The following is a 55793-nucleotide window of genomic DNA, read 5'->3' as shown; positions in this document are numbered from 1 at the left end:
TGTTCGGTACGCGCCGCTGAGCGCGGCCTATCATGGGGCTTGCGTCTGGATGCGGAGACAGGTAACTCCTATCACTGGACGCGCGTTGGGCCTTACGTAGACTGAGGCGCTCGCAGCGAAGCGGTACGCCGACTCGCTTCGCGGCACCATTACGCAGGGAGTTACGACCGTGGCAAGTGGCAACGCGATCCGGGGAAGCCGGGTCGGGGCGGGGCCGATGGGCGAGGCCGAGCGCGGCGAGTCCGCGCCGCGGCTGCGCGTCTCCTTCTGGTGCTCCAACGGGCATGAGACACAGCCGAGCTTCGCGAGCGACGCGCAGGTGCCGGACACCTGGGACTGCCCACGCTGCGGCTTCCCGGCCGGGCAGGACCGCGACAACCCGCCGGACCCGCCGCGCACCGAGCCCTACAAGACGCACCTCGCGTACGTGCGCGAGCGGCGCAGCGACGCGGACGGCGAGGCGATCCTCGCCGAGGCGCTCGCCAAGCTGCGGGGCGAGATCTAGGACCCGGCAGGTACCGGGCGTATCCGCCTGCCGCACGGCCGGTTCGCTCTCCGGACTCTTCCGTCCTCCTCACGACTGATCAATTAGGTTGATACCAGTCGGCACAGCGGGGACATCCAAGGAAGAAGGCTGAAGTCCGAGATGAACGCAGAGGGCCGTAGCAGGCTCAACCAGACGCCCGAGTGGACCGCACTGGCCAAGCACCGTGAGGAGCTCGGCGAGGTGCGGCTGCGCGAGCTGTTCGAGGCCGACCCGGACCGCGGCACCGGCTACACCCTCCGGGTCGGTGACCTGTACGTCGACTACTCCAAGCATCTGGTCACCGACGAGACGCTGAGGCTGCTGCGGGAGCTGGCCGCGGCCACGGACGTGTCCGGGCTGCGGGACGCGATGTTCCGCGGGGAGCGGATCAACACCACCGAGGACCGCGCGGTGCTGCACACCGCGCTGCGGGCGCCGCGGGACGCGGTGGTCGAGGTCGAGGGGGAGAACGTCGTCCCGGCCGTGCGCGCGGTGCTGGACCGGATGGCCGACTTCGCGGACCGGGTCCGCTCCGGTGAGTGGACCGGTCACACGGGCCGGCGGATCCGTAACGTCGTCAACATCGGCATCGGCGGCTCGGACCTGGGCCCGGCGATGGCCTACGAGGCGCTGCGTGCCTACACCGCGCGGGAGATGACGTTCCGGTTCGTCTCCAACGTCGACGGCGCGGACCTGCACGAGGCGGTCCGGGACCTGGATCCGGCGGAGACGCTGTTCATCGTGGCGTCGAAGACGTTCACTACGATCGAGACGGTCACCAACGCGACGTCCGCCCGCGACTGGCTGCTCGAGGCGCTGGGGGACGAGAAGGCTGTGGCGCGGCACTTCGTGGCCCTGTCGACGAACGCGGAGAAGGTGTCGGCGTTCGGGATCGACACGGCGAACATGTTCGAGTTCTGGGACTGGGTCGGCGGGCGGTACTCCTACGACTCGGCGATCGGGCTGTCGCTGATGATCGCGATCGGCCCGGACCGGTTCCGGGAGATGCTGGATGGGTTCCGGATCGTCGACGACCACTTCCGCACCGCGCCGCCGGAGGCCAACGCGCCCCTGCTCATGGGCCTGTTGGGGATCTGGTACAACAACTTCCACGACGCGCAGTCGCACGCGGTGCTGCCGTACTCGCACTACCTGTCGAAGTTCACCGCCTACCTCCAGCAGCTCGACATGGAGTCCAACGGCAAGTACGTCGGCCGGGACGGACGCGAGGTCGACTGGCAGACGGGCCCCGTGGTGTGGGGCACGCCCGGCACCAACGGGCAGCACGCCTACTACCAGTTGATCCACCAGGGCACCAAGCTGATCCCCGCCGACTTCATCGGCTTCGCCCAGCCCGTGGAGGAGCTGAGCGACCGGCTCGCCGCCCAGCACGACCTGCTGATGGCCAATTTCTTCGCCCAGACCCAGGCGCTGGCCTTCGGCAAGACGCCGGACGAGGTGCGCGCCGAAGGCGTGCCCGAGGACCTGGTCCCGCACAAGACCTTCCAGGGCAACCACCCCACCACCACGATCGTCGCCCGGTCGCTCACCCCCTCCGTGCTGGGCCAGCTGGTCGCCCTCTACGAACACAAGGTGTTCGTGCAGGGCGCGATCTGGAACATCGACTCCTTCGACCAGTGGGGCGTCGAACTCGGCAAGGTGCTCGCCAAGCGCGTCGAGCCCGCCCTGACCGAGGGCGCCGACGTCCCCGGCCTCGACCCGTCCACGAAGGCCCTCGTCGCCGCCTACCGACAGCTGCGCGGACGTAGCTGACGCACCGCCACGGGAGCGGACGGCTGCTCGCCGCCCGCTCCCGTAGGCGCCCAGGCCCCGGTCCCGTCCCGCCGAGGCCCCGGGCCGGCCGTCCGGGCGCCCGCACCTTCCGCCGCGGGGATATCCGTTCGGCTCGCGCCAGGGCCACCCGTACGCCCCGCACCACCGTCAGTCCCGTGCGGTCCTGGAGGGCCGCGACCGAGCCCGCTCAGGCCACCGCGCTCAGGGTGTCCGCGAGGCGGCGGCGGGCGGCGCGGGCGGCGGGGACGGCGGCCAGGGCGGCGGCGCCCAGGACGGCGGCCGTGCCCAGCAGCACCAGCAGCGCGGGCGAGGGCAGCCGGGCGATGCCCGCGCCGATGCCGCTCGACCTGCCCTGGGCGTCGATCAGCCAGTGCGCCAGCGGCAGCCCCAGCGCGGTGGCGAGAAGCACCGCCGCCAGTGCCGTACCGGCGGTGGCGGTGACCGTGACCGCGGTGATCTGCCGGGGCGACAGGCCCACCGCCTTCAGCGCCAGCAGGTCGCGCTCGCCCTCGCGCACGGTGCCGCCGATCGCCGTCAGCAGCTCCACCAGACCGATCAGGGACAGCACCGCGACCAGTCCCAGGACCACCGCGCGCAGCGGGGACAGCCCGTCCGCCGGGTTGGCCACGGTGTGCACGTCCAGATGGCCGCGGCCCTGCGCCGCGAGCCGCGCCGCCACCTCCGCCGGGTCCGCGCCGGGTTCGAGACGGACCTGGTAGTGGCCGGGCCGCATCTCCGGGTCGTTGGCGCGGAGGGTGTCGAGGGAGGTGGAGATGACCCGTCCCGCGTTCTCCGGCTCGATGCTGCGGCCCACGATGTGCAGGATCTGCGGGCGGTCCCCGACGGTCATCCGCACCCAGTCGCCCACCCGGACGTGCAGCAGGTCGAGCAGCCCCTGCCCGGCCACCGCCTCGTCCGGACCGTGCGCGGGCCTGCCCTCCGCCAGCGCGAACGGGTACGGGTCCTCGTGCGTGCCGTACCCGCGCAGGGCGATCGTCGCCGTCTGGCCGGGGACCAGCGCGGCCACCTCCACGCCCGGGTGGGCGGTGGCGACCTGCGGGTCGCTCTCCAGCAGCTCCCTCGCCTCCCCGTCGTCCAGCGAGGCGTCGGCGCGGACGCTGAGCGCCGCGGGCAGCCCGATCCGCTCGGGCGCGCTGTGGAAGCGGTCGATCGTCGTCCACGCGCTCAGCGCCACCACGATCAGCAGCAGCGGCAGCGCGAGTCTGGCCACCGCGCCCAGCGACCGCGGCCGCCGGGTGAACGCCTTGTGCCAGCCCAGCACCAGCGCCGGAGGCACCCGCGTGCCCAGCGCCCGGCGAGCCGCCCCGCTCAGCCGCCCCGCAGGAGCAGCCGCCGGGCGCGGCACCGGCACCGGCGGCACCCGGCCCGCGCGCCAGGCGGCCAGTCCGGTCGTCGCGCCGATGAACAGCACCGCCCCCACCGGCACCACGAACAGCGCGGCCGTGTGGCCGGGCAGCCCCTGCCACACACCCACCGCGTCACCGAGCCGCCCCGGTACGAAGCCGCCCAGCGCCTCCGTGAGCGCGGCGGCGGCCACCGCCCCCAGCAGGGCGTAACCGAGGTGCTGGATCAGGAAGACGCGCACCACCTGGCCGGGGGTGAAGCCGATCGCCTTGAGCACGGAGATGTCCCGCAGATGCCCCCGGATGCGGGTGGTGATCGCGCCGTGCACGGCGAACCCGGCGGCGACCAGCGCACCCAGCCCGAACAGGCCCAGCACCTGCCCCAGCAGCCGGTTGTCGCCCTGCGCCTCGGCGCGCGCCTGCTGCCAGGTCGCCACCTCGCCGATCGCCCCGGCACCCAGCTCGGTCACCGCCCGCTGCACGGCGTACCCGGTGTCGCCCGGGTCGGCCAGCCGCAGCCCGATCACCTGCCCGTCCGGATCCGGCACCGCCGACGGCAGCGCCCACACCAGCCCCGCCCGTTCGCCCGGCCGGAACCGGGGCTCGGCACTGTCCACGACGCCGACGACGGTGAACTGCCGCGCGGTGCCGGGCACGGTGAGGGTGTCGCCGGGGGCGGTGAGCAGGGCGCGGGCCAGGTCGCTCTCCAGCACCACGCCGTCGGGCGTCGCCGGGTCCAGCCAGTGCCCGGAGGTGAGGATCGGGCGGCCCACCTCGGGCCGGTCCCGCGTGCCGCGCACCTCGACGGAGGCCCGGCCGCCCTGCGAGGCGAGGGTCAGCGAGGAGGTGGGGTAAGGGCCGGCGACCGACCGCACCCCGTCCAGACCCGCCAGCCTGTCCGCGTCGGCGGAGGCGGTGGTGTGCAGGGTGACGTGGGCGCCGTGCGCCTGGGTGAAGACGCGCTGCCAGGGGTTGGTGGCGTACCCGAACAGGGCCGTGGCCAGCAGCAGGGACACCACGATGCCCGCGGTGGCGAGCACCAGGAACAGCGCCTCGCCGCGGTGCGTGCGCAGATCGGAGTGCGCCCAGCGCAGAGTCGCTCGCACCGGCCTCAGCCCTTCGCGGGTCGGTCGTCGACGCGTATGCGCGTGCTCGCGGCAGGTCGGTGGGTGACGCGCATGTCAGTGCCTCGCCGGTCGGTCGTGGACGCGCATGTCAGTCCCTGAGCTCCAGCACGCCTGACGCTCCGGCCCTGCGCGGGGGCGGGCCCGCGTCGAGGGTGGCGTCGTCGGCTATCCGGCCGTCGAAGAACGAGATCACCCGGTCCGCGGCGCTCGCCAGCCGGGCGTCGTGCGTGACCAGCAGGATCGTCTGCCCGCGCTGGTGGAAGCGGGACAGCAGCCGCATCACCTCGCGCGTGCCCCTGCTGTCCAGGCTGCCCGCGGGCTCGTCGGCCAGCAGCAGCGGAGGGTGGTTGACCAGCGCCCGGGCCAGGGCGACCCGCTGCTGCTCACCGCCCGACAGCTCGCCCGGCATGCTCCGCTCCTTGCCCTCCAGGCCCAGCTCGGCGAGCAGTTCCCGGCGGGCGACACGGGCCTTCTTCGGCGGGACCCCGGCGAGCAGCGCGGGCAGCTCCACGTTGTCCGCCACCGACAGGTCCGAGACCAGGTTGAAGAACTGGAAGACGATCCCGATGCGCCGCCGCCGCTCCACCGCCCAGCGCGCCTCGCTCCAGCCGTCGGCGCGCTCGCCGTCCAGCCGGATGGAGCCCTCGTCCGGTCGCTGCAGCCCGCCGAGCAGATGCAGCAGCGTCGACTTGCCCGCGCCCGAGGGACCGGTGACCGCCACGAACTCGCCGCGCCTCACGCGCAGGTCGACGCCGCGTACGGCGTGCGCCGGGGCGCCCTCGCCGTGGTGGGTCTTGACCAGGCCTTCGGCGCGCAGCAGGGGAGCGTCGCTCTCGCTCACTGAAGCTCCTCCAGCTCTTCCTGACACCGCTCCAGCCAGTCGAGATCGGCCTGCAGATGCAGCATCGCGCCCTCGATCAGCAGATGGGAGATGCGGTTGTCCCGGTCCTCGGCGGCGGCCAGTTTCGACAGCTGCCGCATCGTGTTCAAGTACTGGCGGCGCTGGCGGTTGATCAGGGAGATCTGGTCGGCGAGACCGGTCTGCGGGGCCAGGGCCAGCTTCATGAAGAACTCGTCCCGCACCCGCGGCTCGTCCGCCGTCTCCTCGAACCAGGCGCGCAGCGCCTCGTGCCCGGCCTCGGTGAGGTGGTAGACCTTCTTGTTCGGCCGGCTCGACTGCTCGATGGCCTCGCCCTCGATCAGCCCCGTCTTCTCGAGGCGGCCGAGGGTGACGTAGATCTGGCCGACGTTCGGCTGAGGGTACGCGGCGCCCAGCACTTGCTCAAGGTCCTGCTTGAGCTCGTAACCGTGCGCCGGGCCGCGGGCGAGCAGCGCCAGGAGGGGCAGCCGCACTCGTGCTCTCCTCCTCGCGCTCCTGGGTAATGTGCCGCAGGACCTAGTATCGCCCATACCTAACGGGTATACATGGCCTCTGACCCCGGCAAGGGTGCCCGGGTGCCGGTGTACAGGGAGGAACCTATGCGGTGGATCCATGCCGCGGGTAGGGGCCTTCTCGTCCTGATCGTCGTCCTGACCGGTTATGCCGCCTCCGGGGCGAGCGCCGACGAGGGCCCCGGGGACGGGCGCGGACCGCTCACCCTGGCCACCGCCGGCGATCTCACCGGCTACCTCGGCTCCGTCCTCGACGGCTGGAACCGCACCCACCCCGGCGAGGAGGTCACCCTCGTCGAACTGCCCGACTCCGCCGACGAGACCCGCGCGCAGATGATCACCGACCTGCGGGCCGGTGAGGGCGGCCGCTTCGACGTGCTGAACATCGACGTCAGCTGGACCTCGGAGTTCGCAGCCGCCGGCTGGATCCGCCCGCTGCCCCGCGACCGGTTCCCGCTGGACGCCTTCCTGCCCCCGGTCGTCGACACGGCCACCTACGACGACCGGCTGTACGCCGTCCCGTACGTGACCAACGCCGGGCTGCTGCTGTACCGCGAGGACGTCCTCGACGAGGCGGGCGTCGCGCCGCCGCGCACCTGGGCCGAACTGGAGCGGGCCGCGAAGACCCTCGCACCGGCGCGCGGACTGGACGGTTACGCGGGCCAGTTCCTGCCCTACGAAGGGCTCACCGTGAACGCGGCCGAGGCGGTCTACTCGGCGGGCGGCACCATCCTCGGCGACGAGGGCGAACGCGTCACCGTGGACTCCCGGGCCGCCCGCAAGGGCATCGGCTTCCTGGCCCGCGGGGTCCGCGAGGGCTGGATCCCCGAGGAGGCGCTGGCGTACAAGGAGGAGGAGTCCAAGCGGGCCTTCCAGGACGGCCGGCTGCTCTTCCTGCGCAACTGGCCCTACGCGTACGTCGCCGCCTCCGCCCCGGGCTCCAAGGTCGCGGGGAAGGTCGGCGCCGTGCCCCTGCCGGGACCGGACGGCCCCGGGACCAGCGTGCTCGGCGGCTCCAACCTGGCCGTCAGCAGCCACACCGAACACCCCGACTCCGCCGCGCGGCTGCTCGCGTACCTCACCGGCGAGCGGGTGCAGCGCCAGGTGCTCACGCGCGGCGCGCTGCCGCCCGTACGGGCCGATCTGTACGACGACCCGGAGCTGGTGCGCCGCTTCCCGTACCTGCCGACCCTGCGGGAGAGCGTGCTGGCCGCCGCGCCGCGGCCCAAAAGCCCGCGCTACGACCAGGTCAGCCTGGCGGTGCAGGCGGTGGTGCACGACGCGATGAGCGGGCGGCAGACGCCCGAGGCCGCGGTGCGCCGGCTGGCGGAGGAGCTGGCCGCCGTCTCCTCCCGCTGACCCCCTCCCTAGTTACGTGTTAGGTAACGCGCACATCTCGTTCGCGCCGGAATCACTCGAATTTGCCCCGATCTGCACCGCGTAACCTCCCGGTAGCTTCCGCACGTTCATTGACACCCGCTGTTCACCGCTACCTAACATGCATGCATAACGAACAGCGCTCCTCACAGACAGGTCAATCGGGGTGAACAGGCACCACTGGTGGCGTGACGCGGTGATCTACCAGGTGTACGTCCGCAGCTTTCTGGACAGCACCGGGGACGGCATCGGCGATCTCGCCGGGGTCAGGGCGGGACTCCCGTACCTGCGGAAGCTCGGCGTGGACGGGATATGGCTCAGCCCGTTCTACCCCTCGCCCCAGCACGACCACGGCTACGACGTGGCCGACTACCGCGACGTCGACCCGGTCTACGGTGACCTCGACGAGTTCGACCGGCTGGTGGCCTCCGCCCACCGCCTCGGCATCCGCGTGCTGCTCGACATCGTGCCCAACCACTGCTCCAGCGAGCACCCGTGGTTCCGTGAGGCCCTGGCCGCCGCACCCGGCAGCCCTGAACGCGCCCGCTTCCACTTCGCCGACGGCCGCGGCCCCGACGGCGGTGAGCCGCCCAACAACTGGCACGCCATGTTCGGCGGCCCCGCCTGGACCCGCGTCACCGAGGCGGACGGCCGGCCCGGTCAGTGGTACCTGCACATGTTCACGCCCGAACAGCCCGACTGGAACTGGCGCAACCCCGAGGTCGCCGGCGAGTTCGACCGGGTCCTGCGGTTCTGGCTGGACCGGGGCGTCGACGGCTTCCGCATCGACGTCGCCGCGGGACTGTTCAAGCACCCCGGACTGCCCGACTCCCCGGACCCCGAGGCCGACGCCCGCACCCGCGACTCGGTCAACCCGCTCGCCTGGAACCAGCCCGAGGTGCACGACGTGTGGCGGCACTGGCGCGCGGTGTGCGAGGAGTACACCGCCCGCGACGGCCGCGAACGGCTCCTGGTCGGCGAGGTCTCCGTGCCCTCCGCCCGCGAGCACGCCAAGTACGTCCGCCCGGACGAGCTCCACCAGGCGTTCTTCTTCGACCTGCTCGGCGCGCCCTGGGACGCCGACGCCTTCCGCAAGGTCATCTCCGAGGCCATGCAGGACATCGCCGGCACCGGCTCCACCGTCACCTGGGTCCTCAACAACCACGACCAGGTGCGCACCGTCACCCGCTACGGCGAACCCGCCGAGGGCAGCGGACTCGGCGCCGCCCGTGCCCGCGCCGCCGCGCTGCTGATGCTGGCGCTGCCCGGCGCCGCGTACATCTACCAGGGCGAGGAGCTCGGCCTGCCCGAGGTCGTCGACCTGCCCGACGACGTGCTCACCGACCCGATCTTCCGGCGCACCGGCAGCCGCGCCCGGATCCGCGACGGCTGCCGGGTGCCGCTGCCCTGGTCCGGACAGGCCTCACCGTTCGGCTTCACCTCCGGCGACGAGGGTGCCAAGCCCTGGCTGCCGCAGCCCGACTACTTCGCCGAGTACGCCACCCACCGCGCCCTCGCCGACACCCGCTCCTCCTGGCACCTGTACCGCGACGGCCTGCAACTGCGGTCCGCCCTGCACCAGTTGGGCGAGGGCACTCTCCGCTGGCTGGACACCCAGCCCGGCGTCCTCGCCTTCGCCCGCGGCGACGACCTCGTCTGCGCCGTCAATTTCGGCACCGCCCCCGTACCCGCCCCGGTCCCCGGCACCCCGCTGCTCGCCAGCGGCCCCTGCCCGCCCGGGGAACTCCCCGGCTCCACCGCCGCCTGGTGGATCGACGGCTCCTGAGAAAGCACACCTCGGTCAACAGCCGTCCGAGAAGCACACCTCGGTCAACACCTGTCCGAAAAGCACACCCCGGTCACACCCGTCTCCCGAAGGGACATCGATGATGATGCGACGACGTACCACCCTGCTCGCCGGTTGCACCGCCCTCGTCCTCGCGCTCGGCGCGACCGCCTGCGGAGGCGGCGAGCCCGTCGCGGCCGGCGGCGGCGACCAGGCGCTCGGCGGCCAGACTGTCACCGTGGCCGGCGTCTGGTCCGGCAGCGAGCAGAAGAACTTCCAGAAGGTGCTCGACGCCTTCACCGAGAAGACCGGCGCCAAGACCCAGTTCGTCTCCACCGGCGACAACGTCTCCACCGTCGTCGGCAGCAAGATCGAGGGCGGCAACGCCCCCGACGTCGTGATGGTCCCGCAGGTCGGCGTGCTCAAGCAGTTCGCCGGGCAGGGCTGGCTGAAGCCGCTGGACAAGAAGGTGCAGTCCGCGGTCGGCGCCAACTTCGCCGAGGTGTGGCAGAACTACGGCAGCGTCGACGGCACCCTGTACGGCCTCTACTTCAAGGCCGCCCACAAGTCGACCGTCTGGTACAGCCCCGAGGCGCTCGAGCAGGCCGGCGTCGCCGAGCCCAGGACCTACGACGAGATGCTGAAGAACGGCCGGACCATATCCGACTCCGGGCTCGCGGCCTTCTCCGTCGCCGGCCAGGACGGCTGGACCCTCACCGACTGGTTCGAGAACGTCTACCTCTCCCAGGCCGGACCCGAGAAGTACGACGCCCTCGCCGCGCACGAGATCAAGTGGACCGACCCGACCGTGGTCGACGCGCTCACCACCCTCGGCAAGCTGTTCAAGGACAAGCAGCTCATCGCGGGCGGCCAGAAGGAGGCCCTGAACACCGACTTCCCCGGCTCGGTGGAGAAGGTCTTCGGGCCGAAGGCCGAGGCCGCCATGGTCTACGAGGGCGACTTCGTGGCCGGCGTCGCCAAGGACCAGTTCGGCCGGACCATCGGCACCGACGCCAACTTCTTCCCGTTCCCGCCGGTCGGCGGCGGTGAGGCGCCCGTGGTCAGCGGCGGCGACGCGGCCGTCGTCCTCAAGGACGGCAAGAACAGCGAGGCCGGCATGGCGCTCGTCGAGTACCTGGCGAGCCCCGAGGCCGCGGCCGTCTGGGCCGAGGCGGGCGGCTTCCTCTCCCCGAACAAGAAGCTCGACGTGTCCTCCTACGGCGACGACGTCACCCGCGCCACCGCCGAGTCCCTGATCGCGGCCGGCGACTCGGTCCGCTTCGACATGTCCGACCAGGCCCCCGCGGCCTTCGGCGGCACCAAGGGCGCCGGCGAGTGGAAGATCCTCCAGGACTTCCTGCGTGACCCGTCCGACCCGAAGAAGACCGCGGCCGAGCTCGAGAAGGCCGCAGCCAAGGCCTACGGGAACTGACGGCCATGACCGCCACAGTCGTGAAAGAGGCGACCCGGCCCGCCCCCGCGCACCCCGACGGCGCGCGCGGGCGGCGCCTGCGCCGGCGCGGCCGGATCGTCGCCCTGCTGTTCGCGCTCCCCGCGCTGCTGCTGCTCGGCGCGCTGGTCGTCTACCCGGTGCTGTTCTCCGTCGGCCGCAGCTTCTTCGACGCCACCGGCACCGAGTTCGTCGGCGGCGAGAACTACGCCGAGATGTTCCGCGACCCGGCGACCCTCAAGGCCGTCCGCAACACGGCCATCTGGGTCGTGGTCGCCCCGACCCTGCTCACCGGCCTCGGACTGATCCTCGCCGTGCTGGTGGAGAAGGTGCGCTGGGCCACCGCCTTCAAACTGCTGCTGTTCATGCCGATGGCGGTGTCCTTCCTCGCCGCCGGCATCATCTTCCGCCTCGCCTACGACGAGGACCCCGACAAGGGCGTCCTCAACGCGGCCGTCGTCTCCGTCCACGACGCCTTCACGGGCAGCTCCTCCTACCCGACGGCCCGCGCCCGTGACGGAGAGGGGCTGACCGCGCAGCGCGACGGCTCCTACGTCACCGCCGCCGACGTCTCACCCGGCGGCACGGCGGCGCTCGGCCTGGTCGGCGTCGCCCCCAAGGACCTGCCCGGCGAGGCCGAACCCGCGTCCGGGGCCGCGTCGGACACGGCCGCCCCGGACGAGGTGCGCGGCGTGGTGTACCTGGACTTCACGCCCGGCGGAGGAGGGGAGCCGGGCGTGGTCGACCGCGAGGAGAGCGGACTGCCCGGCCTGACCGTCGAGGCGGTGCGCGACGGGAAGAAGGTCGCGAGCACCACCACCGCGTCCGACGGCTCCTTCCGCTTCACCGGCCTCGACGACGGCTCGTACGCGCTGAAGCTGCCCTCGGACAACTTCGCCCCGCCCTACGAGGGCATCTCCTGGCTCGGCCCGGCGCTGGTCACCCCGGCGATCATCGGGGCGTACCTGTGGATCTGGACCGGGTTCGCGATGGTGCTGATCGGGGCCGGCCTGGCCACGCTGCCCCGGGACGCGCTGGAGGCGGCCCGGATGGACGGCGCAGGCGAGTGGCAGATCTTCCGGCGGATCACCGTCCCGCTGCTCGCACCCGTCCTGACCGTGGTGTTCGTGACGCTGGTGATCAACGTGATGAAGGTCTTCGACCTCGTCTACATCATCGCGCCCGGGCCCGTGCAGGAGGACGCGACCGTCCTCGCCACCCAGATGTGGCTGGTGTCCTTCGGCGGCGGCAACAACCAGGGCCTGGGCAGCGCGCTCGGCGTCCTGCTGCTGCTCCTGGTCATCCCGGCCATGGTGTTCAACGTCCGCCGCTTCAAGAGGAGTCAGCGATGAACGTGATCCGTCGCGGCCTGGGCAACGCGGTGGTGCAGGCCTTCCTGGTGGTGATCGGACTGGTCTGGATGACCCCGCTGGCCGGTCTGTTCCTGTCCTCGCTGCGGTCCGCGGAGGACACCGCGAAGGGTGGCTGGTGGACGGTGTTCACCAGCCCTGGGCAGCTGTCCTTCGACAACTACTCGGCGCTGCTGGGGAACTCCGGCATCACCCAGGCGTTCTGGAACACCGTCCTGATCTCGGTGCCGACCACCGTGCTCGTCGTGGTGGTCGCCGCGCTCGCCGGATACGCCTTCGCCTGGCTGGAGTTCCCCGGCCGGGACACGGTGTTCCTGGTCGTCGTGGCGCTGCTGGTGGTGCCGGTGCAGATCGGACTGCTGCCGGTCGCCAAGCTCTTCGGTCAGCTCGGTCTGTTCGGGACCATCCCGGGCGTGGTGCTGTTCCACGTGGCGTACGGGCTGCCGTTCGCGGTCTTCCTGCTGCGGAACTACTTCGCGGAGATGCCGAAGGAGATGCTGGAGGCCGCGCGGATGGACGGCGGCAACGAGTGGCGGATCTTCACCCGGCTGGTGCTGCCGGTGGGGCGGCCGGCGATCGCCAGCCTCGCCATCTTCCAGTTCCTGTGGGTGTGGAACGACATGCTGGTGGCGCTGCTGTTCGCGGACAGTTCGTCGCAGCCGCTGACGGTGCAGCTGCAGTCGCAGATCCGGCAGTTCGGCAGCAACGTGGATGTGCTGGCGCCGGGGGCGTTCCTGTCGCTGGTGGTGCCGGTGGTGGTGTTCTTCGCGTTCCAGCGGCACTTCGTGCAGGGGGTCATGGCGGGGTCCGTGAAGTAGGGGGCGGGGCGGAGGGGTTGTTCGCCCCCTCCGCCCCTTCCCTTCCCGTCCCTGGGGCTGCGCCCCAGACCCCCTGTCGGCCCTTCGGGCCTCGTCCTCAAACGCCGGACGGGCTTGACATACGCCGTGCGGGCCTGACAGGTCAGGCCGTCGCCGGGGGGTACAGCGACCTCGGGAGTTGAGAAGCCGCAGCCGCGTCCAGGAGCCACAGCGTGCGGGAGCGGCCGTACGCTCCCGCTGCCGGGGCCTGGATCTCGCCCGCTCCCGAGAGGGCGATGGCCGCGGCCTCCGCCTTGTCCTCGCCCGCCGCCAGCAGCCACACCTCGCGGGCCGCGCGGATCGCAGGGAGGGTGAGGGTGACCCGGGTGGGCGGGGGCTTGGGGGCGCCGTGGACGCCGACCACCGTGCGTTCCGTCTCGCGGACCGCGGGCAGTTCGGGGAACAGGGACGCCACATGGGTGTCCGGGCCCACGCCCAGCATCAGCACGTCGAAGGCCGGCACCGGGCCGTGGTCCTCCGGGCCCGCCGCCGCGTCCAGCTCCGCCGCGTATGCGGCGGCCGCCGCCTCCACGTCCGAGCCGTGCGGGCCGTCCGACGCGGGCATGGCGTGCACGCGCTTCGGGTCCAGCGGCACCGCGTCCAGCAGCGCCTCGCGGGCCTGGGTGACGTTGCGGTCCGGGTCGCCCTCGGGCAGGAACCGCTCGTCGCCCCACCACAGGTCCAGGCGCGACCAGTCGATCGCGTCCCGGGCCGGGGCGGCGGCCAGCGCGGCCAGCAGGCCGTTGCCGTTGCGGCCCCCGGTCAGCACGACCGACGCCTCGCCCCGCGAGGACTGCGCGTCCACGATCCTGGTGATCAGCCGGGCCGCCGCGGCCTGCGCCATCAGCTCCTTGTCCCGGTGCACGACCAGCTGGGGTGCCGTACTCACTTCGCCGCCGCCTTCTTCACCGGTGCCTCCGCCGTCGCTTCGGCCGCGGGACCTTTCGCAACCGACTCGACGGGAGCGGGGACGGCCTCCCGTTCCCCGGAGTTCCGTTCTCCTTTGGCCGGCGCGTCACCGCCGTTCTCCTGCTTCAGCCGCTCCACGCCGTAGCGCAGGGCCGACGCGTAGGTGTCGTCCGGGTCCAGCCGGCGCAGCTCCTCCGCGATCAGCTCCGCGGTGTCCCGGCGCTTGAGCGCCACCGCCCGCTTCGGCTGGCCCTGGATGGCCAGCGTCGCCAGCGAGCCGTCGGCCCGGTCCAGCACGATCGGGCCGCAGTCGGTGTCCATCCGGACCGCCGTGAGACCCGGGCCGGCCGAACGGGTGCGCCTGACGGGGACGTCCAGCCGGTCCGCGAGCCACATCGCCAGCAGCTCGCAGCTCGGGTTGAACTCCTCGCCCTCCACCTCGACGCCCTGCACCTGGCAGGCGATCTGGTCCAGCGCGGCGGCCAGCATCGAACGCCACGGCGTGATACGGGTCCACGACAGGTCCGTGTCGCCCGGGGTGTAGGCGTCGGCGCGGGCGGCCAGCTCCTTCACCGGCTGCTCGCAGGCGTAGGTGTCGGTCACCCGGCGCTGGGCCAGCGCGCCCAGCGGGTCGTTCGCCGGGTCCAGCGGCGCGTTGACCGGCCACCACACCACCACCGGGGCGTCCGGGAGCAGCAGCGGCAGCACCACCGACTGGGCGTGGTCGACGACCTCGCCGTGCAGCCGCAGCACCACCGTCTCGCCGGTCCCGGCGTCCGCGCCGACCCGCACCTCCGCGTCCAGCCGCGACTGCGTCCGGTCGCGCGGGGAGCGGGAGACGCGCTTGATGACGACCAGCGTGCGGGACGGGTGCTCGCGCGAGGCGTCACCGGCCGCCTTCAGGGCGTCGTAGGCGTTCTCCTCGTCCGTCACGATGACCAGGGTCAGCACCATGCCGACGGCCGGCGTGCCGATGGCCCGCCGCGCCTTCACCAGCGCCTTGTTGATCTTGCTGGCCGTGGTGTCCGTGAGGTCTGTCTTCATGGCCGGCGCCAGCTCCGTCCGTCTCGCTCGAGCATTTCGTCCGCCTCGACGGGTCCCCAGGTGCCGGCCTGGTACCGGGCCGGCTTGCCGTGCGCGTCCCAGTACTCCTCGATCGGGTCGAGGATCTTCCAGGACAGCTCGACCTCCTCCGTGCGCGGGAAGAGGTTGGAGTCGCCGAGCAGGACGTCGAGGATCAGCCGCTCGTACGCCTCCGGGCTGGACTCGGTGAACGACTCGCCGTACGCGAAGTCCATCGACACGTCCCGGATCTCCATCGACGTCCCCGGCACCTTCGAGCCGAACCGCACCGTGACGCCCTCGTCCGGCTGGACGCGGATCACGATGGCGTTCTGGCCGAGCTCCTCGGTGGCCGTGGTGTCGAAGGGGGAGTGCGGCGCCCGCTGGAAGACCACCGCGATCTCCGTCACCCGGCGGCCGAGCCGCTTGCCGGTGCGCAGGTAGAAGGGGACGCCCGCCCAGCGGCGGTTGTCGATGCCCACCTTGATCGCCGCGTAGGTGTCGGTCTTGGAGGCCGGGTCGATGCCCTCCTCCTCCAGGTAGCCGATGACCTTCGCGCCGCCCTGCCAGCCGGACGCGTACTGCGCGCGCACGGTGTCCCGGCCCAGGTCCTTCGGCAGCCGCACGGCGCCGAGCACCTTGGTCTTCTCGGCGGCGAGCGCGTCCGCGTCGAAGGAGGCGGGCTCCTCCATCGCGGTCAGCGCGAGGAGCTGCAGCAGGTGGTTCTGGATGACGTCACGGGCGGCGCCGATGCCGTCGTAGTAGCCGGCCCGGCCGCCGATGCCGATGTCCTCGGCCATCGTGATCTGCACGTGGTCCACGAAGGACCGGTTCCAGATCGGCTCGAACATCGTGTTGGCGAAGCGCAGCGCCAGGATGTTCTGGACGGTCTCCTTGCCCAGGTAGTGGTCGATCCGGAAGACCTGATCCGGCGCGAACACCTCGTGGACGATGGCGTTCAGTTCCTCCGCCGACTTCAGGTCGTGCCCGAACGGCTTCTCGATGACCGCGCGCCGCCAGGAGCCGCCCGTCTGGTCCGCGAGACCGTGCTTCTTCAGCTGCTGGATGACCACCGGGAAGGACCGCGGCGGCACCGACAGGTAGAAGGCGAAGTTGCCGCCCGTGCCCTGCGCCTTGTCCAGTTCCTCGATCGTGCCGCGCAGCCGCTCGAAGGACTCGTCGTCGTCGAAGGTGCCCTGCACGAAGCGCATGCCCTGGATGAGCTGCTGCCAGACCTCCTCGCGGAAGGGGGTCCGCGCGTGCTCCTTGACCGCGTCGTGGACCTCCTGCGCGAAGTCCTCGTTCGCCCACTCCCGGCGGGCGAAGCCCACCAGCGAGAAGCCCGGCGGCAGCAGCCCCCGGTTGGCGAGGTCGTACACGGCCGGCATCAGCTTCTTGCGCGACAGGTCACCCGTGACGCCGAAGATGACCAGGCCCGACGGCCCCGCGATACGCGGGAGCCGTCGGTCAGCGGGGTCACGCAGCGGATTGCTGCTCGACAAGATCTCAGCCCTCCGAGGGGGCGAGGCGCTGGAGCTCCGCCTCGGTCGACTTCAGCAGGTCGTTCCAGGACGCCTCGAACTTGTCGACGCCCTCGTCCTCCAGAAGCCGCACCACCTCGGCGTACGGGATGCCGAGCGCCTCGACCGCGTCGAGGTCGGCGCGCGCCTGCTCGTACGTACCCGCGACGGTGTTGCCCCGGATCTCGCCCTGCTCCTCGGTGGCGAACAGCGTCGCCTCCGGCATGGTGTTCACCGTGTTCGGCGCCACGAGCTCGTCGACGTACATCGTCGCCTTGTAGGCCTTGTCCTTCACACCGGTGGACGCCCACAGCGGACGCTGCTTGTTGGCGCCCTCGCGCTCCAGCGCGGTCCAGCGCTCGGTGGAGAAGACCTCCTCGTACGCCTGGTAAGCCAGACGCGCGTTGGCGATGGCGGCCTTGCCGCGCAGCGCCTTGGCCTCGTCCGTGCCGAGCGCGTCGATCCGCTTGTCGATCTCGGTGTCCACGCGGGACACGAAGAAGGACGCCACGGAGTGGATCTTCGACAGGTCCAGGCCGCGGGCCTTGGCCTTCTCCAAACCGGTCAGGAACGCGTCCATCACCTTGCGGTAGCGCTCCAGGGAGAAGATCAGCGTGACGTTGACGCTGATGCCCAGGCCGATGACCTCGGCGATGGCCGGGATGCCCGCCTCGGTCGCCGGGATCTTGATGAGGGTGTTCGGCCGGTCCACCAGCCAGGCGAGCTGCTTGGCCTCGGCGACCGTCGCCCGGGTGTTGTGCGCCAGACGCGGGTCCACCTCGATGGACACCCGGCCGTCCTGGCCGTCGGTGGCGTCGAAGACCGGGCGCAGGATGTCGGCGGCGTCACGGACGTCCGCCGTGGTGATCATCCGGACGGCCTCCTCGACGGTCACCTTCCGGGCCGCGAGGTCGGTGAGCTGCGTGTCGTAGCCGTCGCCCTCGGAGATCGCCTTCTGGAAGATCGTCGGGTTGGTGGTGACGCCCACGACGTGCTGCTGGTCGATCAGCTCCGCCAGGTTGCCGGACGTGATCCGCTTGCGCGACAGGTCGTCCAGCCAGATCGCGACGCCTTCGTCGGAAAGGCGCTTCAGTGCGTCTGTCATGGAAATTCCATCTCCTACGTGTCGTATGTGAGCGTCAGCGCCGGGCGGCGGCGATCGATTCCCGCGCGACGGCGGCCACGTTGTCGGCGGTGAAGCCGTACTCCTGGAACAGCACCTTGCCGTCGGCGGAGGCGCCGAAGTGCTCCAGCGAGACGATGCGGCCGGCGTCGCCCACGTACTTGTGCCAGGTGAGACCGATGCCCGCCTCGACGGCCACGCGCGCCTTCACGGACGGCGGCAGGACGCTGTCCCGGTACCCCTGGTCCTGCTCCTCGAACCACTCGACGGACGGCATCGACACCACGCGCGTCGGCACGCCGTCGGCCTGGAGCCGCTCGCGCGCCTCGACGGCGACGTGCACCTCGGAGCCGGTGGCGATCAGGACGACCTCGGGCTCGCCGCCCTCGGCCTCGAACAGCACGTAGCCGCCGCGGGCCGCGTCCTCGTCGGGCTCGTACGTCGGCACGCCCTGGCGGGTGAGCGCCAGACCGTGCGGGGCGCCCTTGCCGAACTCCTTGGTCCAGCGCTTGAGGATCTCGCGCCAGGCGATCGCGGTCTCGTTCGCGTCGGCCGGGCGGACCACGTTCAGGCCCGGGATGGCGCGCAGCGACGCGAGGTGCTCGACCGGCTGGTGGGTCGGGCCGTCCTCGCCGAGACCGATGGAGTCGTGCGTCCACACGTACGTCACCGGCAGGTGCATCAGCGCGGACAGACGCACGGCGTTGCGCATGTAGTCCGAGAACACCAGGAAGGTGCCGGCGTAGATGCGGGTGTTGCCGTGCAGCGCGATGCCGTTCATCTCCGCGGCCATGGAGTGCTCGCGGATGCCGAAGTGGATCGTGCGGCCGTACGGGTTCGCCTCCGGCAGCGGGTTGTCCGCCGGGAGGAACGACGACGTCTTGTCGATCGTCGTGTTGTTGGAGCCGGCGAGGTCGGCCGAGCCGCCCCACAGCTCCGGGATCACCGCGCCGAGCGCCTGCAGCACCTTGCCGGAGGCGGCGCGGGTGGCGACGCCCTTGCCCGGCTCGAACACCGGCAGCGCGTCCTGCCAGCCCTTGGGCAGCTCACCGGCGGCGATCCGGTCGTACTCGGCGGCGCGCTCGGGGTTGTTGTCCCGCCACTGCTGGAAGGACTTCTCCCACACGGAGCGGGCGGCCTGGCCGCGCTCCAGCGCCCTGCGGGTGTGCGCGATGACCTCGTCGGCGACCTCGAAGGTCTTCTCCGGGTCGAAGCCCAGGACGCGCTTGGTGGCCGCGACCTCGTCGTCGCCGAGCGCCGAGCCGTGCGCGGCCTCGGTGTTCTGCGCGTTCGGGGCGGGCCAGGCGATGATCGAGCGCATCGCGATGAAGGACGGCCGGTCGGTGACCTTCTTCGCCTCCTGGATCGCGTCGTAGATCGCGTTCGGGTCCAGGTCGCCGTCGGGCTTCGGGGCCACGCGCTGCACGTGCCAGCCGTACGCCTCGTACCGCTTGACCGTGTCCTCGGAGACGGCCGTCTCCGTGTCGCCCTCGATCGAGATGTGGTTGTCGTCCCACAGCAGGATCAGGTTGCCGAGCTTCTGGTGCCCGGCCAGCGAGGACGCCTCGGCGGAGATGCCCTCCTGGAGGCAGCCGTCACCGGCGATGCAGTAGATGTGGTGGTCGAACGGCGACTCCCCGGCGGGGGCCTCCGGGTCGAACAGCCCGCGCTCGTAGCGGGCGGCCATCGCCATGCCCACCGCGTTGGCGACACCCTGGCCGAGCGGGCCGGTCGTGGTCTCCACGCCCGTGGTGTGCCCGTACTCCGGGTGGCCCGGGGTCTTCGAGCCCCAGGTGCGGAAGGACTTCAGGTCGTCCAGCTCCAGGCCGAAGCCGGCCAGGTAGAGCTGGGTGTAGAGGGTCAGGGACGAGTGACCGGCGGACAGCACGAAGCGGTCTCGCCCGACCCAGTCGGCGTCCGCCGGGTCGTGCCGCATCACCTTCTGGAAGAGGGTGTAGGCGGCAGGCGCCAGGCTCATCGCCGTACCCGGATGGCCGTTGCCGACCTTCTGTACGGCATCGGCGGCCAGGACGCGGGCGGTGTCGACGGCCCGCTGGTCCAGCTCGGTCCACTCGAGGTCTGTGGTGGTCGGCTTTGTGCTCACCCTGAGTCAGGGCTCCTCTCCACATGTCGGATGCCGGTGACTGCCCACCGGCGTGGTCGAGCCTACCCCCGTAGGACGTGCCTTTTTCCGGGTCGTTCCAGAGTGCGGGCACTCCCCGGGATCCGCCTCCTGACCGGTGAGTTTCCGCATTCGGCAGATGAATACGGAGCCGCTCATCCGCGTGCTCAATCGAGCTTCGGGACGCACCTCGGAGAGGGGGCCGCGAACACGACCGGACCCCCGCGAATGCCGGGGTCTGGGCAACGTCTAGAGTGGCGTGGTACGCGCGAGCCTTTACCTGCACTTCACAGGGACGGCTCGCTGGGATGTCTCTGTAGGGGTGTGCGTGACGGCCGTTGAATCCCGCCCGGCGGGGGTTTTGGGGACGAGTCAGAGCCCTGCGCATCGGCCGTTCCGGGCCCGTGTCATGGCCTTCGTGGCTCTCACCAAGCCGCGGATCATCGAACTGCTGCTGATCACCACCGTCCCGGTGATGTTCCTGGCGCAGCAGGGCGTGCCCGACCTGACGCTCGTGCTGCTGACCTGTGTCGGCGGCTACCTGTCGGCGGGCGGCGCCAACGCGCTCAACATGTACATCGACCGTGACATCGACGCGCTGATGGACCGCACCTCGCAGCGCCCGCTGGTGACCGGCATGGCCAGCCCGCGCGAGGCCCTGGTCTTCGGCATCACCCTGGCGGTCGTCTCCACGCTGCTGTTCGGCCTCACCGTCAACTGGCTGTCCGCCTGGCTGTCCCTCGGCGCGCTCCTCTTCTACGTCGTCGTCTACACGATGATCCTCAAGCGCCGCACCGCGCAGAACATCGTGTGGGGCGGCATCGCCGGCTGCATGCCGGTGCTGATCGGCTGGTCCGCCGTCACCAACTCGATGTCCTGGGCCCCGGTCGTCCTCTTCCTCGTCATCTTCTTCTGGACGCCGCCGCACTACTGGCCGCTGTCCATGAAGGTGAAGGAGGACTACGCGCGCGTGGGCGTGCCGATGCTGCCGGTCGTCGCCGGCAACAAGGCGGTCGCCAAGCAGATCGTCCTCTACAGCTGGGTGATGGTCGGCGTGTCGCTGCTGCTCACCCCGATGGGCTACACCGGCTGGTTCTACACCGCGGTCGCCCTGGCGGCCGGCGGCTGGTGGCTCTGGGAGGCGCACGCGCTGCTGCACCGCGCCAAGGCCGAGGTGACGGGCGCCAAGCTCAAGGAGATGCGCCTCTTCCACTGGTCCATCACCTACGTCTCGCTGCTCTTCGTCGCCATCGCGGTGGACCCCTTCCTGCGCTGAGACGCCCATCCGCACGCCGACGGGCGGGGCACGTGGCCAAGGCCACGGACCCTGCCCGTCGCCGTTCGATCTACCCGTCGGTAGCATCCTGCTCATGGCAGACACGCAGCAGGTGGACCCGAAGGACGGGCAGAAGGCGGCCCGGCTCGCCAAGCGGATCGGCGGCTACGCCAAGGAGCACGGCGGCGCGGAGGGGCACGTGGAGTACCTCGGACAGCGCGGCGCCCGGATCGTCCTCGTCGGCGAGGACGGCGCCTGGGGTGATGTGCACGCGCCCTCCATGGAGATCGCCCGGCTGGCCGTCGAGAAGGCGGGCATCCCCGTGCACGAGCAGTTCGACGGCGACTTCGCCGCCAAGGTGAGGACCGGTCCGTACGAGTGGAGCCGCATGGCGGGCATCCAGGTCGGCGGCCCCTCCAACGACTGACCGTCCCCGGGGCAACACCTCTTCCCCGGTTCACCCGTTAGGACCTGTAGGCAGCGACAGCGTCCACACGGGGAGAGTCCGGAGATGATCGACCCGCCGTCCCTCGTGGACCAGTACTGCCACGGCGTACTGCGTACGGAGCTGGGCCTCGGCACGTTCGAGGCCCAGCTGGCCCGCACCGAGGGACCGCCGGCGCCCGGCACCACCCTCTTCGACACCCAGACCGGGTTCGCGGTGCGCCGCTGGTGCCCGCCGCTGCTGGGGCTGGAACCGCACTGCCCGCCGGCCCGCTACCTCGCCCGCCGTCGTGAGCTGGGGACGGCCGAGGCGGGCCGCCGGCTGCTGCGGGGCAGCGGCATCACCGCCTACCTCGTCGACACCGGCCTGCCCGGCGATCTCACCGACCCCGGCGAGCTGGCCCGCGCCGGCCAGGCCGAGGCGCACGAGATCGTCCGCCTTGAGCAGCTCGCCGAACAGGTCGCCGACACCTCCGGCACCGTCGAGTCCTTCCTCGCCAACCTCGCCGAGTCGGTGCACGGCGCCGCCGCGCACGCCGTCGCCTTCACCTCCGTCGCCGGACTGCGCCACGGTCTCGCGCTCGCCCCCGAACCGCCCGGGCCGAGGGCGGTGCGCGGCGCGGCCGGACGCTGGATGGCCGCGCGCGGCGCGGGGGACCGGCTGACCGACCCGGTGCTGCTGCGCCACCTGCTGTGGATCGCCGTGGCCTCGGGACTGCCGCTCCAGCTGCACGCCGGGCTGGGCGCCCCCGACGCGCGCGTCGACCGCACCGACCCGGTGCTGCTCACCGACTTCGTCCGGGCCACCGTCGGCCTCGGCACCGACCTGGTGCTGCTGCACGGCTACCCGTACCACCGGCACGCCGCCCACCTCGCGGGCGTCTTCCCGCACGTCTACGCCGACTGCGGCGCCGCCCTGGTCCGCACCGGCGCCCGTGCCGCGACCGTGCTGGCGGAGGTGCTGGAGCTGGCCCCCTTCGGCAAGATCCTCTTCTCCAGCGGCGCCCGCGGCCTGCCCGAGCTGCACGTCGTCGGCGCCCACCTCTTCCGCGAGGCCCTCGCCCGGGTCCTCGGCGGCTGGGTCACCGAGGGCGCCTGGTCCCTGGACGACGCCCGGCGCGTCGCCACGATGATCGCCTCCGGCAACGCGGCTCGGGTGTACGGGCTGGACTGACCCGGATGCCGTGGGCCGGGCGCCCGGGCGGGCGGGATGCCCTGGATGTCGTGGGGCGGGCGTCCGGGCGGGATGCCCTGGAGGGCGTGGGGTGGGGTGTGCAGCCTGGACCGGCCGGATGTCGTGGGGCGGGCGTCCGGGCGGGATGCCCTGGAGGGCGTGGGGTGGGGTGTGCAGCCTGGACCGGCCGGATGTCGTGGGGCGGGCGTCCGGGCGGGATGCCCTGGAGGGCGTGGGGTGGGGTGTGCAGCCTGGACCGGCCGGATGTCGTGGGGCGGGCGTCCGGGCGGGATGCCCTGGAGGGCGTGGGGTGGGGTGTGCGGCCTGGACCGGCTGGATGTCGTGGGCCGGGCGCCCCGGTGGGATGCCGTGGACGGCGGGGGCGGGGCCGGTGCACGGCCCGGGCCGGCCGGGAGCTGGGGCAGGCCGGGTCCACGGCCTGCCCGGAACACGACGTCCGGGGGAGTGCCCGGGTGGAGACTGGGCGGATGCAGCAGACCGACGCCCTGCTCGACCGCTTCCTCGCCGGGCTCGCGCCCCTGTCCCCGGTCGCCGTGTGGGCGCACGGCTCACTGGCCGCCGGTGACTACGTGGAGGGCCGCAGCGACCTCGACCTGATCGCCGTCCTGCCGCATCCGCCGAGCCCCGGCGCCGTGTGGCGGGTGGCCGTCCTGCACAACCGGATGCGCGCCGAACCGCTCGCGGACGGGCTCCACTGCACGTATCTCACCCCCGGGACCGCCGCGGGCGCGGAGCGGCGCCACCTCACGTGGGCGCACGAGCGGCTGTTCCGGCGCACCGTCACCCCGGTCACCCGGACGGAGCTGCACACCTTCGGGCGGGTGCTGCGCGGGGCGCCGCCCACCGGTGTCCTGCCGCCGGTGCCGGACGGTGAACTCGCCGCGTACGTGATGCGCGACCAGCGCGACTACTGGCGGCCGTACGTGGACCGGACCGACCTCTGGACCCGGGACATCTGGGTCGACCTGGGCGTGGTGACCTTCGCGCGCGCCGCCGTCACCGTCAGGGAGGGCCGGCTGATCTCCAAGCGGGAGGCGCTGGAGGTGCTGCCGGGGCTGGGCGCTCCCGGGGAGGTCGTCGCGGACGTCCGGGCGCGCCGCTACGGCGGGACGGTGGCCACCGACGAGGGATGGATCCGTCGGCGCGCCGAGCTGGTCCGGGGTTACCTGGGGCCGGCGATCGACGCGCTGGTGGCCGGTTCCTGAGCCGGCACGGGCGTGGCCGCCGGGGCCGTCTCCTCCGGGCGTTCGCGCAGGGACAGCAGGACCCGCAGCACCCAGATCCACATCACGCACGAGCCGAACATGTGCGCGCCCACCAGGACCTCGGGCAGGTCGGTGAAGTACTGCACATAGCCGATCACGCCCTGCGCCAGCAGGATCAGGAACAGCTCGCGGGTGCGGGCCAGCGGGCCGCTGGGGGCGTCCACCGCCTTGAGCACGAACCACAGGGCGAACGTCAGCGTCACCACGATCCACGCCAGCACGGCGTGCAGCTTGGCCACGGCCTCCCAGTCGACCGGCATCCGCGCGACCTCGCTGGAGTCGCCCGCGTGCGGACCCGCGCCCGTGACCACCGTGCCGACCGCGATCAGCAGCACGGACGCGGCCACCAGGAACCACACCAGCTGCACCACGGCCTTGCCGACCAGCGGCCGCGGCTCGGCGTCACCCTCGCGGGTGCGCTGCCACATCACGGTGGCGACCGCGATCAGCGCCGAGGACAGCAGGAAGTGCGCCGCGACCGTGTACGGGTTCAGACCGACGAGCACCACGATGCCGCCGAGCACCGCGTTGCCCATGACGACCCAGAACTGCGCCCAGCCCAGCCGGGTGAGGCTGCGCCGGTAAGGCTTCTGCGAGCGGGCGGCGACGATCGCCCACCCGACGGCCGCGCACAGCACGTACGTCAGCAGGCGGTTGCCGAACTCGATGTAGCCGTGGACGCCCATCTCGGCGGTGTTGTGGATGGAGTCCTCGGTGCACTTGGGCCAGGTCGGGCAGCCCAGGCCGGAACCGGTCAGCCGGACCGCGCCGCCGGTGACCACGATGACCACCGACATCACGAGCGCGGCGAGGGCCGCGCGCCGGACGGTCCGGGGGTCCGGGGTCCAGCGGGCGGCGATGAAGGCGAGCGGGTTGCGCAGCGGCGTCGGGGCGTCGGCGCGGGTCACGTTTGGCACGCGTCCCATCGTAGGCGTCCGCTTGTGCACGCTTTCACGAGGGTCGGTCGCGGTCATCGCGTGCTCACTCCCACCGGAAGAACTTCCCCGCGGCAGCGAGACCCACGACCGCCCAGGCGGTGAGGATCCCCAGGTCGGCCCAGGGCATCCCGCCGCCGTGCTGGAGCACGTCCCGCAGGCCCTCCGACAGCGCGGCGATGGGCAGCAGGCCGAGCACGTCCTGCGCCGCCCCGGGGAACTTGTCCAGCGGCACGACGACCCCGCCGCCGACGAGCAGCAGCAGGAAGACCAGGTTGGCGGCGGCGAGCGTGGCCTCCGCCTTGAGCGTGCCGGCCATCAGCAGCCCGAGGCCGGAGAAGGCGGCCGTGCCCAGCGCCAGCAGCGCGACCACGGCGAGGGCGCCGCCCTGCGGGTCCCAGCCGAGCATCAGCGCGATCACCGTCAGCAGGACCACCTGGAGCACCTCGGTGACCAGCACCGACAGCGTCTTGGCGGTCATCAGCCCCCAGCGCGGCAGCGGGGAGGCGGCGAGCCGCTTCAGCACGCCGTAGCGGCGCTCGAAACCGGTCGCGATGGCCTGCCCGGTGAACGCGGTCGACATCACCGCGAGCGCGAGGATGCCGGGCGCGAGGAAGTCCACCGCCGCGCCGTCGCCGGTGTCCACCACGTCCACGGTGCTGAACAGCACCAGCAGCAGGGTGGGGATGACCACGGTGAGCAGCAGTTGCTCGCCGTTGCGCAGCAGCATCTTCGTCTCGAGCACGGCCTGCGCGGCGATCATGCGGGCCGGCGGCGCGGCGCCCGGCTGCGGAGAGTAGGTCCCGGTGGCGGTCACGAACGCAGCTCCTTGCCCGTCAGCTCCAGAAACACGTCTTCGAGCGTGTGCCGCTCCACCGAGATCCGGTCCGGCAGGACACCGTGCTGCGCGCACCAGGACGTCACCGTGGCGAGCAGCTGCGGGTCGACCTTGCCGGTGACCCGGTACGAGCCCGGCGTCACCTCGGCGGCCGACGCGTCGGAGGGCAGCGCCTTCAGCAACGACGCCACGTCCAGCCCGGGCCGCCCGGAGAAGCGCAGGGTGTTCTCGGCGCCGCCCCGGCACAGTTCCTCGGGGGAGCCCTGGGCGACGACCCGGCCCGCGTCGATGATCGCCACGTCGTCGGCGAGCTGCTCGGCCTCGTCCATGTGGTGCGTGGTGAGGACGACGGAGACGCCGTCGTCGCGCAGGTCGCGGACCAGGTCCCAGGTGGCGTGGCGGGCCTGCGGGTCGAGGCCGGCGGTCGGCTCGTCCAGGAACACCAGTTCCGGGCGGCCCACCACGGCCATCGCCAGCGCGAGCCGCTGCTGCTGCCCGCCGGACAGCCGCCGGTAGGACGTACGGCCGCAGGAGCCGAGGCCCAGGCGCTCGATCAGCGCGTCCACGTCCAGCGGGCGCGCGTGCAGCTTCGCCACGTGCCGCAGCATCTCGTCGGCCCGCGCCCCCGCGTACACGCCGCCGGACTGGAGCATCACGCCGATACGGGGCCGCAGTGCCGCCGACTCGCGGACCGGGTCGAGGCCCAGGACGCGCACCGTGCCGGAGTCCGGCCGCCGGTACCCCTCGCAGATCTCGACCGTGGTCGTCTTGCCCGCTCCGTTGGGGCCGAGCACGGCGGTCACGCCCTGCCGGGCCGCCAGGTCGAGGCCGTCCACCGCGGTCTTCGTGCCGTACCGCTTCACCAGGGCCTGCACCTGGACCACGGGCTCACTTCGCATGGGTCATGAGTCTAGGGAGCCTCCGAGGGGGCCAGGCCCGGGGGTGCGGGGAGCCGCTGGAAGGGAAACGCGGTCTTGCGCGGGCCGCCCGGAATGTGCTGCGGAACGACAAGTGCGCCGGTCGGAGGGGGTGCGGAGGGTGCCGACGAGGTGTTCCGGGGCGGCCCGGTCCGATCGATCAGAGATCGTTTCCGCAGGTCAGATTAGGTTTACCTAAGTGATGCAGGGCACTGCGGGCTGTCCGGACACGGCTTGCCCGCCTCCGAAGAATTACGCAACAATGGCGTTGTGAAAAACGTTGGCGAGGCGTCCCACGAGGAGCTGGCAACCGGTGAGCGGTCCACCCGCAACCGCGTCGCCCGCTCCATCCTGGACCACGGCCCGTCGACCGTCGCCGAACTGGCGGGGCGGCTGAAGCTCACCCAGGCGGCCGTGCGCCGCCACCTCGACGCCCTGGCCGCGGACAACGTCGTGGAGGCCCGCGACCGGCGGGTCTACGGCACGCGCTCGCGCGGGCGTCCGGCCAAGGTGTTCGCCCTGACCGACTGCGGCCGGGACGCCTTCGACCAGTCCTACGACAAGCTCGCGGTGGACGCGCTGCGCTGGATCGGCGAGCGGGAGGGCGGAAGCGACGCCATCGCCGCGTTCGCCCGGGCCCGGATCGCCGCCCAGGCTGGCGCCTACCGCAAGGCCGTCGAGGCCGTACCGCCCGAGAGGCGCACGGAGGCCCTGGCCAAGGCGCTCAGCGCGGACGGGTACGCTGCGACCGCGCGCAGCGCACCGGTCGGCGAGCAGCTCTGCCAGCACCACTGCCCGGTCGCCCACGCCGCCGAACAGTTCCCACAGCTCTGCGAGGCCGAGACGGAATTTTTCGCCGAGCTCCTCGGTACTCACGTACAGCGGCTGGCGACGATCGCGCACGGCGACGGCGTCTGCACGACGTTCATCCCCAAGATTTCCCACAACGCATCTGCAAGCACGTCCGGGAGGAACCCCGCATGACTCTCCCCACGGAGACTGCCCACCCCGAGCTGGAGGGTCTGGGCACCTACGAATACGGCTGGGCCGACCGTGACGAGGCCGGTGCGTCGGCGCGCCGCGGCCTGAACGAGGAAGTCGTCCGGGACATCTCCTCGAAGAAGGACGAGCCGGAGTGGATGACGAAGCTCCGCCTCAAGGGCCTGCGCCTGTTCGAGAAGAAGCCCATGCCGAACTGGGGCTCCGACCTCTCCGGCATCGACTTCGACAACATCAAGTACTTCGTGCGGTCGACGGAGAAGCAGGCGGAGTCCTGGGAGGACCTCCCCGAGGACATCAAGAACACCTACGACAAGCTGGGCATCCCCGAGGCCGAGAAGAAGCGCCTCGTCGCCGGTGTCGCCGCGCAGTACGAGTCGGAGGTCGTCTACCACCAGATCCGCGAGGACCTGGAGGAGCAGGGCGTCATCTTCCTCGACACCGACACCGCCCTGAAGGAGCACCCGGAGCTCTTCAAGGAGTACTTCGGCACGGTCATCCCGGCCGGTGACAACAAGTTCGCCGCGCTGAACACCGCCGTGTGGTCCGGCGGCTCCTTCATCTACGTGCCGAAGGGCGTGCACGTCGAGATCCCGCTCCAGGCCTACTTCCGGATCAACACCGAGAACATGGGCCAGTTCGAGCGGACCCTGATCATCGTCGACGAGGGCGCCTACGTGCACTACGTCGAGGGCTGCACCGCGCCGATCTACAAGTCGGACTCGCTGCACTCCGCGGTCGTCGAGATCATCGTCAAGAAGAACGCCCGCTGCCGCTACACGACCATCCAGAACTGGTCGAACAACGTCTACAACCTGGTCACCAAGCGCGCCGTGGCCTACGAGGGCGCGACCATGGAGTGGGTCGACGGCAACATCGGCTCCAAGGTGACGATGAAGTACCCGGCCGTGTACCTGATGGGCGAGCACGCCAAGGGCGAGACCCTGTCCATCGCCTTCGCGGGCGAGGGCCAGCACCAGGACGCCGGCGCCAAGATGGTCCACATGGCCCCGAACACCTCGTCGAACATCGTCTCCAAGTCGGTGGCGCGCGGTGGCGGCCGGACCTCCTACCGCGGTCTCATCGAGATCGGCGAGGGCGCCCCGGGCTCCAAGTCCAACGTGCTGTGCGACGCGCTGCTGGTGGACACCATCTCCCGCTCGGACACCTACCCCTACGTGGACGTCCGCGAGGACGACGTGTCCATGGGCCACGAGGCGACCGTCTCCAAGGTCTCCGAGGACCAGCTCTTCTACCTGATGAGCCGTGGCCTGTCCGAGGACGAGGCGATGGCGATGATCGTGCGCGGCTTCGTCGAGCCGATCGCCAAGGAGCTGCCGATGGAGTACGCGCTCGAGCTCAACCGGCTGATCGAGCTCCAGATGGAAGGCGCGGTCGGCTGACACCGGCCAGGGGCGGCCACCGGCCGCCCCGCCGTTCCGTCAAGCCCCTTACGTAAGGAAAGCGAGCACTACGACAGCCATGGCTGAGGCTCAGAACATCCCCGTGGGTTCCACGACCGCGGGCTCGATCGCGGTCGCCGCCGAGTCGACCGTCGCCACGCGCATGAGCGCGCCCCCCTCCTTCGACGTGGCGGACTTCCCCGTCCCCCACGGCCGTGAGGAGGAGTGGCGGTTCACCCCGCTGGAGCGGCTGCGCGGGCTCCACGACGGCACCGCCGCCGCCACCGACGCGGGCCTCAAGGTCGCCGTCGAGGCGCCCGAGGGCGTCACCGTCGAGACCGTCGGCCGCGACGACGCCCGGATCGGCCGCACCGGCGCCCCGGTGGACCGCGTCGCCGCCCAGGCGTACTCGGCCTTCACCCAGGCGTCGGTCGTGACCGTGCCGAAGGAGACCGTCCTCACCGAGCCGATCCGCATCACGGTGCACGGCGAGGGCGGCACCGCCTTCGGCCACCAGGTCGTCGAGCTGGGCGCCTTCGCCGAAGCCCTCGTGGTCATCGACCACACCGGCGACGCGGTGCTCGCCGCCAACGTCGAGTACGTCCTCGGCGACGGCGCCAAGCTCACCGTGGTGTCCGTCCAGGACTGGGACGACAAGGCCGTGCACGTCGCCCAGCACAACGCCCTCGTCGGCCGCGACGCCTCCTTCAAGTCGGTCGTCGTGACCTTCGGCGGCGACGTCGTCCGTCTGCACCCGCGCGTCACCTACGCGGGCACCGGCGGCGAGGCCGAGCTGTTCGGCCTGTACTTCACGGACGCCGGCCAGCACCAGGAGCACCGCCTCCTGGTCGACCACAACGTCCCGCACTGCAAGTCCAACGTCGTCTACAAGGGCGCGCTGCAGGGCGACGACGCGCACGCCGTGTGGATCGGCGACGTGCTCATCGAGGCCAAGGCCGAGGGCACCGACACCTACGAGATGAACCGCAACCTGGTCCTCACGGACGGCGCGCGGGTCGACTCGGTGCCGAACCTGGAGATCGAGACCGGCGAGATCGTCGGCGCCGGCCACGCCTCCGCGACCGGCCGCTTCGACGACGAGCAGCTCTTCTACCTGATGGCCCGCGGCATCCCCGAGAAGGACGCCCGCCGTCTGGTGGTCCGGGGCTTCTTCGCCGAGCTCGTCCAGCAGATCGGCGTCCCCGACATCGAGGAGCGCCTGATCGCCAAGATCGAGGAGGAGCTGGAGGCAGCGGTCGCATGACCTTCGTACGCGTCTGTGGACTGGGCGAGCTGGAGGAGGACACCCCCAAGCGGGTGGAACTCGACGGCACGCCGGTCTCCGTCGTGCGCACCGAGGGAGAGGTGTTCGCGATCAACGACATCTGCTCGCACGCGAACGTGTCCCTCTCGGAGGGCGAAGTCGACGACTGCCACATCGAGTGCTGGCTGCACGGCTCGCGCTTCGACCTCCGTTCCGGCAAGCCCGACGCCCTCCCGGCGACGCGCCCCGTCCCCGTATACCCCGTAAAGATCGAAGGGGACGACGTGCTCGTCTCCCTCACCCAGGAGTCCTGAGGCACCCATGGCAACGCTTGAAATCCGAGACCTGCACGTCACCGTCGAGGCCGACAACGCCACGAAGGAGATCCTCAAGGGCGTCGACCTCACCGTGAAGCAGGGCGAGACGCACGCCATCATGGGCCCCAACGGCTCGGGCAAGTCGACCCTCGCCTACTCGCTCGCGGGTCACCCCAAGTACACGATCACGCAGGGCACCGTCACTCTCGACGGCGAGGACGTCCTGGAGATGTCCGTCGACGAGCGGGCCCGCGCCGGCCTGTTCCTCGCCATGCAGTACCCGGTCGAGGTCCCCGGCGTCTCCGTCTCCAACTTCCTGCGCACCTCCGCCACCGCCGTCCGCGGCGAGGCCCCCAAGCTGCGCACCTGGGTGAAGGAGGTCAAGGAGGCCATGGAGCGCCTCAACATGGACCCCGCCTTCGCCGAGCGGAACGTGAACGAGGGCTTCTCCGGCGGTGAGAAGAAGCGGCACGAGATCCTTCAGCTGGAGCTGCTCAAGCCGAAGATCGCCGTCCTCGACGAGACCGACTCCGGCCTGGACGTCGACGCCCTGCGCGTCGTCTCCGAGGGCGTCAACCGCGTCCGCGAGTCCGGCCAGGTCGGCACCCTGCTGATCACGCACTACACGCGCATCCTGCGCTACATCAAGCCCGACCACGTCCACGTCTTCGCGGCCGGACGGATCGCCGAGTCCGGCGGCGCGGAGCTCGCCGACCAGCTCGAGGCAGAGGGCTACGACAAGTACGTGAAGGGTGGCGCATCCGAGTGACACAGCTGCCGGGCCTCCTCGACACCGAGGCGATCCGCAAGGACTTCCCCATCCTGGACCGGCAGGTCCACGACGGGCGCAAGCTCGTGTACCTGGACAACGCGGCGACCAGCCAGAAGCCGCGCCAGGTGCTGGACGCCCTCGGCGAGTACTACGAGCGCTACAACGCCAACGTCCACCGCGGTGTGCATGTGCTCGCCGAGGAGGCCACGGCGCTGTACGAGGGTGCGCGCGACAAGGTCGCGGAGTTCGTCAACGCGCCCTCGCGCGACGAGGTGATCTTCACCAAGAACGCCTCCGAGTCGCTCAACCTCGTGGCCAACATGCTCGGCTGGGCCGACGAGCCCTACCGGGTGGACCACGAGACCGAGATCGTCATCACGGAGATGGAGCACCACTCCAACATCGTGCCGTGGCAGCTGCTCGCGCAGCGCACGGGCGCGAAGCTGAAGTGGTTCGGTCTCACCGACGACGGCCGCCTCGACCTGTCCAACATCGACGAGGTCATCACCGAGAAGACGAAGATCGTCTCCTTCGTGCTGGTGTCCAACATCCTGGGCACGGTCAACCCGGTCGAGGCCATCGTGCGCCGCGCCCAGGAGGTCGGCGCCCTGGTGTGCGTCGACGCCTCCCAGGCCGCGCCGCACATGCCGCTGGACGTGCAGGCCCTCCAGGCCGACTTCGTGGCCTTCACCGGCCACAAGATGTGCGGCCCGACCGGCATCGGCGTCCTGTGGGGCCGCCAGGAGCTGCTGGAGGACCTGCCTCCGTTCCTCGGCGGCGGCGAGATGATCGAGACCGTGTCGATGAGCTCGTCGACGTACGCCCCCGCCCCGCACAAGTTCGAGGCGGGCACCCCGCCGATCGCCCAGGCGGTCGGGCTCGGCGCGGCGATCGACTACCTGTCGGGCATCGGCATGGACAAGATCCTCGCTCACGAGCACGCCATCACCGAGTACGCCGTCAAGCGGCTCCTCGAGGTGCCGGACCTGCGCATCATCGGTCCGGCCACCGCCGAGGACCGCGGCGCCGCGATCTCCTTCACGCTCGGGGACATCCACCCGCACGACGTGGGCCAGGTCCTCGACGAGCAGGGCATCGCGGTCCGGGTCGGACACCACTGCGCCCGCCCCGTCTGCCTGCGGTACGGAATTCCTGCGACCACGCGGGCGTCGTTCTATCTGTACTCCACGCCGGCGGACATCGACGCACTGGTCGACGGTCTGGAGCACGTACGGAACTTCTTCGGATGAGGGGCTGAGGCGTGAAGCTGGACTCCATGTACCAGGACGTCATCCTGGACCACTACAAGAACCCGCACGGGCGGGGTCTCCGGGACGGCGACGCCGAGGTGCACCACGTCAACCCGACGTGCGGCGACGAGATCACGCTGCGCGTGAAGTACGACGGCACGACCATCAGCGACGTCAGTTACGAGGGCCAGGGCTGTTCCATCAGCCAGGCGTCCGCGTCCGTGCTGAACGACCTGCTGGTCGGCAAGGACCTCGCCGAGGCGCAGAAGATCCAGGGCACGTTCCTGGAGCTGATGCAGTCCAAGGGGAAGATCGAGCCCGACGACGCGATGGAGGAGGTGCTGGAGGACGCGATCGCGTTCGCCGGCGTCTCCAAGTACCCCGCGCGGGTCAAGTGCGCCCTCCTGAGCTGGATGGCGTGGAAGGACGCGACGGCCCAGGCGCTGGGCGCCGACGCCGAAAGGACTACGGCATGAGCGAGACCGTGGAGATGAAGCCGGCCTCGGAGGAGGAGCTCCGCGAGGCCCTGATGGACGTCGTCGACCCCGAGCTGGGCATCGACGTCGTCAACCTGGGCCTGATCTACGGCATCCACGTGGACGACTCCAACGTGGCGACCGTCGACATGACGCTGACGTCGGCGGCCTGCCCGCTGACCGACGTCATCGAGGACCAGGCGAAGTCCGCCACGGACGGCCTGGTCAGCGAGTTGCGGATCAACTGGGTCTGGATGCCGCCGTGGGGCCCGGACAAGATCACGGACGACGGCCGTGAGCAGCTGCGGGCGCTGGGCTTCAACGTCTGAGCCTGCCGCACACACGGATCGACGGCGACGTCCCCTTCGGGGGGCGTCGCCGTTCTCGTGCTGCCTCGGAGGCTTCGTTGTGTACGCTCGTACACATGGGATACCTGCTGCTGGCCGGGGCCATCGCCGCCGAGGTGTGCGCCACCACCGCCATGAAGTACAGCGACGGTTTCAGCAGGCTCTGGCCCTCCCTGCTGACCCTGCTGGGCTACGTCGTCTCCTTCGCCCTCCTCGCGCAGACCCTGCGCACCGTGGCCGTCGGCACCGCCTACGCCATCTGGGCGGGCGTGGGCACCGCCGCCATCGCCACCATCGGGATCGTGTTCCTGGGTGAGGGGATGACGGTCGCCAAGGCCGTCGGCATCGGGCTGATCATCGTCGGCGTGGTGGTGCTGAACCTGGGCGGTGCGCACTGATGGCGGGGCGCCGGCACGACCCGGAGCGGCGGCAGCGGATCATCGACGCGGCGATCCGGGTGGTCGGCCGCAGCGGCATCGCAGGACTCACCCACCGCAGCGTGGCCCAGGAGGCGGACGTGCCGCTCGGGTCCACCACGTACCACTTCAAGACCCTCGACGAGCTGATGGTGGCCGCCCTGCGCCAGGCCAACGAGGGCTTCGCCAAGGTGATCGCCTCACGCGGCGGCCTGGAGGACCCGCGGACCGACCTGGCCGCCGAGCTGGCGGCGCTGACGGGGGAGTGGCTGGGCGGTGAGCGCACGGGCGTGGAGCTGGAGTACGAGCTGTATCTGGCGGCGCTGCGGCGCCCGGCCCTGCGCCCGGTCGCCGCCGAGTGGTGCGAGGACGTCGCCGCGGTGCTGTCCCGCCGTACGGACCCGGTGACGGCGCGGGCCCTGGTCGCCCTGATGGACGGCATCTGCCTCCAGGTGCTGCTGACGGGGACGCCGTACGACGAGGGGTACGCGCGGGAGGTGCTGGGGCGGCTGCTGCCGGGGGACGGCGGTCCCGGGACGGGTGCCCGAGGGGTGTCCGGGACCGGCACCTGAGATGCGGGCGGCACCGGTTCGCGTCCGGTGCCACCGGCCGGTTAGGTTGCCCTCATGACCGACACGACTGCTCAGAGCACCACCGGCGCAGTGGCCGCCGGCCTCGCCACCGTCGCCGCCGACGGCACCGTCCTCGACACCTGGTTCCCGGCCCCCGAGCTCGCCGCCGAGCCCGGCCCGTCCGGCACCGAGCGGCTCTCCGCCGAACAGGCGGCGAAGCTGCTGGGCGGCGGCGCCACCGCCGCGGTCGGCCCGGACCCGCGCCGGGGCGTCGAGGTCGTCGCGGTCCGCACGGTCATCTCCTCCCTGGACGCCAAGCCGGTCGACGCGCACGACGTCTACCTGCGGCTGCACCTGCTCTCCCACCGTCTCGTGAAGCCGCACGGCCAGAATCTGGACGGCATCTTCGCCCACCTCGCCAATGTCGCCTGGACCTCGCTGGGTCCGGTCGCCGTGGACGAGCTGGAGAAGGTGCGGCTGAACGCCCGCGCGGAGGGTCTGCACCTCCAGGTGACGTCCGTGGACAAGTTCCCGCGCATGACGGACTACGTGGCCCCCAAGGGCGTGCGTATCGCCGACGCCGACCGGGTCCGCCTCGGCGCGCACCTCGCCGAGGGCACCACCGTGATGCACGAGGGCTTCGTCAACTTCAACGCCGGCACGCTCGGCACGTCGATGGTCGAGGGCCGCATCTCGGCGGGCGTCGTCATCGGCGACGGCTCCGACATCGGCGGCGGCGCGTCCACGATGGGCACCCTGTCGGGCGGCGGCAACGTCCGCATCTCGATCGGCGAGCGCTGCCTGGTCGGCGCGGAGGCGGGCGTGGGCATCGCCCTCGGCGACGAGTGCGTGGTCGAGGCCGGCCTCTACGTCACCGCGGGCACCCGGGTGACGATGCCCGACGGCCAGGTCGTCAAGGCCCGCGAACTCTCCGGCGCCTCCAACATCCTCTTCCGCCGCAACTCGGAGACGGGCCGTGTGGAGGCCCGCCCGAACAACGCGGTGTGGGGCGGCCTGAACGAGGTGCTGCACAGCCACAACTGACGGCCGGCTGCCCTCACACGGGCCGCAGTCGTTGTCGAGCGCCCTTCCACGTCCCGAGGACGGCTGGGAGGGCGCTCATCCATGTGAGCGGGACGGGCCGGGGGCCTCGTCGTTCGTGCGGCGTGTGTTTGACTCTCCGGTCATGGGCGATCAGGAGCTGCTCGACGCCGTGGACCTCTTGGCGCGGCCGGGCGGGCGCGAGTTGGTGTGTGCGCGGGCCGGGCACGGGGCGGGCCATGTGTGTCTGGTGACCTCCGACGCGGTCGACCTGTCCGCTCTCCGCAGGGAGTTCAGCCGTCGGTACGGGCAGCTGCGCAATCTCGTCATGGGAGGTCACGCCGATCCCAAGGTGACCGGGCGGACCGGGCTGCCGCTTCTCGCGCCGTTCGGTGCGGAGTTGGCCGAGATGCGCGGGTGGGCGTGCGGCGACCGGTGGATCGGCTGCGGTGCGGTGCGTGCCGGGGACGGCGTACAGGTGGTGGTGCTCGTGGCGGAGCGGGACGCACCGCCGTCGGAGGAACCGCCGGAGGAGATCGTCCGGGTGGTCCCACCTCGTCGTGGCACAAGCTCGGACGACGCTCGTGCGTGGGTGCGGCGAGTGCTCGATCTGACCGGGTGGGAGCCGCTCGGGCTCTCCGTCGACTGGGCGGCGGTCGAAGAGGAGTTGGGGGTGCCGTTGCCGGAGGACTACAAGGAGCTCGCCGAGGCGTTCGGCGGCGGTGTCTTCAGTGAGTCCGTCTACTTCATGGGCTGCGGCGCGGGCGTCTCGTTCGACCTGCCCGCACAGTGGCGGGCCGCGCTGTCGGCCGCCCGGGACGGCACGTACGGAAGCCTTTCCGCGGCCGGGCCGTACGACGCATACACGCCGGGCGGCAAGGGGGTCGTCACGTGGGGCTCCACCGAGTGGGCCGATCAGTACTGCTGGCTGATCGACGCCGAGCGGCCGGGCCACTGTCCCGTCCTCGCGCGGTCCCATGATCCCGGGCCCTGGTACCGGTACGACATGTCCACCGCCGAGTTCCTCCACCGCGTCCTCGCCGATGCCGACTTCCGGCCGTTCGGCATCGCGCGGTACGACCTCGGCGCGACGTTCCTGCCCGGCTCCGACGACCGGCCGCAGTGACGAAGACCGCGCGGTGGCCCTGTGACACCATCACGGGATGCTGCGACTCACCGATTTCATCATCGACTGCCCGGACACCATGGAGCTGGCGGGCTTCTACTCCGAGGTGACGGGCCGGCCGCTCAAGAAGCACAGTTCCGAGGACTGGGCCGGGATCCAGTTCGGCGAGATCGAGCTGGCGTTCATCCGGGTCGACGACTACCGGGCTCCGCAGTGGCCCGACAACGAGCACCCCAAGCAGTTCCACCTGGACTTCGAGGTCGATGACATCGAGGCCGAGCAGGCCCGCGTGCTCGGCCTCGGTGCGACGCTGCGGCAGGACTTCATCGGTCCCGAGGGCTACGGGTGGCGGATCTACACCGACCCGGTCGGCCATCCCTTCTGCCTCTGCCGCAACAAGGGCGTCGTCTGGACCGACCAGGGGCCGGTCTGGCCCGGGCGCGACTGACCTGTCGTCGTGCGTGAGCTCTTCGGCGGAGCGTCGGCCGAGTGCCGCGCGCCCGTGGACGCCCGGGCTCTGCATGCCCTTCGACTCGCTGCTGTTCTTCGGGGACAACGGCGGGGGTGACCAGTTCGCCCTCGTCGTCGCGCCGGAGCGGGACGACGTCTTCGTGTGGGACCACGAGACCGGCAGTCGTATGCGGGTCGCCGGGGGGATCGACGAGTATCTGCGGCGCGCTCTCGCACCGGACGGGGACGAGGGCGGCGACCGGTGGAGGTATCCGCTACGCGGTAGCTGATTCTCGTACGGGTTACTTTCCGTGACCTGGAGGTCGTTTTGGCAGATGAACGGGTGGACACAGGGTCCGATCAGACGCCAGGGCGACTGGATGTGCACGGAAGTGGGATGGGCGATGAGTGACAAGTGGATGCGGGGCGTGCTGCGCTGTGCGATCGGCGTGATGGGGGTGGCCGCGATGCTGATGCTCTGCGGGAGCCTGGCGGGCACCGCGTACGCCGACGAGACGACCAGCGGGTCGAAGAACGGGCCCCGGGTGGGGCTGGTGAACGCCGATCTCGGGCAGATCGACGACCCCGCCGAGGATGTGCTGGAGCACGTCCTGCTGCTCAGTGACGGGCAGGTGTGGAACTGACGTCCGTCAGCAGGTCGTAGGTCTCCCGCAGGGCGGCCGTCGTGCGTGGGTCCGCCGGGCGTAGGGGCGGGCGGACCGGGCCCGCGGGGAGGCCCAGGGTGGGGAGCAGGGCCTTCGCCGTCACTGTGCCGGGGAGGCCGCCCGCCATCATCGCCTCGATCAGCGGGGTCAGCCGGTGCTGAAGGCGGACGGCCCCCGCCGTGTCGCCCCTGTCGAAGGCGTCGAGGACGGAACACACGGCGGTCGGGGCCACGTTGGCCACCGTGCTGACACACCCGGCGCCGCCCACCGCGTACAGCGCCAGATTGTGCTCGTCGCAGCCCGCGTAGTACGCCAGGTCCGTGCGGGCCATCACCTTCTGCGCGGCCAGGAAGTCGTTGCCGCAGTCCTTCACCGCCACGATCCGCGGGTGCTCGGCCAGCCGCAGCAGGGTGTCCGGCTCGACACGGACACCGGTGCGTGCCGGGATGTCGTACAGGACCACGGGGAGCCCCGTCGCGTCGGCGGTCTCGCGGAAGTACGCCTCGACCGCGTCCTGCGGCGGGCGGCTGTAGTACGGGGCGGCCAGCAGAAGCGCGTCGGCGCCCGCCTGCTCGGCCTCGCGGGCCAGGGCGGCGGTGTGCGCGGTGTCGGGGGTGCCGACGCCGGCGACCAGCGTGGCGCGGGTGCCGACGGCCTCCCGTACGGCTGCGATCAGCGACCGCTTCTCCGCGTCCGTCGTCGTCGGGGACTCCCCGGTCGTGCCGGACAGCACCAGGCCGTCGCAGCCCTGGCCGACCAGACGCGCGGCCAGCCGCTGGGCGCCGTCCAGGTCCAGCGTGCCCGAGGCGCTGAAGGGGGTGATCATCGCGCACAGCGTGCGGCCGAGGAAGGGAGGCGTGGTCGTCATGGGAGTAGTGTCGGCTCCCGCACGGTGAAGGTCCACTTACAGGTTTTGACCGATACTCGTAAGCGTTGGTTGAGGGATAGGGAGGAGCGGGCGGGGGTACTCGGGTGACCCCACCGAGAGGAGGCGCACCGTGGCCGGAACCATCCAACAACGGCCCGTCCGCGACGAGCACACCGTCGGCGAGCTCGTCGGGCAGGCCACCGAACAGATCTCGCGACTCGCACGGCAGGAAGTGGCGCTCGCCAAGGAGGAACTGGCCGAGAAGGGGCGCCGGGCCGGAGTCGGCGGCGGGATGCTGGGAGCGGCGGGGGCGTTCGGTTACGCGGGGCTGCTCGCGCTGGCCGCCACGGGAATCGCCGCCCTCGACCTGGTGCTGCCGCTGTGGGCGGCGGCGTTGATCATCACCGGCGTGCTGTTCGCGATCGCCGGCGTGCTGGCGCTCACCGGACGCGGGCAGCTGCGCCGGGCCACGCCGCCCAAGCCGGAGCGGACGCTGGGCAGCGTCAAGGCCGACGTGGAGGAGATCAAGGGAAGGGCACACCGATGACGCACGAGGTGAGGGGCTCGGCGTCCCCGTCGGGAGCCCACGTGGACGCCGGCAGTGAGGCGGCGCGCGGGGCCAAGGGCCCGGACGAGCTGCGCCGGGAGATCGAACGGACCCGGCACGAACTGGGCGACACCGTCGAGGAACTGGCCGGGAAGATGGACGTCAAGGCGCGGGCCAGGGCGCGCGCCGACGAACTGAAGGACCGGGCCGGCGCGATGAGCGTGCAGATGCGCAGCAGCGCCGCCCACGCCGGGGAGGTCGGCAAGCAGCACCGCACGCAGCTGATGGCCGCCGCGGGCGCGCTGGTGATGCTGGCCGTGGGTGCGGCGGTGATGGTGCAGCGCCGCCACCACTGAGCGGGCCGGCGTCCCGGCCGGAGAATCCGGGACTGGGTGCGGGGCGGCGGGGGACGGAAGCGGACAGTCGCTTCCGTCCCCCGCCGCCTGCTGCTGCCGGAGCGATGTCAGGCCGGGGTCACGGCTTGAATCGCAGGACCTGCGGGTCGTGGTCGCTGATCTGGTCGTGGAACTCCGCGTTGATGTGCACGCTGTCGTAGCTGAACGAGCACTGGCGGCGGATCGACGGGCTGATCAGGATCTGGTCCAGCGCCTGGCTGTTGCCCTGGTACACGTACGAGTAACGCTCCGACGCGGGCAGCGACCTGATCGCCGACCAGAGGACGCCGCCGCCCTCCATGATGCGGGTGGTGCGGGAGAACTCGAAGTCGTTGATGTCGCCGAGCGCCACGACCGCCGCGTTTTTCTGGACCTTGAGGATCTTCGCGGTGAAGTCGTGGACCTCCTGCGCCTGGAGGTGACGCTGCGTCTCCGAGCCGCGCACCGGCGGCTGGTACTGCGAGCTCAGGCTCTGGTCGCCGCCCTTGGACGAGAAGTGGTTGGCGATCACGACGACCGTGCGGCCCCGGAAGACGAACTCGCCGGCCAGCGGCTTGCGGCTGTCCTCGAAGGCCGCCGAGTCCGGGGCGATCCGGCCGGGCGACAGGGTCAGGGCGGCCCTGCCGCGGACCTTGACGACGTCGGTCGCCGTGGTGGCGTCACCCCCGGGCCGGTCGGTGAAGGACACCCGGTCCGGGTTGAACAGGAACGCCTGGCGGATGTTGCCGCCCGGCTGACCGCCGTCCTGCTTGTCGGCCGGGTCGACGGCGCGCCAGTCGTAGCGCGGGCCGCCGGAGGCCTCGATGGCGTCGATCAGCTTCGCGAGCGTGACGTCGGCGGCGACCGTGCCGTCGTCCGTGGCGCCGTTGTTGTCCTGGATCTCCTCCAGCGACACGATGTCGGGCGAGGCGAGGTTGTGCACGATCGCCTCGGCGTGCGCGGCGAACGTGTCGTCCGACGGGTCGAGGTTCTCCACGTTGTAGGTGGCTATCGCCAGTTCGGAGCGGTGCTGGGCGCGGGTCGTCTCCCGCTTCGTGCCGCCCGCCTCCAGCGTGCCGAGCTCACTCGCGACCAGGGTGTAGCCGCCGTACTGGTTGTAGTCCAGCGGGCCCGTGGTGGCGCCGGCGAGGACGTCGCCGACGTTCGCGTCGGGGAAGTCGGCCGCCTTGCCCAGCGACTGGATCTGGATCCGGCCGGTGTTCTGGGCGTCGTACGAGCCGTAGACCGTGCCGCCGCGCTTGTTCCGGTTCTCACGCGGCTTCACGGTGACCCACAGCTCCGTGTACGGGTCGGTGGCGCCGACCACGCGGGCGTCGGCGACCCGGACGTTCATGCCCTCCAGCGACTCGTACAGGTCGAGGGCGTATCTGCTCGGGCGCAGCGTGAGGGCGTTGACCGAGTCACCGGCCGCCGGGTCGCCCTGCGGGGCGTACGCGGACGGGACCGTGCGCGCGCCGAGGACGGCCGGGGCCGGGACCGGGTTGCCGTGCGAGACGACCGTGACGGTGGGCTTGGTGATCTCGGTGACCGACTGGTTGCCGGAGGACGCGCCGCCGGGGACGTACTCGGTGACCGTGCCGGAGACGGAGACCTCGTCGCCCACCGCGACACCCTGCGGGGTGGAGCTGGTGAAGACGAACACGCCCTCACTGGTGGCCGGGTCGGCGTCGGGGGCGGGGTCCTGGATCCAGAAGCCGCGGGACGAACCGTAGGTACGGATGCCGGTGACGATGCCGGTCACGTCGGTGACCTGCTTGCCGGCGAACGGCGACACACGTGTGTCGCCCTGGATGTCGTGGACGCGCACGGACTCGGCGTGCGCGGGCGTCGTGAGGACGACGGTGGACGCCGCGGAACACACGGCGGCGACGGTGAGCGCGGCGAGGCGCGCGGACGGCTTGCTCGGCAACGGATTCCCTCCGGGGACCGGAACGAGGGTGGGGCGGGCGCGGTGCGGGACACACCCCGTCTACGCGCGTCAATGTCCAGCCTGCCCAAGCCACTTGTCAAGGTTTCGGCCGTGTACGCCGCATGACGCGGAGAGGAAGTGGGCGGCATGGGTGGAAATCCGTCTAGGCTGAGCGGCTGAGACGTAGAGGGCACTAGGAGAAACAGCCGATGTCAGACAGCTCCATCCTGCCGCCGGCGCGGTTGCGCCCCGAAGCGGAGCTGGCGCGCGACGCCCTGTCCACTCCGGTGCTGTCCCGGGCCGCCCGGCTGGCCCGCTGGGCCGGCCCCGCGACCCGCGTGGACGCCGGCGGCGGACTGGTGGACGAGCAGCTCCCGGACGCCGCCGCGGAGTTGGGTCTGAGCGGGGAGGACGCCGCGGCCGACGCCGGCGAGGCGTGGCGGGTCGCCGTGGACACCGGGCTCGTCGAGGTGGTCGACGAGGAGGAGGGGACCGTCCGCGCGGGCGACGAGCTGTCGCTGCTCACCGCGGGATCGCCGCAGGACGTGCTGAGCGTGTGGCTCGGCGCCCTGGAGACCGTGCTGGGCGACGCGAGTGTGCCCGATCTGGGCGGTCTCGTCGACGCCATCGCCGGCGGCGAGGGGTCGGGGGAGCTGGACCTCGACGCGCTGGACTGGAACCCGGAGGCCGAGGCGGAGTTCCTCGACGGGGTCCTCGGCAACCTGTACCTGCTGACCGTCGGCGAGGACAAGGCGGGCGACGCGCCGGTGCCGCTGCCCGCGCTGGCCGCCTCCGTCATCGTGCCCGACGACATGGCGGAGCCCAGCAACGACGTGCTGGAGCAGGTGTCCGACGCGATGATGCGGCTGGACGACCAGTTCCGGATGCTGGAGCCGGTCGGGCTCGTCGAGTACCAGCCGGTCGACGAGGCGCTGATGGCCGACGCCGACGAGGAGCCCGCCGCGCAGGTCGACGACACGGACGTCGCCCGCTACGGGCTGGTACGGCTCACCCCGCTCGGGCTGTACGGACTGCGCACCCGGCTGCTGGAGGCGGGCTTCGAGGCGCCCGCGGTCGGCGACCTCGCGGACAAGGGCGCCGACGCGCTGCTCGACGGCACGGCCGCCTACCCGCCGGCCGCCGCCCATGCCGAGACCCGGCACTGGCTGGAGCGGCGCCGGCCGCTGGAGGCCGCACGGGAGCTGCTGGCCGCCGCGCGCGGCTCGGACGAGGGGGCGCCGCTGCGCAGGCTGCGCTGCCAGCAGGCGCTGTCGCTGGTGGGCGCCGCCGCGGAGCCCGCGCTGCGGGAGGTGCTGGACGACGCCGAACTCGGCGGTCTGGCGCGCGTGTGGCTCGCCGAGCACGGGGCCGCGGACGTGCCGTCGCCGTCCGAGGCGATGATCTTCTGGCTCACCATCGACACGGTGGCCGCGCAGCTCGCCGCCGAGGGCAACTCCGAGGAGCTGCGCTCCCTGGTGGAGGGGCTGGCACGGCAGCACAGCGGCTTCTTCGACACCGCGTGGCGGGTGGGCCACCCGGCGACCGCGGACGTCCTGGAGGCGATGGGACGCCTCCACCCGGACAAGAGGATCGCGAAGGAAGCACGGAAGGCGGCCTTCAAGGCGCGTTCGCAGCAGGGGAACTGAGACAGTGCCGGTGATGTGATCACACCTGGTGCCCGGCCGGGTACCGTGCCGGCCACGGCCCGTCCGGCACGGCGAACCGGCACGCCTTCGGCGGCCTGTCCGACGCGGCCTTCCGGATGGTGCGGCTGCTGGAGGCGGGGCGCGCCGCCGACTGGCCGTGGGCGGCCGCCTGAGACAACGCCGGGCGTCCCGTGAGGGGCGCCCGGCGCTTCCCGTGCGTGCCGCGGGTGACTACAGCGCCTGGCCGGCCGGCTTGACCATGCCGCGGACCGTGCGGCCCTTCACGAACTCGCCCATCGCGGTCATCTCCCACTCGCCCGAGTACTGCCGGATCAGCTTCGCCATCATCACGCCCGTCTGCGGCTCGGCGCTCGTCAGGTCGAAGCGGACCAGCTCCTCCCCGGTGGACGCGTCCAGCAGGCGGCAGTACGCCTTGGCGACGTCGGTGAACTTCTGGCCGGAGAACGAGTTCACGGTGAAGACCAGGCCCGAGACCTCCATGGGAAGGCGGCCGAGGTCGACGGTGATGACCTCGTCGTCGCCGGCGCCCTCGCCCGTGAGGTTGTCACCGGAGTGCTGGATCGCGCCGCCGAGGATCTGCAGCTTGCCGAAGTAGCAGCTGTCGACGTGGTTGCGCTGCGGGCCGAAGGCGATGACCGAGGCGTCCAGGTCGATGTCCTTGCCGCGGTAGGCGGGCTCCCAGCCGAGGCCCATCTGCACCCGGGACAGCAGCGGGCGGCCGCCCTTCATCAGGGAGACCGTCTGGTTCTTCTGGAGGCTGACCCGGCCCTTGTCCAGGTTGATCTTGCCGGTGCCGGGCGCGGCGGCGGGCGGGGCCGGGGGAGCCGCCGGGGCGGAAGGAGCCTGCGGGGCGGCGGCCGGAGGAGCGGGCGGCGCGGCCTGCGGGGCCTGCGGGGTCACCGGCTGCGCCGGGGCGGCCGGCTCCTCGACGGAGACGCCGAAGTCCGTGGCGATGCCGGCCAGGCCGTTCGCGTAGCCCTGGCCGACCGCACGGACCTTCCAGGCGCCGTTGCGCAGGTAGATCTCGACGACCACGAGGGCCGTCTCCGAGCCGAGCTGCGGGGGTGTGAAGGTCGCCAGGACGGCGCCGGTGTCCCCGTCGCGGACGGTCGCGGTGGGCTCGATGCCCTGGAAGGTCTGGCCCGCCGCGTCGGGGCTCGCGGTCACGACGATCTTCTCGATGCCCGGGGGTACGGCCGCGGTGTCGACCGTGACGGCGTCGGGGGCCGTGCCCCCGCCGGAGCGGTAGGTCACGCCCGGTCCCGTGGGCTGGTTGTAGAAGATGAAGTCGTCGTCGGAGCGCACCTTGCCGTCGGCGGTGAGCAGCAGGCCCGATACGTCGAGCCGCACGGGCGCGGCGACGTCCACCGTCACGCGGGCGGTGGGAAGAGGGATGTTCGAGCCGGGGGTCATAGCTGTCATGCCGGGTGAACGAGCGAGGCCGTTTTACCGTTCCCTTACCTGTGGTCCGTTCGGCGGAGCCGCCGGTTCCGTCCCCGCTCAGCCCCGGTTCCGCGGGTGGGCGCGGGCCGTGCGTTCGTTGCCCCGCCGGTAGTTGCCGGTCCAGCGGGCCATGACGAGTTGCGGGTCGGCGGTGGTGACCTCGGTCAGGAAGCGGGTGGCCCGGTCGCCTCGCAGGACGGTGGCGCGGCGGCCGTGGTGGGTGATGTGGACGGTCCCGTCGGGGTGCGCCTCGTACGCGAAGCCGTTCGGTCTGGCCATGCCGGCGATCGTACGGGGGAGGGGGCGCGGGCGCCCAGGGATTTGTTCCTGGCGCCCGCGCCCCCTCCCGCCCGGCAGGACTACGGCACGACCACGATCTTGCGGCCCACGCCCGCCGCGAACTGCTCCAGGGCCTGCGGGTACTGCTCCAGGGGAAGGCGGTCGCTGATGAAGACGTCCGGGTCGAGGACGCCGTTCGCGAACAGCTCCGCCGCGCGCTCGTAGCTGTGCAGGACGGCCATCGAGCCGGTGATGGTGATCTCCTGGTTGTAGATCCGGTACGGGTCGATCTCCACCCGGGTCGCGTAGTCGGCGACGCCGAACTGGAGGAACGTGCCCGCCTTGGCGACCCGGCCGAGGCCGTCCTGGATCGCCGCCGCGTTGCCGGTCGCGTCGACGACCAGGTCCCATCCCTGCGGGCGGTCCAGCTCGTCCGGGGTGGCCGCGGACGCGGAGACCCCCAGCTTGCGGGCCGTCTCCAGGCGCGCCGGGTTCAGGTCGACCATGTCGACGCTCGCCGCGCCGGTCCGCTTGGCCAACTCCAGCATCATCAGACCCATGGTCCCGGAGCCGTAGATCAGTACGTGCGCGCCGAGCCGGGACTGGAGCACGTCGTAGCCGCGCACCGCGCAGGACAGCGGCTCGACGAGGGCCGCGTCCTGGGTGCGGACGTGCTCGGGCAGCTTGACGCAGTTGGCCACCGGCGCGACCGCGTACTGCGCGGCGCCGCCCGCCGTGGTGACGCCGATCGCCGCCCACCGCTCGCAGAGGTTGTTGTGGCCGGTACGGCAGTAGCGGCACTCGTAGCAGTACAGGGAGGGGTCGACGGCCACCTGGTCGCCGAGCGCCACCTCGGTGACCTGGGAGCCGACGCCGACCACCTCGCCGGCGAACTCGTGCCCCGGCACGATCGGCAGCTTGGGCGCGAACTCTCCCTGGAGGATGTGCAGATCGGTCCCGCACAGCCCGCACGCGGCGACCTCGACGACGACGTCCCTCGGGCCCGGCGTCGGGTCCGGGACCTCGGTGACGACGGCCCGGCCCACGGACTCGATGACGGCGGCCTTCATTTCACGGCTCCCAACGACAGGCCCTGGACGAGTTTGTCCTGGGCGGCGAACCCCGCGGCGAGGACCGGCAGGGAGATGACGAGCGACGCGGCGCACACCTTCGCCAGGAACAGGCCCTGGCTGGTGATGAAGCCGGTCAGGAAGACGGGGGCGGTCTCGGCGACCACGCCCGTCAGGACCCGGGCGAACAGCAGCTCGTTCCAGCTGAAGATGAAGCAGATCAGCGCCGTCGCCGCGATGCCCGGCAGGGCGATCGGGGCGACCACCCGGGCCAGCACCGTCGGCAGCCGGGCGCCGTCGATCTGGGCGGCCTCGATGACCGCGACCGGGATCTCGGAGAGGAAGGACTGCATCATCCACGCCGCGATCGGCAGATTCATCGAGGTGTAGAGGATGACGAGCAGCCAGATGTTGTCGAGCATCCCGGCGTTCTTGGCGAACAGGTAGATCGGCAGCAGGCCGGCCACCACGGGCAGCATCTTGGTGGAGAGGAAGAAGAACAGGACGTCCGTCCACCTCTTCACCGGTCGGATGGACAGGGCGTACGCGGCGGGCAGGGCCAGCACGAGGACCAGCAGGGTCGAGGTCACGGACGCGACCGTCGAGTTGATCAGCGCGGGCCAGGGGCTGGCGCCGCCGTCCGCGCCGAAGAACTCGCGGTAGCCGTCCAGGGTGAGGGGGGCGCCCCACGAGGGCGGGTTGGTGGCCGCGTCCGTCTCGGAGTGGAAGGACGTCAGCGCCATCCAGGCGATGGGCAGGAAGAACACGATGCCGGCCAGCCAGGCGACCAGGCCGAGACCCGCTCCGCCGCGGAACCGGCCGCGGGTGCGTACGGCGGTGCTGCTCATGCGCGGGACACCTCCTCGCGGAACAGGGACGAGACCACGCGCAGGGCGAAGGTCGCGATGACGATGGAGCCGATGACGACCAGGACGCCGGCCGCCGAGGCGAGGCCGTTCTCGTGCGCCTGGTAGAAGGTCTGGTAGACGGTGTAGGGCAGGTTGGCGGTGCCGAGACCGCCGGACGTGAGGGTGAACACCGCGTCGAAGTTCTGCACGATGTAGATCGAGCCGAGCAGGGCGCCCAGTTCGAGGTAGCGGCGCAGGTGCGGCAGCGTGATGTGCACGAAGATCTGCCAGTCGCTCGCGCCGTCCACGCGGGCCGCCTCCAGCTGCTGCTGGTCCCGGCTCTGCAGCCCGGCCAGCAGGATGAGCATCATGAACGGCGTCCACTGCCACACCAGCGACGCCTGCACGGCGAGCAGCGGGGTGCCGGAGATCCAGTCGGGCTGAGGGCCGCCGACGTAGTGCAGCAGGCCGTTGAGCAGGCCGTACTCCGGGTTGTAGAGGACGTGCTTCCAGAGCAGGGCGGCGGCGACCGGCACCACCAGGAACGGCGCGATGAGCAGGGTGCGCACGACGGCCCGCCCCCGGAACCTGCGGTCCAGCAGCAGCGCGAGCAGCAGTCCGATCACCAGGCTGGCCAGGACCACGCCCACGGTGAGCAGGACGGTCGTCCAGACGGACTTGCGCAGCGCCGGGTCGGTCAGCACCTCCTGGTAGTTGGCGAACCCGGCGAAGTGGCGGGCGTCGGGGTAGAGGGAGTTCCAGTCGAAGAAGGAGATCACCAGAGTCGCCACGAACGGCAGCTGGGTGACCACGATCATGAAGATCAGGGCGGGCAGCAGCGGGGCGCGGGTGGCCCAGGCGCGCAGCCGGGCGGAGGGCCGGCCCGGTGCGGCGGACGTCTTCGGTGCGGCCGGAGGGGCCGTGGTCGTGGCGGTCATCGTCCCTCGTACTCCTCGGCGATCTCTTCTGCGAGCTGCTGGGACTTCCTCAGGGCCGTCTCGACGGACTGGCGTCCGGCGATGGCCGCGCTGATCTCCTGGGAGACCTTGGTGCCGAGATCGGTGAACTCCGGGATGCCGACGAACTGGATGCCGGGCGCCGGACGGGGCTGGACGCCGGGGTCGTCGGGGCGGGCCTGCTCGATGGCCCGCTTGGTCATCTCCTGGAAGGCGGAGGCCTCCGCCCGGTAGTCGGGGTTGGCGTAGGTGGAGGCGCGCTTGCCCGCGGGGATGTTGGACCAGCCGATCTGCTCGCCGGCCAGCTGCTCGTACTCCTTGCTGGACGCCCAGGAGACGAACTTCCAGGCGTTGTCCGGGTTGCGGGAGGCGTTCTGGATGCCCCACGCCCACGTGTAGAGCCATCCCGACGACTCCGTCTTCTCGACCGGCGCCGGCGCGTAGCCGATTTTCCCCGCGACGGGGGAGCCGTCGGCCTCCAGGGAGCCGGCCGCGGACGTGGCGTCGTACCACATGGCGACCTTGCCCTGGGTGAGGTTGTTCAGGCACTCGGCGAAGCCGGCCTGGGGCGCGCCGGACTCGCCGTGCTCCCGCACCAGGTCCACGTAGAAGTTGACGGCCTCCTTCCACTCGGGGGAGTCGAGCCGCGCCTTCCAGTCCTCGTCGAACCAGGTGCCGCCGAAGGTGTTGACCACCGTGGTGAGCGGCGCCATGACCTCGCCCCAGCCGGGCAGTCCGCGCAGGCAGATGCCCTTCATGCCGGGCCGGGCGCCGTCCGCCTTCGCCGCGAGGTCGGCCACCTGCTGCCAGGTGGGCCGCTCGGGCATCGTCAGGCCCTTCTCCGCGAAGACGTCCTTGCGGTACATCAGGAACGACGACTCGCCGTAGAACGGCTGGCCGTACAGCTTGCCGTCCTCGCCGGTGAGGGACTGCCGCATCGGCTCGAGGATGTCCTGCTGGTCGTACGCCCTGTCCTCGGCGACGTAGGAGTCCATCTCCTTCAGCCAGCCGTTCTTGGCGTAGATCGGTATCTCGTAGTTGGACAGGGTGGCCACGTCGTACTGGCCGGCCTGGTTGGCGAAGTCCTGGCTGATCTTGTCGCGGACGTCGTTCTCCGGCAGCACGGTGAAGTTCACCTTGATGCCGGTCTCCTGGGTGAAGTGGGCGGCGGTCAGCTTCTGCAACTCGACCATCTGCGAGTTGTTCACCATCAGGACGTTGATGGCGTCGCCGCCGGATCCGGCCCCGCCCGCTCCGACCCAGCAGCCGGAGAGCAGCGGGGCGATCAGCGTCCCTGCGGCGGCCGTGGCGAGTACGCCTCGTGGCCTCCGTCGGCTCTGGGTTCGCATGGATCGCTCCTGGACGTATAGGGAGACATCGGGCGTCACCTGGCATGGCTCGGCCCCGTGGGGACGTGGAAACGGTGTGCGGTTCTGTGCGTGGGGCCGCCCGTCAGACCCTGATGACCTGCGGTCCGAGCAGGGAGTAGCGGTGGGCCTCGGAGGCCGGCAGCAGGGTGCTCGTCACGATCGCCTCCAGTGCGCCGACCTCGGCGAACCGGCAGAAGCTGACCGCTCCGAACTTGGTGTGGACCCCCGCGAACACCACGCGGCGGGCGGCCCGCACCGCCTGCGCCTTGACCTCGCTGACCGCCGGGTCGGGCGTGGTCAGGCCGTGTTCGCGGGAGATCCCGTTGGCGCCGATGAACGCCAGGTCGATGACGAAGCCGGAGAGCATCTTCGTCGTCCAGTGGTCCACGGTGGCGAGCGTCCCGGAGCGGACGCGGCCGCCGAGCAGCAGGACGGACGCGTTGTCGCTCTGCGCGAGAGCGCCCGCGACCGGCAGGGAGGCGGTGACCACGGTGAGCGGCCGGTCGGGCAGGGCCTCGGCGATGAGCTGCGGGGTGAAGCCCTCGTCGACGAAGACCGTCTCGGCGTCCCCGAGCAGCTCCGCCGCGGCGGCCGCGACCCTGCGCTTCTCGGGGACGTGGCTGGTGGCGCGGAAGGCGAGCGTCGTCTCGAAGCCGGCGCTCTCGACGGGGTAGGCGCCACCGTGGGTACGGCGGACCAGGCCGTGGTCCTCCAGGGCGCGGAGGTCGCGGCGGACGGTCTCCTTGGCCACGCCCAGCTCGGCGGCGAGCGCGGTCACGTCGACCGAGCCGGTGGCTCGGGCCACCCGCACGATCTCGCGTTGACGCTCTTCGGCCGAACTGGTGGCCATGGCCGGACCTCTTCTCCGCTCGTTTGCCCGTTCGGGCCTCTGCAGGAAGTTGTACAGCCGGGGACGGGGTGCTGACCAGGTCTGTTGCGGGTTTGTTGGTGCCCGGTTGTGCCCGGATGGACGGGCGGGTGCCCGGCTCGGACCTGGGCGGGGGGTGGGAGCGGGCAGGGCGGGCGCCCGCTTCTGGTGTCGGTGGCGCCCGTTTCCCGCCCGTGGGCCGGGGTGGGGGTGCGTTTCAGGCCGCGGCGGGTGGGGGGCGACTTACGGCGAGGCGCCCTCGCGAAGGTGCCGCCTGTGCCCACCCTTCCCCATCACCCCACGGGGCACGACTGCCCGCAGGCGGCGGAGGCCGGGGTGTGCCCCTTCAGGGGCGCGGGGAACTGCGCGATGGGCCCGCGACGGGCCGCAGTCGGCGGGCGGCGGGTCTTGGCAGGCGGGGTGCCGTCAGGGGTGGAGTTGAAGCGGGGTGCGCAGCAAAGGTGCCGTCTGCGCCCCAAGCGGCAGGACTGCCCGCAGGCGGCGGAGGCCGGGGTGTGCCCCTTCAGGGGCGCGGGGAACTGCGCGATGGGCCCGCGACGGGCCGCAGTCGGCGGACGGCGGGTCTTGGCGGGTGGGGTGCCGTCAGGCTCAGGGGCGCGGGGAACTGCGCGATGGGCCCGCGACGGGCCGCAGTCGGCGGACGGCGGGTCCTGGCGGGTGGGGTGCCGTCAGGCTCAGGGGCGCGGGGAACTGCGCAAGTGGCGTACGGAGGCCCGTCAGTGGGGCCAGATCGGGGGGTTCGTCACGAAGTGACCTCCCAGGTGCGCGTGGGACGGGTCCGACGACGACAGCTCACCCTGTTCCGCGATCAGCCTCTCCGCGAACACCTCGGAGTCGTCCCGCGGCTCGTACCCCAGCGCCCGCGCGGACCGAAGGTCCCACCACAGCCGCGTGTTCGCGGAGGAGCCGTACACCACCGTGTGCCCCACCCCCTCCGCCGTCAGCGCCGCATGGAACAACCGCGCCCCGTCCGCCGGGCTCATCCACACCGACAGCATCCGCACACTCGTCGGCTCCGGGAAGCAGGACCCGATCCGCACGGACACCGTCTCCACCCCGTGCTTGTCCCAGTACAACTGCGCCAGGTCCTCGCCGAAGCACTTGGACAGCCCGTAGAACGTGTCCGGCCGGCGCGGGGTGTCCACGGGGATCAGCGGGTCGTCGCCCTGCGGCCGTGGGGTGTAGCCGACGGCGTGGTTGGAGGACGCGAACACCATCCGGCGTACGCCTTCCTCACGCGCGGCCTCGTAGAGGTTGTACGTCCCCTCGATGTTCGCCTTGAGGATCTTGTCGAAGGACGCCTCCAGCGAGATGCCCGCCAGGTGCACGACCGCGTCGACACCCCGCACCGCCTCCCGCACGGCGTCCCGGTCGGCCAGGTCGCCGATGACCGCGTCGGGCTCCCCGTCGACCGGCCGCATGTCGAACAGCCGCAGGGTGTACCCGTACTGCGGAAGCAGCTCCCGCATCAGCGTGCCGAGACCGCCGGCGGCGCCGGTGAGCAGGACGGTGCGGGGAGCGGGCATCTGCGGGTCTCCTTGCGGCGCCGGCCGGGAACAGACGGAACGAACGTGCAGGTGGACGCACGTCGTTCATGTGCGTGGACACGCTAAGGAGCCCGGACGCGGCACGTCAAGTGCCCCCGCCTCGCCCCTCCCGCGTCAGCCACGCGCAGCGATCCGCTTGACCCGCCTCCCCGCCCCGCCTTAGCGTGGCCTTGTTCAGAAATATGGACGACAATCAAGAATATGGACCACGACCAGGGAGAGCTTGTGACGTCAGCCCCTCTCGCCGCGCGACTCAGTATCCCCAGCGGGCCGCTGTTCTTCCCGGTCACCGCCTACGGACCCGACGGCGCCGTCGACCTCGACGCGTACCGGCTCCATGTGCGGCGCGGGGTCGAGGCCGGGGCCGCCGCCGTCTTCGCCTGCTGCGGCACGGGCGAGTTCCACGCGCTGACGCCCGAGGAGTTCGAGACCTGCGTGCGCGCGGCGGTGGAGGCCACCGGGGCGCGCGTCCCGGTCGTCGCCGGCGCCGGCTACGGCACCGCCCTCGCCGTCCGCTACGCCCGCCTCGCCGAGGACGCCGGCGCCGACGGCCTGCTCGCCATGCCGCCGTACCTGGTCAAGGCCGGGCAGGAGGGGCTGCTGCGCCACTACCGCGAGCTGGCCGCCGCGACCTTGCTGCCCGTGATCGTCTACCAGCGGGACAACGCCGTCCTCACCCCCGCCACCGTCGTCGAACTCGCCCGCACCGAAGGGATCGTGGGCCTCAAGGACGGCTACGGCGACCTCGACCTGATGCAGCGCACGGTCAGCGCCGTGCGCTCCGCCGGCGTCGAGGACTTCCTGTACTTCAACGGGCTGCCCACCGCCGAGCTGACCCAGCCCGCCTACCGCGGTCTCGGCGTCACCCTGTACTCGTCGGCGGTGTTCTGCTTCGTGCCGGAGATCGCCCTCGCCTGCCACACCGCCCTGCGCACCGGCGACGAGGCGACCGTGCGCCGCCTGGTCGACGGCTTCTACCGGCCGTTCGTCGACCTGCGCGACAAGGGCCAGGGGTACGCCGTCTCGCTGGTCAAGGCGGGCGTGCGGCTGCGCGGGCTGGACGTGGGGGAGGTCCGGCCCCCGCTGCACGAGCCGGCCGGGGATCATCTCAAGCAGCTCGCTCAGCTGATCGAGCGGGGACAGGCGCTGCTCGAGGAGGGCATGTGAAGGCATCGGCGTTCGTCTACCCCTGGGACGTCAACGGGGACCCGGGGGCCCCCGCGCGCCTCGCGGAGCTGGGCACGGCACAGGTGACCCTCGCCTCGGCCTACCACTCCACCCGCGCGCTGACCCCCCGCCATCCCCGGCACCGCGTGGTCACCGCCGAGTACGCGGCCGTGCTGTACCCGCCCGACGCCTCCCGCTGGTCCGGCCGCGCACCGCGCCCCCACCCGGCGGGCGACTGGGCGCCGGGGGACGCCTTCGGGGAGGCCGCGTCCGCGCTCACGGACGCGGGTCTCGAGGTGCACACCTGGGTGGTGCTCGCCCACAACTCCCGCCTGGGCGCGGAGCATCCGGACACCTCCGTGGTCAACGCCTACGGCGACCGCTATCCATGGGCGCCGTGCATCGCCCAGCCGGACACCCGTGCCTACCTGACGGACCTCGCCGCCGAGGCGGCCGTGCGCCCCGGCGCCCACGGCACCGAACTGGAGTCGCTCGGCTGGTACGGCCTGGCGCATCTGCACGCCCACGACAAGACCGCCGGGATCCCGCTCGGGGACGCCGGGCAGTACCTGATGTCCCTGTGCTTCTGCCCCGCGTGCCGGGAGGGCTACGGCGTGGCGGGGCTGGACGCGGACGCGCTCGCCGCGGCCGTACGGGACGCGCTGGACCCGGTGTGGCGCGGGGAGGCGGCGTCCGGGGGCGGCTGGGCGGGCGTCGAGAAGCTGCTCGGCGACACCCGGGCGGACGCCACGCGCGCGTGGCGCGACCGCACGGCCCGCACCCTCCAGGAACAGGCCGTCACCGCCGTGCGCCGGGCCGCTCCCGACGGGTTCCAGGTGCTGCTGCACGCCGACCCGGTGTCCTACCACTGCGGCGCCAACGCCGGCGTCGACCCCGCGCACATCCTCTCCGTCGCCGACGGCGTGGTCGTCCCCTGCACCGGCGACCCCGGCCCGGTCACCCCGTTCGCCCGCGAGGGCCGGGAAGGCGCCGTGCTCGCCGCCAACTTCACCGTCGTCTCCGGCATGGGCGGCAGCCCCGGCACCCTCGCGGCCGACGCGGACGGGGCGCGAAGCCTGGGCGCGACCGAACTGCGGCTCTATCACGCGGGACTGGCGTCGGACGCGGACCTCGCCGCCGTACGGTCGGCGCTGGCCGGCCTCTGAGCGAGAAGCACCGCCGCCGTCACCCCCAGCACCACCCCGAGCCCGGACAACTGCGCGCGAGGACCAAGGAGTTCGACCATCGCCGCGCCCACCGCGAGTCCGATCACGTTCGGGGTGTACACCACGGTGTTGGCGGTGGCGGTGACCCGGCCCAGCAGCGCTCCGGGCGTGCGACGCTGCACCTCCGTGAGCACGGCGATCAGCGCGGCGGGCAGCCCCACGCCGATCGCCGCGGCGCTCGCCCAGGCCACCGGGTCGTACGGCACCGCGCGCAGCGCCACCGCCACGGCCAGGAGACCGATGCCGTACGCGGCGAACCGCCGTGCGCCCAGCCGCCGCAGGCCCGGGCCCGAGAGCAGCCCCACCGTCACCGACCCCGCGCCCTGCACGGCGTACAGCACACCGGCGTACGCGGGGGAGTGGCCCAGGTCCTCGACCACCGCGTACGTCAGCGCCCCGCTCGCACCCGCGCACAGCATGGTGACCCCGCCCGCCAGGACCAGCGGGCGCAGCACGGTGTCCCCCCACAGGTGCCGGGCGCCCTCGGCGGTCGCGCCGCGGCCGCCCTCCCGCGCCCGGTCCGGCCGCTCCTCCCGTACCCGCAGCGACATGTACACCAGCGCCGCCGCCAGGAAGGTCGCCGCGTCCAGGAGGGCGACACCTGATCCGCCGTAGGCCGTGAAGAGCCCCGCGCCCGCCAGCGGGGCGAGCAGCTTCATGCCCTCGCCGGCCGTCATCCGCAGCCCGTTGAAGTCACCCAGCAGGGAGCCGTCCACGGCGCCCGCGACCAGTGCCGACTCCGCCGCGTCGTGCACCGTGCCGGCCGCGCCGTACACGAACAGCACCGCGTACAGCAGCCACAGGTCCTCCGGTCCGTCCACCGCGCACAGGGTGAGCAGCAGCGCCGCCATGGACAGGCTCAGCACGATCAGCAGCGGCCGGCGACGGCACCGGTCGGCGAGGGTGCCGAGCACCGGACCGGCCAGGGCGGGCGCCCACATCGCCAGCAGGCACAGCGCCGCCAGCCCGTCCGAGCCGGTGAGGTCCTTGACCCACACCCCCGACGCCAGCCACAGCGCGGAGGTGCCGAACCCGGACACCATCACGGCGGTGAGGCACCGGCCCGCCGTGCGGTCGCGCAGCACGCGGACCGCGGTCCATCTCGTCGTCATGCCTCGTCATCGTGGTTCTAAGGCGGCGGTGACGGCATCGGGCGAATGCCTTAGGCAGCGGACGGGGAGCGGGCGCCGAACCGCTCGCCGATGAGTTCCGCGGCCGCGGCCGGTCACTCCTTCGTACGCCACCGCCTCCCGGGAGCAGCCATGACCGACACACCGCTCGACCTCGGACCGCAGACCAGGATCGTCGCCCGCCTGGCCGAGGGGGTGAGCGACGCGCAGCTGGCGGACGGCACGCCGTGCCCGCGGTACGCCGTGCGCCATCTCCTGGGCCACCTCCTCGGACTGGCCGTCGCCTTCCGTGACGCGGGGCGCAAGAACCTGGGGGCCACCACGGACACCGATCCGCAAGGCGCCCTGCCGGACGTCGGCCCCGCCTGGCGAGCCGAACTGCCCAAGGCGCTCGACGAACTCGCCGACGCCTGGCGCGATCCGGCGGCCTGGACCGGCACGACGCGCGCCGGGGGTGTCGACATGCCCGGCGAGGTCACCGCCGCCGTCGCCCTCGACGAACTGGTGATCCACGGCTGGGACCTGGCCCGCGCGACCGGGCAGCCGTACACCCCCGACCCCGCCGCGCTCGAGAGCGCGCACGCCTTCCTGCTGGCCGCCGCCGAGGAGGGCGACCGGGGCGGGGGCATCTTCGGGCCCGTCGTCCCCGTCCCGGCCGGCGCCTCGCTGCTGGACCGGACGATCGGCCTCAGCGGCCGCGACCCGGGCTGGACCAGGCCCGCGTGAGCCGGGCCC

The 55793-nt window shown here is 71.9% G+C and carries 53 protein-coding genes and 1 pseudogene; 32 read left to right on the top strand and 22 right to left on the bottom strand.

Annotation, left to right across the window (positions count from 1 at the left end; translation table 11 throughout):
- Positions 1 to 169 precede the first annotated feature (169 nt).
- Together MTR79_RS24700 and pgi are read left to right on the top strand one after the other, a co-directional pair.
- Entirely contained in the window at positions 170 to 505 is a 336-nt protein-coding gene (locus MTR79_RS24700; RefSeq protein WP_078066843.1) for an RNA polymerase-binding protein RbpA, read from the top strand.
- A gap of 141 nt (positions 506 to 646) precedes the next feature.
- The gene (pgi, locus tag MTR79_RS24695; protein WP_244791987.1) at positions 647 to 2299 is read left to right on the top strand and encodes a glucose-6-phosphate isomerase; all 1653 of its coding nucleotides are present in this window, start codon (positions 647 to 649) and stop codon (positions 2297 to 2299) included.
- A 208-nt stretch (positions 2300 to 2507) separates the two neighbouring features.
- Here the strand turns inward: pgi and MTR79_RS24690 are convergent, their stop codons facing one another.
- The 3 genes from MTR79_RS24690 to MTR79_RS24680 all read right to left on the bottom strand — a co-directional run bounded on the left by MTR79_RS24690 (position 2508) and on the right by MTR79_RS24680 (position 6164).
- The gene (locus tag MTR79_RS24690) at positions 2508 to 4790 is read right to left on the bottom strand and encodes an ABC transporter permease (RefSeq protein WP_244791986.1); all 2283 of its coding nucleotides are present in this window, start codon (positions 4788 to 4790) and stop codon (positions 2508 to 2510) included.
- A 109-nt stretch (positions 4791 to 4899) separates the two neighbouring features.
- On the bottom strand, positions 4900 to 5652 hold the full coding sequence (locus MTR79_RS24685) for an ABC transporter ATP-binding protein (RefSeq protein WP_048458409.1): 753 nt from the start codon (positions 5650 to 5652) through the stop codon (positions 4900 to 4902).
- Positions 5649 to 6164, bottom strand: coding sequence for a PadR family transcriptional regulator (locus MTR79_RS24680; RefSeq protein ID WP_048458410.1), 516 nt, complete (start codon positions 6162 to 6164; stop codon positions 5649 to 5651). The genes MTR79_RS24685 and MTR79_RS24680 overlap by 4 nt, the downstream gene beginning before the upstream one ends.
- Positions 6165 to 6290: 126 nt before the next feature.
- Here MTR79_RS24680 and MTR79_RS24675 point away from each other — a divergent pair, with 126 nt between their 5' ends.
- From MTR79_RS24675 to MTR79_RS24655, 5 genes are all read left to right on the top strand, one after another.
- On the top strand, positions 6291 to 7562 hold the full coding sequence (locus tag MTR79_RS24675; RefSeq protein WP_189366303.1) for an ABC transporter substrate-binding protein: 1272 nt from the start codon (positions 6291 to 6293) through the stop codon (positions 7560 to 7562).
- A gap of 184 nt (positions 7563 to 7746) precedes the next feature.
- The gene (locus tag MTR79_RS24670; RefSeq protein WP_189366305.1) at positions 7747 to 9366 is read left to right on the top strand and encodes a glycoside hydrolase family 13 protein; all 1620 of its coding nucleotides are present in this window, start codon (positions 7747 to 7749) and stop codon (positions 9364 to 9366) included.
- A 103-nt stretch (positions 9367 to 9469) separates the two neighbouring features.
- Complete coding sequence (locus MTR79_RS24665) at positions 9470 to 10798, top strand: ABC transporter substrate-binding protein (RefSeq protein ID WP_189366306.1); 1329 nt, start codon at positions 9470 to 9472, stop codon at positions 10796 to 10798.
- Between the two features lie 5 nt (positions 10799 to 10803).
- Positions 10804 to 12168, top strand: coding sequence for an ABC transporter permease subunit (locus tag MTR79_RS24660; RefSeq protein WP_244791985.1), 1365 nt, complete (start codon positions 10804 to 10806; stop codon positions 12166 to 12168).
- Positions 12165 to 13004 (top strand): carbohydrate ABC transporter permease, encoded by an 840-nt coding sequence (locus tag MTR79_RS24655; protein ID WP_102638967.1) that lies wholly within the window; start codon positions 12165 to 12167, stop codon positions 13002 to 13004. Before MTR79_RS24660 ends, MTR79_RS24655 begins: the two co-directional genes overlap by 4 nt.
- A gap of 142 nt (positions 13005 to 13146) precedes the next feature.
- Here the strand turns inward: MTR79_RS24655 and pgl are convergent, their stop codons facing one another.
- The 5 genes from pgl to tkt are packed head-to-tail and all read right to left on the bottom strand — an operon-like array spanning position 13147 to position 19761.
- Positions 13147 to 13932 (bottom strand): 6-phosphogluconolactonase, encoded by a 786-nt coding sequence (gene pgl / locus MTR79_RS24650; protein WP_122216816.1) that lies wholly within the window; start codon positions 13930 to 13932, stop codon positions 13147 to 13149.
- Positions 13929 to 14996 carry a glucose-6-phosphate dehydrogenase assembly protein OpcA gene (opcA, locus tag MTR79_RS24645; protein WP_244791984.1) on the bottom strand — a complete coding sequence of 356 codons (1068 nt, stop codon included), beginning with the start codon at positions 14994 to 14996 and terminating at the stop codon, positions 13929 to 13931. The genes pgl and opcA overlap by 4 nt, the downstream gene beginning before the upstream one ends.
- Entirely contained in the window at positions 14993 to 16516 is a 1524-nt protein-coding gene (gene zwf / locus MTR79_RS24640) for a glucose-6-phosphate dehydrogenase (protein WP_086698987.1), read from the bottom strand. Before zwf ends, opcA begins: the two co-directional genes overlap by 4 nt.
- A gap of 4 nt (positions 16517 to 16520) precedes the next feature.
- The gene (tal, locus tag MTR79_RS24635) at positions 16521 to 17639 is read right to left on the bottom strand and encodes a transaldolase (protein ID WP_189463160.1); all 1119 of its coding nucleotides are present in this window, start codon (positions 17637 to 17639) and stop codon (positions 16521 to 16523) included.
- Positions 17640 to 17673: 34 nt separating this feature from the next.
- Positions 17674 to 19761: a transketolase gene (gene tkt / locus MTR79_RS24630; protein WP_086698990.1), complete on the bottom strand. Its 2088-nt coding sequence runs from the start codon at positions 19759 to 19761 to the stop codon at positions 17674 to 17676.
- A gap of 340 nt (positions 19762 to 20101) precedes the next feature.
- Here tkt and MTR79_RS24625 point away from each other — a divergent pair, with 340 nt between their 5' ends.
- The 4 genes from MTR79_RS24625 (at position 20102) to MTR79_RS24610 (ending at position 23899) form a co-directional block, all read left to right on the top strand.
- Positions 20102 to 21055 carry a heme o synthase gene (locus MTR79_RS24625; protein ID WP_244791983.1) on the top strand — a complete coding sequence of 318 codons (954 nt, stop codon included), beginning with the start codon at positions 20102 to 20104 and terminating at the stop codon, positions 21053 to 21055.
- A gap of 94 nt (positions 21056 to 21149) precedes the next feature.
- Positions 21150 to 21482 carry a hypothetical protein gene (locus MTR79_RS24620; RefSeq protein WP_086698991.1) on the top strand — a complete coding sequence of 111 codons (333 nt, stop codon included), beginning with the start codon at positions 21150 to 21152 and terminating at the stop codon, positions 21480 to 21482.
- Positions 21483 to 21566: 84 nt separating this feature from the next.
- Positions 21567 to 22673, top strand: coding sequence for an amidohydrolase family protein (locus tag MTR79_RS24615; RefSeq protein WP_244791982.1), 1107 nt, complete (start codon positions 21567 to 21569; stop codon positions 22671 to 22673).
- A gap of 488 nt (positions 22674 to 23161) precedes the next feature.
- Positions 23162 to 23899, top strand: coding sequence for a nucleotidyltransferase domain-containing protein (locus MTR79_RS24610; RefSeq protein WP_086698795.1), 738 nt, complete (start codon positions 23162 to 23164; stop codon positions 23897 to 23899).
- Here the strand turns inward: MTR79_RS24610 and MTR79_RS24605 are convergent.
- Genes MTR79_RS24605 through MTR79_RS24595 form a run of 3 tightly spaced genes read right to left on the bottom strand, consistent with a single transcriptional unit; the run spans position 23857 to position 26631 of the window.
- Entirely contained in the window at positions 23857 to 24885 is a 1029-nt protein-coding gene (locus MTR79_RS24605) for a COX15/CtaA family protein (RefSeq protein WP_244791981.1), read from the bottom strand. The genes MTR79_RS24610 and MTR79_RS24605 overlap by 43 nt on opposite strands.
- A 55-nt stretch (positions 24886 to 24940) precedes the next feature.
- Positions 24941 to 25711 (bottom strand): ABC transporter permease, encoded by a 771-nt coding sequence (locus MTR79_RS24600; RefSeq protein WP_086698798.1) that lies wholly within the window; start codon positions 25709 to 25711, stop codon positions 24941 to 24943.
- On the bottom strand, positions 25708 to 26631 hold the full coding sequence (locus MTR79_RS24595; protein ID WP_086698799.1) for an ABC transporter ATP-binding protein: 924 nt from the start codon (positions 26629 to 26631) through the stop codon (positions 25708 to 25710). The genes MTR79_RS24600 and MTR79_RS24595 overlap by 4 nt, the downstream gene beginning before the upstream one ends.
- Positions 26632 to 26919: 288 nt before the next feature.
- Between MTR79_RS24595 and MTR79_RS24590 the strand changes: the two genes are divergently transcribed.
- The 15 genes from MTR79_RS24590 (at position 26920) to MTR79_RS24520 (ending at position 37726) form a co-directional block, all read left to right on the top strand.
- On the top strand, positions 26920 to 27633 hold the full coding sequence (locus MTR79_RS24590; protein ID WP_086698801.1) for an ArsR family transcriptional regulator: 714 nt from the start codon (positions 26920 to 26922) through the stop codon (positions 27631 to 27633).
- The gene (gene sufB / locus MTR79_RS24585; protein WP_033275707.1) at positions 27630 to 29051 is read left to right on the top strand and encodes a Fe-S cluster assembly protein SufB; all 1422 of its coding nucleotides are present in this window, start codon (positions 27630 to 27632) and stop codon (positions 29049 to 29051) included. Before MTR79_RS24590 ends, sufB begins: the two co-directional genes overlap by 4 nt.
- A 79-nt stretch (positions 29052 to 29130) precedes the next feature.
- Positions 29131 to 30315: a Fe-S cluster assembly protein SufD gene (sufD, locus tag MTR79_RS24580; protein WP_199216827.1), complete on the top strand. Its 1185-nt coding sequence runs from the start codon at positions 29131 to 29133 to the stop codon at positions 30313 to 30315.
- A complete protein-coding gene (locus MTR79_RS24575) occupies positions 30312 to 30629 on the top strand; it encodes a non-heme iron oxygenase ferredoxin subunit (protein ID WP_024887259.1) in 318 nt (105 codons plus the stop codon). Before sufD ends, MTR79_RS24575 begins: the two co-directional genes overlap by 4 nt.
- Positions 30630 to 30636: 7 nt before the next feature.
- A complete protein-coding gene (gene sufC, locus MTR79_RS24570; protein ID WP_086698804.1) occupies positions 30637 to 31401 on the top strand; it encodes a Fe-S cluster assembly ATPase SufC in 765 nt (254 codons plus the stop codon).
- A complete protein-coding gene (locus MTR79_RS24565) occupies positions 31398 to 32654 on the top strand; it encodes a cysteine desulfurase (RefSeq protein ID WP_048458429.1) in 1257 nt (418 codons plus the stop codon). Before sufC ends, MTR79_RS24565 begins: the two co-directional genes overlap by 4 nt.
- Before the next feature lie 11 nt (positions 32655 to 32665).
- Positions 32666 to 33130 (top strand): Fe-S cluster assembly sulfur transfer protein SufU, encoded by a 465-nt coding sequence (gene sufU / locus MTR79_RS24560; protein ID WP_019522225.1) that lies wholly within the window; start codon positions 32666 to 32668, stop codon positions 33128 to 33130.
- Complete coding sequence (locus tag MTR79_RS24555) at positions 33127 to 33459, top strand: metal-sulfur cluster assembly factor (protein ID WP_004989638.1); 333 nt, start codon at positions 33127 to 33129, stop codon at positions 33457 to 33459. The genes sufU and MTR79_RS24555 overlap by 4 nt, the downstream gene beginning before the upstream one ends.
- Positions 33460 to 33554: 95 nt before the next feature.
- Complete coding sequence (locus MTR79_RS24550; RefSeq protein WP_048458430.1) at positions 33555 to 33875, top strand: multidrug efflux SMR transporter; 321 nt, start codon at positions 33555 to 33557, stop codon at positions 33873 to 33875.
- Positions 33875 to 34465 (top strand): TetR family transcriptional regulator, encoded by a 591-nt coding sequence (locus MTR79_RS24545; RefSeq protein ID WP_048458431.1) that lies wholly within the window; start codon positions 33875 to 33877, stop codon positions 34463 to 34465. Before MTR79_RS24550 ends, MTR79_RS24545 begins: the two co-directional genes overlap by 1 nt.
- Before the next feature lie 54 nt (positions 34466 to 34519).
- Positions 34520 to 35509, top strand: a complete 990-nt coding sequence (gene dapD / locus MTR79_RS24540) for a 2,3,4,5-tetrahydropyridine-2,6-dicarboxylate N-succinyltransferase (protein WP_048458432.1) — start codon at positions 34520 to 34522, stop codon at positions 35507 to 35509.
- Positions 35510 to 35651: 142 nt separating this feature from the next.
- The gene (locus MTR79_RS24535; RefSeq protein ID WP_244791980.1) at positions 35652 to 36632 is read left to right on the top strand and encodes an SMI1/KNR4 family protein; all 981 of its coding nucleotides are present in this window, start codon (positions 35652 to 35654) and stop codon (positions 36630 to 36632) included.
- Between the two features lie 37 nt (positions 36633 to 36669).
- On the top strand, positions 36670 to 37080 hold the full coding sequence (locus MTR79_RS24530; protein WP_244791979.1) for a VOC family protein: 411 nt from the start codon (positions 36670 to 36672) through the stop codon (positions 37078 to 37080).
- A gap of 73 nt (positions 37081 to 37153) precedes the next feature.
- Complete coding sequence (locus MTR79_RS24525; protein ID WP_189366341.1) at positions 37154 to 37372, top strand: SMI1/KNR4 family protein; 219 nt, start codon at positions 37154 to 37156, stop codon at positions 37370 to 37372.
- Positions 37373 to 37486: 114 nt separating this feature from the next.
- Positions 37487 to 37726: a hypothetical protein gene (locus MTR79_RS24520; RefSeq protein ID WP_086698808.1), complete on the top strand. Its 240-nt coding sequence runs from the start codon at positions 37487 to 37489 to the stop codon at positions 37724 to 37726.
- On the opposite strand, the gene dapA is transcribed toward MTR79_RS24520, so the two are convergent.
- Positions 37701 to 38615, bottom strand: coding sequence for a 4-hydroxy-tetrahydrodipicolinate synthase (dapA, locus tag MTR79_RS24515; RefSeq protein WP_244791978.1), 915 nt, complete (start codon positions 38613 to 38615; stop codon positions 37701 to 37703). The genes MTR79_RS24520 and dapA overlap by 26 nt on opposite strands.
- A gap of 130 nt (positions 38616 to 38745) precedes the next feature.
- Between dapA and MTR79_RS24510 the strand changes: the two genes are divergently transcribed.
- Both MTR79_RS24510 and MTR79_RS24505 read left to right on the top strand, forming a co-directional pair.
- On the top strand, positions 38746 to 39162 hold the full coding sequence (locus tag MTR79_RS24510; protein ID WP_048458436.1) for a phage holin family protein: 417 nt from the start codon (positions 38746 to 38748) through the stop codon (positions 39160 to 39162).
- Positions 39159 to 39416 (top strand): annotated as a pseudogene (locus MTR79_RS24505) (DUF3618 domain-containing protein); the annotation flags it as partial. The gene MTR79_RS24510 and the pseudogene MTR79_RS24505, both read left to right, overlap by 4 nt.
- 220 nt (positions 39417 to 39636) lie before the next feature.
- Here the strand turns inward: MTR79_RS24505 and MTR79_RS24500 are convergent.
- On the bottom strand, positions 39637 to 41466 hold the full coding sequence (locus MTR79_RS24500; RefSeq protein ID WP_244791977.1) for an endonuclease/exonuclease/phosphatase family protein: 1830 nt from the start codon (positions 41464 to 41466) through the stop codon (positions 39637 to 39639).
- Positions 41467 to 41675: 209 nt separating this feature from the next.
- Between MTR79_RS24500 and MTR79_RS24495 the strand changes: the two genes are divergently transcribed.
- Positions 41676 to 43112, top strand: a complete 1437-nt coding sequence (locus MTR79_RS24495) for a hypothetical protein (protein ID WP_244791976.1) — start codon at positions 41676 to 41678, stop codon at positions 43110 to 43112.
- 231 nt (positions 43113 to 43343) lie between these two features.
- Here the strand turns inward: MTR79_RS24495 and MTR79_RS24490 are convergent, their stop codons facing one another.
- From MTR79_RS24490 to MTR79_RS24455, 8 genes are all read right to left on the bottom strand, one after another.
- A complete protein-coding gene (locus MTR79_RS24490) occupies positions 43344 to 44546 on the bottom strand; it encodes a TerD family protein (protein WP_189366366.1) in 1203 nt (400 codons plus the stop codon).
- An 87-nt stretch (positions 44547 to 44633) separates the two neighbouring features.
- Positions 44634 to 44855: a hypothetical protein gene (locus tag MTR79_RS24485; protein ID WP_244791975.1), complete on the bottom strand. Its 222-nt coding sequence runs from the start codon at positions 44853 to 44855 to the stop codon at positions 44634 to 44636.
- Positions 44856 to 44935: 80 nt separating this feature from the next.
- Positions 44936 to 45925 carry a zinc-dependent alcohol dehydrogenase family protein gene (locus MTR79_RS24480; RefSeq protein WP_086704746.1) on the bottom strand — a complete coding sequence of 330 codons (990 nt, stop codon included), beginning with the start codon at positions 45923 to 45925 and terminating at the stop codon, positions 44936 to 44938.
- Complete coding sequence (locus tag MTR79_RS24475; protein WP_244791974.1) at positions 45922 to 46773, bottom strand: carbohydrate ABC transporter permease; 852 nt, start codon at positions 46771 to 46773, stop codon at positions 45922 to 45924. The genes MTR79_RS24480 and MTR79_RS24475 overlap by 4 nt, the downstream gene beginning before the upstream one ends.
- Positions 46770 to 47711: a sugar ABC transporter permease gene (locus tag MTR79_RS24470; protein WP_086704744.1), complete on the bottom strand. Its 942-nt coding sequence runs from the start codon at positions 47709 to 47711 to the stop codon at positions 46770 to 46772. The genes MTR79_RS24475 and MTR79_RS24470 overlap by 4 nt, the downstream gene beginning before the upstream one ends.
- Positions 47708 to 49078, bottom strand: a complete 1371-nt coding sequence (locus tag MTR79_RS24465; RefSeq protein ID WP_048458445.1) for a sugar ABC transporter substrate-binding protein — start codon at positions 49076 to 49078, stop codon at positions 47708 to 47710. Before MTR79_RS24465 ends, MTR79_RS24470 begins: the two co-directional genes overlap by 4 nt.
- 103 nt (positions 49079 to 49181) lie before the next feature.
- Entirely contained in the window at positions 49182 to 49949 is a 768-nt protein-coding gene (locus MTR79_RS24460) for a DeoR/GlpR family DNA-binding transcription regulator (RefSeq protein WP_189366348.1), read from the bottom strand.
- A gap of 755 nt (positions 49950 to 50704) precedes the next feature.
- Positions 50705 to 51514, bottom strand: a complete 810-nt coding sequence (locus tag MTR79_RS24455; protein ID WP_244791973.1) for an NAD(P)-dependent oxidoreductase — start codon at positions 51512 to 51514, stop codon at positions 50705 to 50707.
- Between the two features lie 246 nt (positions 51515 to 51760).
- Here MTR79_RS24455 and MTR79_RS24450 point away from each other — a divergent pair, with 246 nt between their 5' ends.
- Positions 51761 to 52702, top strand: a complete 942-nt coding sequence (locus MTR79_RS24450) for a 5-dehydro-4-deoxyglucarate dehydratase (protein ID WP_244791972.1) — start codon at positions 51761 to 51763, stop codon at positions 52700 to 52702.
- Positions 52699 to 53868, top strand: coding sequence for a hypothetical protein (locus tag MTR79_RS24445; protein ID WP_244791971.1), 1170 nt, complete (start codon positions 52699 to 52701; stop codon positions 53866 to 53868). The genes MTR79_RS24450 and MTR79_RS24445 overlap by 4 nt, the downstream gene beginning before the upstream one ends.
- On the opposite strand, the gene MTR79_RS24440 is transcribed toward MTR79_RS24445, so the two are convergent.
- Positions 53805 to 55040 (bottom strand): MFS transporter, encoded by a 1236-nt coding sequence (locus MTR79_RS24440; RefSeq protein WP_244791970.1) that lies wholly within the window; start codon positions 55038 to 55040, stop codon positions 53805 to 53807. The genes MTR79_RS24445 and MTR79_RS24440 overlap by 64 nt on opposite strands.
- Before the next feature lie 150 nt (positions 55041 to 55190).
- On the opposite strand from MTR79_RS24440, the gene MTR79_RS24435 reads away from it, so the two are divergent.
- Complete coding sequence (locus MTR79_RS24435) at positions 55191 to 55784, top strand: TIGR03086 family metal-binding protein (RefSeq protein ID WP_048458451.1); 594 nt, start codon at positions 55191 to 55193, stop codon at positions 55782 to 55784.
- The last annotated feature ends 9 nt before the right edge of the window (positions 55785 to 55793 follow it).

Source organism: Streptomyces sp. BJ20 (assembly GCF_022869105.1).
GTDB lineage: Bacteria > Actinomycetota > Actinomycetes > Streptomycetales > Streptomycetaceae > Streptomyces > Streptomyces griseoincarnatus.
This window is presented reverse-complemented; position numbering and strand designations above follow the sequence as displayed.

What these genes read in the sequence shown, in the direction of transcription:
- pgi (WP_244791987.1), top strand. Translation starts at nt 647, where the DNA reads ATGAACGCAGAGGGCCGTAGCAGGCTCAACCAGACGCCCGAGTGGACC.
- MTR79_RS24675 (WP_189366303.1), top strand. Translation starts at nt 6,291, where the DNA reads ATGCGGTGGATCCATGCCGCGGGTAGGGGCCTTCTCGTCCTGATCGTC.
- MTR79_RS24665 (WP_189366306.1), top strand. Translation starts at nt 9,470, where the DNA reads ATGATGCGACGACGTACCACCCTGCTCGCCGGTTGCACCGCCCTCGTC.
- MTR79_RS24660 (WP_244791985.1), top strand. Translation starts at nt 10,804, where the DNA reads ATGACCGCCACAGTCGTGAAAGAGGCGACCCGGCCCGCCCCCGCGCAC.
- MTR79_RS24655 (WP_102638967.1), top strand. Translation starts at nt 12,165, where the DNA reads ATGAACGTGATCCGTCGCGGCCTGGGCAACGCGGTGGTGCAGGCCTTC.
- opcA (WP_244791984.1), bottom strand. Translation starts at nt 14,996, where the DNA reads ATGAAGACAGACCTCACGGACACCACGGCCAGCAAGATCAACAAGGCG.
- tal (WP_189463160.1), bottom strand. Translation starts at nt 17,639, where the DNA reads ATGACAGACGCACTGAAGCGCCTTTCCGACGAAGGCGTCGCGATCTGG.
- MTR79_RS24620 (WP_086698991.1), top strand. Translation starts at nt 21,150, where the DNA reads ATGGCAGACACGCAGCAGGTGGACCCGAAGGACGGGCAGAAGGCGGCC.
- MTR79_RS24615 (WP_244791982.1), top strand. Translation starts at nt 21,567, where the DNA reads ATGATCGACCCGCCGTCCCTCGTGGACCAGTACTGCCACGGCGTACTG.
- MTR79_RS24610 (WP_086698795.1), top strand. Translation starts at nt 23,162, where the DNA reads ATGCAGCAGACCGACGCCCTGCTCGACCGCTTCCTCGCCGGGCTCGCG.
- MTR79_RS24605 (WP_244791981.1), bottom strand. Translation starts at nt 24,885, where the DNA reads ATGGGACGCGTGCCAAACGTGACCCGCGCCGACGCCCCGACGCCGCTG.
- MTR79_RS24595 (WP_086698799.1), bottom strand. Translation starts at nt 26,631, where the DNA reads ATGCGAAGTGAGCCCGTGGTCCAGGTGCAGGCCCTGGTGAAGCGGTAC.
- sufB (WP_033275707.1), top strand. Translation starts at nt 27,630, where the DNA reads ATGACTCTCCCCACGGAGACTGCCCACCCCGAGCTGGAGGGTCTGGGC.
- sufD (WP_199216827.1), top strand. Translation starts at nt 29,131, where the DNA reads ATGGCTGAGGCTCAGAACATCCCCGTGGGTTCCACGACCGCGGGCTCG.
- MTR79_RS24575 (WP_024887259.1), top strand. Translation starts at nt 30,312, where the DNA reads ATGACCTTCGTACGCGTCTGTGGACTGGGCGAGCTGGAGGAGGACACC.
- sufC (WP_086698804.1), top strand. Translation starts at nt 30,637, where the DNA reads ATGGCAACGCTTGAAATCCGAGACCTGCACGTCACCGTCGAGGCCGAC.
- MTR79_RS24555 (WP_004989638.1), top strand. Translation starts at nt 33,127, where the DNA reads ATGAGCGAGACCGTGGAGATGAAGCCGGCCTCGGAGGAGGAGCTCCGC.
- MTR79_RS24550 (WP_048458430.1), top strand. Translation starts at nt 33,555, where the DNA reads ATGGGATACCTGCTGCTGGCCGGGGCCATCGCCGCCGAGGTGTGCGCC.
- MTR79_RS24545 (WP_048458431.1), top strand. Translation starts at nt 33,875, where the DNA reads ATGGCGGGGCGCCGGCACGACCCGGAGCGGCGGCAGCGGATCATCGAC.
- dapD (WP_048458432.1), top strand. Translation starts at nt 34,520, where the DNA reads ATGACCGACACGACTGCTCAGAGCACCACCGGCGCAGTGGCCGCCGGC.
- MTR79_RS24535 (WP_244791980.1), top strand. Translation starts at nt 35,652, where the DNA reads ATGGGCGATCAGGAGCTGCTCGACGCCGTGGACCTCTTGGCGCGGCCG.
- MTR79_RS24530 (WP_244791979.1), top strand. Translation starts at nt 36,670, where the DNA reads ATGCTGCGACTCACCGATTTCATCATCGACTGCCCGGACACCATGGAG.
- MTR79_RS24525 (WP_189366341.1), top strand. Translation starts at nt 37,154, where the DNA reads ATGCCCTTCGACTCGCTGCTGTTCTTCGGGGACAACGGCGGGGGTGAC.
- MTR79_RS24520 (WP_086698808.1), top strand. Translation starts at nt 37,487, where the DNA reads ATGAGTGACAAGTGGATGCGGGGCGTGCTGCGCTGTGCGATCGGCGTG.
- dapA (WP_244791978.1), bottom strand. Translation starts at nt 38,615, where the DNA reads ATGACGACCACGCCTCCCTTCCTCGGCCGCACGCTGTGCGCGATGATC.
- MTR79_RS24495 (WP_244791976.1), top strand. Translation starts at nt 41,676, where the DNA reads ATGTCAGACAGCTCCATCCTGCCGCCGGCGCGGTTGCGCCCCGAAGCG.
- MTR79_RS24490 (WP_189366366.1), bottom strand. Translation starts at nt 44,546, where the DNA reads ATGACCCCCGGCTCGAACATCCCTCTTCCCACCGCCCGCGTGACGGTG.
- MTR79_RS24485 (WP_244791975.1), bottom strand. Translation starts at nt 44,855, where the DNA reads ATGGCCAGACCGAACGGCTTCGCGTACGAGGCGCACCCCGACGGGACC.
- MTR79_RS24480 (WP_086704746.1), bottom strand. Translation starts at nt 45,925, where the DNA reads ATGAAGGCCGCCGTCATCGAGTCCGTGGGCCGGGCCGTCGTCACCGAG.
- MTR79_RS24475 (WP_244791974.1), bottom strand. Translation starts at nt 46,773, where the DNA reads ATGAGCAGCACCGCCGTACGCACCCGCGGCCGGTTCCGCGGCGGAGCG.
- MTR79_RS24470 (WP_086704744.1), bottom strand. Translation starts at nt 47,711, where the DNA reads ATGACCGCCACGACCACGGCCCCTCCGGCCGCACCGAAGACGTCCGCC.
- MTR79_RS24465 (WP_048458445.1), bottom strand. Translation starts at nt 49,078, where the DNA reads ATGCGAACCCAGAGCCGACGGAGGCCACGAGGCGTACTCGCCACGGCC.
- MTR79_RS24460 (WP_189366348.1), bottom strand. Translation starts at nt 49,949, where the DNA reads ATGGCCACCAGTTCGGCCGAAGAGCGTCAACGCGAGATCGTGCGGGTG.
- MTR79_RS24455 (WP_244791973.1), bottom strand. Translation starts at nt 51,514, where the DNA reads ATGCCCGCTCCCCGCACCGTCCTGCTCACCGGCGCCGCCGGCGGTCTC.
- MTR79_RS24440 (WP_244791970.1), bottom strand. Translation starts at nt 55,040, where the DNA reads ATGACGACGAGATGGACCGCGGTCCGCGTGCTGCGCGACCGCACGGCG.
- MTR79_RS24435 (WP_048458451.1), top strand. Translation starts at nt 55,191, where the DNA reads ATGACCGACACACCGCTCGACCTCGGACCGCAGACCAGGATCGTCGCC.